The sequence below is a fragment of the Sorangium sp. So ce406 genome (genome assembly GCF_051474675.1).
Lineage (GTDB): Bacteria > Myxococcota_A > Polyangia > Polyangiales > Polyangiaceae > Sorangium > Sorangium cellulosum_G.
Genome location: NZ_CP150340.1, coordinates 5,378,331 through 5,436,001, shown reverse-complemented (window position 1 = coordinate 5,436,001; position 57,671 = coordinate 5,378,331). Strand labels below are relative to the sequence as shown.

The following is a 57,671-nucleotide window of genomic DNA, read 5'->3' as shown; positions in this document are numbered from 1 at the left end:
GCAAGGGCCTCGCGAAGATCGGCGAGTATGGCAGCCAGTTCCACTTCGTCTCGGAGACGAAGGCGTACTTCTTCGACGGTCCCACCGCGCAGGTGGTGGTCTGGAATCCCGAGGAGATGGCGGTGACGGGCGACATCCCGCTCGAGTCGCTCGTGATCCCGGACGCCACCCTTACGTACTCCTCCGCGCCGCCGCTGCGCCTCGGCGGCGACGTGATCACCTTCGGCGGCTGGCGGGTAGGCCCGGAGGTCCCGAGCCTGGCCGCGGTCGTCGTCGTGGACAGCGCGACCGACGAGGCGACCGTCGTCACCGACGAGCGCTGCGGTTACGTGCGCGACGGCGTCGAGGGCCCTGACGGCATGATCTACGTGGCCACCGAGGCGTACGGCGCGGCCGTGCACCGGCTCAACCCCGACAACGCTGCCGCCCCGTGCATGCTGCGCTTCGACCCCGAGACGCGGCAGTTCGACCCCGATTTCCACGTCGAGCTCGGCGCGCTGTTCGACGGCGACACCGCCGGCTCGCTCTTCGGCGGCCCCGACGGGAAGGCGTTCCTGCGCGTGCTCGACGAGAGCGCCTTCGAGATCGCGGCGGACACCCACCCGCGGGTGCTGGCGAGCGCGGCGGCGTGGAGGTGGGCCAGCGTGACGCTCGGAGATACCCTGGAGGCGACGGTGCTCGACGCCGAGCCGAGCGGCGGCAGCATCCTGAGCGTCGCGCTCGGCGACCGCGCCTTCCTGCTCGCGTTCGACGGCCAGGAGTCCACGACGCTCCATGAGCTCGGGGAGGACGGTCCTCGGGCCGCGGCCCTGACCGCCCCTGGGCTGGCGTTCTCCGCCGTGAAGCTGCGATGACGCGCGCGCCCGAACGTGAAGACGCGATGAGGGACGACGCCGCGCCCGGGCCCCGCGCGCCGCGGGGACCCCGGCCGCGGCCGCGGTACGGCGCCCTCATGAAGATCGTGCGGCGCGTGCACATGTACCTCGGCCTGCTGCTGTTCCCCTGGATACTGATGTTCGGGATCAGCGGCATGCTGTTCAACCACCCGGAGATCGGGCGCGACATCGACCGTCGATACCTCTCCGGGGAGCAGGTGTCGGCGCTCACCGGGTTCCAGCCGTGGGACCCGGACGCGCTGGCGCGCCGGGTCGTCGCGCAGCTCAACGCGGGGTCGCCCGCGCCCTACACGCTCGACGAGGACACCTCGGGATCGTTCTCCGGCTGGCCGCTGCTCGCGGCGCCGCGCGGCGACGGGGGGCGTCAGGTGGTGATCCTGCGCCTCGACGACGGCAGCGCGACGGTCTCCAGCCACGCTCCTGAGCCGGAGGCCCCGGCGCCCCCGTTCGCCGGCGCCGCGATCGACCTGCCCGATCACCGGATGGCGGCGGTGCAGGAGCAGATGAAAGAGCTCCTGCCCAGGATGGGCGTCGAGGCCCAGGGGCCCTTGCGCGCCCACCCGAAGGTCGCCCCCGAGCTGCGCTTCCGCATGCGCGACGCCGAGGACCGCGCCTGGAACGTCACGTACAACCTCGGCACGGGGCGGCTCGACGGGCGGCTCGACGGCGGTCCGGGGCGCCCCCGTCTCGTGGAAGTGCTCGAAACGCTTCACAAAACGCACCACTTCCCCGTGCACGGCGGAATGACCTGGGTCTGGGCGCTGTTCGCGGACATCACCGGCCTCACCCTGGCGGTGTGGGCGCTCAGCGGCCTCGTGATGTGGTGGCAGATGAAGCCGACGCGCGTCATCGGCGCGGCCGCTGTCGCGGCGGCGCTCGCGCTCTCCGCCGTGGTGATGAGCGGCACGGCGTCGGATGTCCTGTTCGGGAATGTCGACAAGGACGGGCCCTGAGCGCGGCGCGAGGCTGGGGACCTGAGCGCGGCGCGCCCGCGCCCGCGGGAGGCGATCGCGGGCGCGGGCGGCCGGATCAGGCCCCCAGCGTCGCGCCGCCGTCGACGCAGAGATCGTGCATCGTGATGTGCCGCGCCAGATCCGAGAGCAGGAACAGCACCGCCGCGGCGACGTCGTCCGTCGAGGCGATCCGGTTCAGCGGGATCCCCAGCTTGAACGCCGCGGGGGAGCCGGCGATGACCGCCTGCGCGCCGCGGTCTTCCGACCAGAGCGCGCGCTGCATCGGCGTGTCCGTCGAGCCCGGGGACACCACGTTGCACCGGATGTCGTGCTGCGCGAGCTCCAGACCGAGGCACTTCGTCCACTGGGCCGCGGCCGCCTTCGAGGCCGCGTACGCCGACATGTGCATTCGCGGCGTCCGCGCCGCGTTGGACCCGACCGTCACGATCGACCCGGATCGGCGCGGCACCATGCGGCGCGCCACCGCACGCCCCACGTTGAACACCCCCCGCGTGTTGACCGCGAAGGTGCGCTCCCACGCCTCGTCGGTCAGCGAGAGGGCGGGGCTCACGTGCAGGACGCCGGCCACGTTGACCAGCAGCTCGATCGGGCCGAGCTCTCGCTCGACCCTGTCGACGACGCGCTCCACGGCCTCGGCGTCGGCGACGTCCACCGCGTAGGCCGCGGCGCGGCGGTCGCTCGCCTTCAGATCGGCGACCACGGCGCCGAGGCGCTCCTCGTTCGCGTCCAGCGCCGCCACGGCCGCGCCGCGCGCCGCGAGCGCGCGCGCGACGGCCTCTCCGATCCCCTGGGCGGCGCCCGTCACGAGCGCGGTCCTGTGCTTGAACTCCATCGGTTCGCTCCTCGTCATGCCCTGTCGAGCCCGTCCATGACCCGGTGCCGCTCTGCGTGGTACGCCTCCTCGGACAGGCTCGCCTTCCAGTAGGGAATCGCGTACATCGCCTCGCGCGCGAGGCCGCGCTCGTCGAGCAGGTGATCGCGGATCGCGAGGACGGACGACGACTCGCCAGCGACCCAGGCGAAGACGCGCCCTTCAGGCCATGTCAGGGAGCGGACGGCCTGCTCCAGCCGGGGGCTCGGGGCGTGCGATCCATCCAGGATGACCCATGTCAGCGCGACGTGCGGCGGGCGCGCGAGGTGCTGTATCTCCGCCGCGTCGGGGACGGCCACGAGGGCGTGACCGCGCGCCGTCGCCGGCAGGGTCTCGAGCAGCGCGGCGATGGCCGGCAGCGCGGAGAGATCGCCCGCGAGGAGGTGCCAGTCGGCGGGGCCGAGCATCGGATCGGGGCCGCCAGGCCCGGCGATGCCGAGCCGGTCGCCGGGCCTGGCGTGGCGGGCCCACCGCGACGCGGGGCCGTCGTCTCCGTGCAGCACGAAGTCCACGTCCAGCTCTCCGGCCTGCGCGTCGTACCTGCGCACCGAGTAGGTCCGCGTGATCGGCCGGCGGGGCATCGGCGGCCACACGGGCCCCTCGGGGCCCAGCGTGGGCAGCTCCGGCGCTGCCTGGTCGCCGCGCGGGAAGAACACCTTGATGTGCGCGCCGTCGCTCCGCGCGGGGAACCCCGCGATCGCCTCGCCGCCCAGCGTGATCCGCCGCATGCGCGGGGAGATCGCGGCCGCGCGCAGCACCTCGAGGAGGCGCGGCGGCGTGCGCGCCACCGTCTTCGCAGGGGATGTTTCGGTTCGACTCATGGTGACCTGAGATGTGCCTCGTTGATGACGTGGGCTGTCAGCCCGCGGCCTCCTGGCTGGCCGCCTCCGCGCGCGGCCGCTGCGCGCGGCCGGCGTCGCGCGAGAGCCGGGTCGACAGGAGCTCCCACCACTCGGCCAGCGTCGGGCGCTCGGCGAGCTCGACGAAGGCGACCTCGATCCCTGCCTCGCGCCACCGCTCGACGAGGGTCATGATGCGGATCGAGTCGAGCCCGAGATCGAGGAAGCTCTCGTGTTCGGAGACCATGGAGACGGGCTGCTCCAGGATCTCGGCGACGTCGGCGCGCAGGCGATCGAGGCCAGGCGCCCTGTCGAGCGCCCACCCGGGCGGCGCCGCCACGTCGCGGGCCGGGACACCCGCTCTGTCGCGGGGCGCGAGCGCGGCCACCACCTCGCTGGTCGGGAGCGCGACGCCGCACCGCTGGGCCACGTAGGCGATGGCCATCTCGTGCTGCTCCCGGGAGAAATCCGCGGTCGCGTCGGTGACGAAGAACGGCTGGATGTCGTTCATGAACGCCTCGCACGCGGTCAAGAGGCACCCGATGTGCGCGTAGACCCCGCACACGATGAGCTGATCGCGGCCCCACCGGCGCATGAGCTCCAGCAGCTCGGTGCGCTGGAAGGCGCTGTAACGCCACTTGGTGAGGACTGTATCGCCGCCTCGCGGCGAGAGCTCGCTCACGATTCCTTGCTTGTCCGGCTGCCGCGTGAGCCCGGGCCCCCAGAGGTCCAGCAGCAGGCCGCGCTGCGCGTCCGTCTGCTCGCCGGGCTGCTGCGTGTACACGACCGGGATCCCGCTCGCCGCGCAGCGCTCCCGGACGAGGCGCGTGTTGGAGAGCAGCTCGACGACCGGCGACGCCCTGGTGTCGTAATAGCCGAGGAAATACTGCTGCATGTCGTGGATCAGGAGGACTGCGCGCCTCGGATCCGGGCGCCACGACACCCGGCTCTGCGGGATCTCGTCGGCGCGTGGCATGGGATAGGTCTGGATTCTGGGGATGCCCATGGTGGTTCCTCTCTCACGTTGTCACAACATCTCGTGTCGGCTGGCCGGCCGGCAGCGCGCCGCCGCCTCCGCCCGCGCCGCGGTTCAGGTGCGCGCGCCCTGATCGAGCCGCGCGGCGATCCACCGCCGGAGCGCCTTCTTGTCGACCTTGCCGACGCTCGTCGTGGGCAGGGCGTCGAGCCACTCGATGCGATCGGGCACCTTGTACTGCGCGACGCCGCGCTCGCGCAGGAAGGCGCTGATCTCCCGCGCGGCCGGCGGCTGCCCGCGGGGCACGAGGAACGCGCACGATCGCTCGCCGAGCAGCGCGTCCGGCATGGAGACGAGCGCCGCGTCGCGCACCGCCGGGTGGGCGAGGACGTGGTTCTCCACCTCCTCGGCCGCGATCTTCTCGCCCCCGCGGTTGATCTGGTCCTTGGCGCGGCCCTCCACGATCAGGTAGCCGGCTGGCGTCCGGCGCACGACATCGCCGGTGCGGTAGAAGCCGTCGCGCGTGAACGCCCTCGCGTTGTGCGCGTCGGCCCGGTAATACCCGCGGATCGTGTACGGGCCTCGCGTGAGCAGGTGGCCGACCTGCCCGAGCTCGACGTCGCGATCCTCGTCGTCCACGACCCGGATCTCGTCGTGGGGTGAGATGGGCCGGCCCTGCGTCTCGAGGGTGATGTCGTCCGGATCGTCGAGGCGGGTGTAGTTGACCAGCCCCTCGGCCATCCCGAACACCTGCTGAAGGGCGCAGCCCAGCGCGGGCCGCACGCGACGCGCGACCTCGGCGGAGAGCCTGGCGCCGCCCACCTGGAGCACCTTCAGGCTCGACATGTCGTGTCGCGCCGTCCGGGCCGACTCCAGCCACAGCGACGCGAGGGGCGGCACGAGGGCGGTGATCGTGACCTTCTCCCGCTCGATCCAGGCGAACGCCTCGTCCGGGCTGGGGCGGCGGCTGAGCACCACGCGGCCGCCGGCGTACAGGGCGCCGAGGCTCCCGGGCGAGCTGAGGGTGAAGTTGTGCGCGACCGGGAGGACGGCCAGGTACACGCTCCCGGCGTCGAGCGCGCAGATCTCCGCGCTGGCCCGCACGCTGTAGAGGTAGTCGTCGTGCGTCCGCGGGATCAGCTTGGGCACGCCGGTGCTCCCGCCGGAGAGCTGAAAGAAGGCGACGTCGCCCGCGGCGGGGCGCGGGAGCTCGACCGGGTCGATATACAGGCTGGAGAGCGCCGTGAACTCGCCCGGATCGCCGGCGACGATCACGTGCTTCAGGGTCGTGGCCTCGCGCTGGACCTGCCTGGCGAGCTCGCGGTGGTCGAACCCGCCGTCCCGGTCCGCGATGATGTAGGCGACAGCCCCGGTGTGCTCGCAGAAATAGCCGATCTCGGAGCGCCGGTGGGCGGGCAGCGCCAGCACGGGGAGCGCGCCGAGCCGGAACAGCGCGAAGCACACCTCGAAGAACTCCGCGATGTTCGGGAGCTGGACGACGACGCGGTCCCCGGGCTGGATCCCCAGGCGGAAGAGGCCCGCGGCGAGGCGATCGGCGCGCCGGTCGAGCTCACCGTAGCTCAGCCGGCGACCGTCGCCGACGAGCGCGATCCGGTCGGGGTGCCGCGCGGCGCGGTCGCGGAGCAGCTCCCCGAACGTCTCCCCGCGCCAGTAGCCGGCGCGACGGTAGAGAGCGGCCATCTCGGGCGGCCATGGAGTGAAGCCGTCCAGCGCCCGCCGGCGCTCCTGCGCGCGCTCCACGTCCAGCGCATCCTCGACGGGCCTCATGCGATCTCCGGCGCCCGATCGAGGCCGAGCGCGGTCAGCATGGTGCCGAGCTTGGCGGAGGTCTCGGCGAGCTCGCGATCGCCGTCGGAGCCGATGACGATCCCGGCGCCGGCGTACAGGCGGAGCGAGCGACCGGTGATATCGGCGCAGCGGATGGCGACCGCCCACTCGCCGTCGCCGGTGGCGTCGCACCAGCCCACGAGCCCGGTGAAGAAGCCCCGATCGAAAGGCTCGATCGCCTCGATCGCCGCGCGGGCGCGCTCGGTGGGGTATCCGCACACAGCGGGCGTCGGGTGGAGCGCGGTGGCCAGCTTCATCGAGGAGATCGAGAGATCGCGGAGCTCCCCGGTGATCCGGCTCGACAGGTGCCACAGGTTCGCTGTCTGCGTGAGCGACGGCTCCTCGGGGACGCTCAGGCGCCGGCAGAACGGCCGGAGCGCGGCGGCTACCGCGTCGACGACGATCGCGTGCTCGTGCCGGTCCTTCTCGGACGCGAGCAGGGCGATCGCCCGCCGGCGGTCCTCGTCCGGGTCCGGGCTGCGGATCGCGGAGCCGGCCAGCGGATTGGCGATGACCCTGAATCCGGAGCGCGACAGGAGCAGCTCCGGACTGGCGCCGATCAGCGTCCGCTGCCGCGCGCCGGCGGCGCCGCGATCGAGGCCGGACGCCCCGGCGGCAGGATCGGAGAGGCTCGCGGCGAAGGTGTAGCCGCTCCGGTTCTGCTGCGAGAGGCGCTGGAGGACGTGGCGGAGATCGACCGGCTCTCGCAGCATCATCTCCAGCATCCTGGAGAGCACCACCTTGCTCAGCGCCTCGGACCGCATCAGGCCCACCGCCGTCTCGACGGCGCGCACGTACTCGCGCGGCTCCGGGATCCTGCGCAGCTCGTGGATCGCGGCGGGCGGCTCTCGCCGGAGGGCGTCCATGGCGGGGTTCAGCGGGCCGGCGACCTGCACCGACCTCGGCACGATCAGGTGCGCTGGCGACGTGCTGTTGAACGGCACCGCGCCGACCACCACGGGGAGCCCCTGGCCCGCTCTCCCGTGCGTCGAGAGCATCCGCGCGACGCGGTCGGGCAGGCGGTCGCCGTCGTTGGGCTCGAGGATCATGTCGTGCGCGCCCTGCGCGAGGAGGGTGCGTGTCGGCGACGAGAAGAAGAACGCCGATTCAGCGGTGTATTGCTTCAAGAGCTGCCCGGCGCTCTGCGCGGGCAGGGCGGCGGTGTCCTGCATCGAAATCGAAATGGAAGAAGTCATCGAAACACTCCTTGCGAGGTGTGGAATCGGTGGTGGCGGCGCGGCGCTCGGGCCAGCGCCCCGGGCCGTCGCCGCGCGGCAGCGGCGGTGTCTCCGGAGCTAGCGCGGGGGCGCGCCAGGCCGCCCGCGGCCCGCGCGCTCGGCGCGTCGGCCGCCGCGCGCTCGACGTGACGGTCTGCCGTCGCGCCTTCCGATCGCGGCGGGCGCGACAAGGGCGCGTCTCCAGCGCATGAATCGACGCTCGGCCGCGCTCCCGGCGCCGTCGCGCCGCAGCGCCCGCGGCGGGAACGGCCGCGTGGGCGCCGCCGCGGCGTCGAGACGACGCGCGGCCGCCGGCGCCCGCGCGCGCCCTGCCGAGGGCGCCGAGGCGCTGTGTCGACTCGACCGTCGAAATGGGCTCGTCGTCACATCCAGCTCCGATGGGCTTCGAGAGCCACGTGGGCTCGGGTCATCGGGCGCTGGACGTCGAGTCGCGGGCCGCTGCTAACTGATAAAGAAAATCAGTTTCAAGTAACCTATGGCACGTTCAGAGAGGTCCGTCAAGGGTTTCAAGGCGCAGGTCTGTCGGGGGCATCTCGCCTGGCTGGCGACGGCGTGCGGGGCGCGCCACAACGGGGCGTATGCCGCTCAGCGAAGCGCTCGCCGCCGCCGGACCGCTCGACGACCTCATCGCGCTCCTGCGCGGCAAGCGGCTGGTGGCGCTGACGGGCGCCGGGTGCAGCACCGAGTCGGGCATCCCGGATTACCGCGGGCCCGAGACGCGGCGCCGCGCGCGCAACCCGATCCAGGGGCGGGAGTTCTCGCGCTCGGCCGAGATCCGGCAGCGCTACTGGGCGCGCGCGGTGCTCGGCTGGGAGCGGTTCTCCCGGGCCGAGCCCAACCCGGCGCACCGCGCCCTGGCGCGGCTCGAGCACGACGGGCTGCTCCACGGCCTGATCACGCAGAACGTCGACGGCCTGCACCAGGCCGCGGGGAGCCGGCGCGTGATCGAGCTGCACGGGACGCTCTCCGAGGTCGCCTGCCTCGCGTGCGGCGCCCTGGAGGCGCGCGCCGCGCTGCAGGAGCGGCTCCTCGCGCGGAACCCCGGCTGGCTGCGCCTCGCGGCCGACCTCGCGCCCGACGGCGACGCCGATCTGCCGGCCGAGCGCGTCGCCGGCTTCCAGGCGCCGCCGTGCCTCCGCTGCGACGGGCCGCTCAAGCCGCGCGTCGTCTTCTTCGGCGAGAACGTGGCGCGGCCGATCGTGGACGAGGCGTTCGCGCTCGTCGACGCGGCGGACGCGCTCCTCGTCGTGGGCTCCTCGCTGGCGGTCTTCTCGGGCTACCGCTTCGTGCTGCGCGCCGCGCAGCGGGGGATCCCGATCGCCATGGTCAACCTCGGGTCGGCGCGCGGCGAGGAGCTCGGCGCGCTGAAGATCGAGGCGCGCGCCGGCGACGTGCTGCCGCGCCTCGCCGAGGCGCTGGCGGGCGCGCCCTGGCCGCGGTGAGGGATCAGCCGCGCCGGTACATGACGTCGGTGCGGAGCACGTACTTGCGCCCGCGCGTCACGGCGGCGCCCCGGTGGAGCCGCCGGTGCTCGAACACGAGGGCCATCCCGCGCTGCGGGGTGATGCCGCGGGCGCCCCAGAAGTCGGTGGTGCCGCCCTCGAAGTCGTCGTTCAGGTAGATCATCGCGGTGAACAGGCTCCGCTCGATCTCCGATCGCACGAACGACCCGTCGCCGTGCCAGTTGAAGTACTCGCCCTCCGTGTACCGGTAGTAGCGGAAGCGCTCGTTCAGCCCGACGGCGTGGTGGACGCCCCAGAGGGGCGGCGTCCACGGCGCGAGCCGCTCCCAGAGGCCGACGGCGAGCGCCGGGTCGTCGAGGAGGACGCGGCCGTTGTTGCGCACCTCGAGGTTGACGACGTTCGTGCCGCCGATCGGCGCCTGCTCGAAGCCGCGCGACTCGGCGAGGCGGATGAAGCCGGCGCATTCCTCGGGCGACAGGAGGTCCGTCACCGTGAAGACGCGGAGGTCATCGGCGTGAGCGGTTCGCTGGGCGGCGGGTCGTGCGGCGTGCATCGTGCTCATGCGTGGACCATGCGTCCGCGCGGGCCGGATCCGGAAGGGCGGGACCGGGCACGACCGGGCAGCGCGCAGGATCCGGGTGAGGCGCGGGAGCCGGGCAGGGGGCAGGGCAGCGCGGTGGACAGGAGGGCGCGGCGTCGCCGATCATCGATCGGTCGCAGCGATGGCACAGGTCCCCAGGGCGGGGCGCGGCGCGGAGCCCGCGGTCCGTTTCAACCACACGCTCCTCCAGAGGGCGCGGCTCGAGCTCGACCTCACGCAGGAGCAGGTCGCCGCGTCGATCGGCGTCGATGTGCGGACCTACCGCCGCTACGAGTCGGGCGCGGTCAACGATCCGCGGCTCGGCTTCTCGGTCCGGAGCCCGTCGCGGCGGCGCATCCTCGAGCGGCTCAGCGCCGAGCTGGGCATCGCCGAGGCGGAGCTGCTCGTCGGCGACGCCGGAGGCGCGCCGGCGGAGGCGCCTGCGGCCGCGGCGGAGGCGCCTGCGGCCGCGGCGGAGGAGAGGCCGCCGGCCGCCGCCCCAGCGGGTCCGCAGGGAGGCGTCCCGGCGTGGCGCCCGCTGCACGCGCACACGCTCCAGCGCGCGCGGCACTTCGTCGGGCGCGCGGAGATCCTCGATCGGCTCGCCGCGTGGGCCGACGCCTCGCCGCCCGAGCCGCGGGTCGTCGCGCTCCTCGGCGTCGGCGGGGCGGGCAAGACCGCGATCGCCGAGCGCTTCCTCCAGGGCCTCGGCGACGCCCCGCGGCCTGGCGGGGTGCTCGTCTGGAGCTTCTACGACGATCCCAGGACCGAGGCGTTCCTGGACCAGGCGGCGGCCTACTTCGCGCCGGGCGCGGGCGGCTCCGGCACTTCCGCGCCGCCGGCGCCGGCGTCGCCCGGCGAGCAGCTCGCGCGGCTCAGGGCGGCGCTGGGGCAGGGGCCGCCCCACCTGCTCGTGCTCGACGGGCTCGAGACCGTGCAGGCCGACGGGAGCGCCGGGCGCGCGCACGGCGAGCTCCGCGACGCGCTCCTCCGGCGGCTGCTCTGCGCGATCGCGGCCGGGCTCGGCGGCGCGCGCGCGCTCGTCACGTCGCGGTTCGAGCTCGCGGATCTCGCCGCGTGGGCCGACGGCGGGCTCGCCGCGATCCGGCCGGCGTCGCTGTCCCCGGACGACGCCGCGTCGCTGCTGCGGCGCTGGGGGATCCGCGGCGACGACGGCGCGCTGCGCGCGCTGCTCGACCGGACGGGTGGCCACGCCCTCTCGGTCGCGGTGGTCGGCTCGTACGTGGGCGCGTTCCTCGGCGGCGACGCGGGGCGGCTCGCCGCGGCGCAGCTCGACGAGGCCGAGCGCGACGACGCGCTCGCCCGCCGCCTGAGCTCGGTGCTGTCGGCCTACGCGCGCGCGCTCCCGCCGGGCGAGCGGGACCTGCTCGCGCGCCTGTCGGTGTTCCCGGGCGGCGCGGGCGAGGCGGCGCTGCTCCAGCTCGCCCGGGCCGGCGGCGAGATCGCGGGCGCCATGGCCGGGTGGGGCGCCGCGGAGCTCGCGCGCGGGCTCGCCCGGCTCGAGCGGCTGGGGCTCGTGTTCGCGGCGCGGCAGGGCGAGGTCTGCTACTCGACGCACCCGTTCGTGCGGCAGCACTTCAAGGCGCTGCTCGGCGTGACGCCGGAGCGCGTCCACGCCGCGGGGGGCGCCGCGCCGGCGCCGCGCCTCGACGAGGCGCCGCGCCGGCCGCCGCGGGAGCGCCCCGCGCTCGACGCGCACGAGGCGGTGATCGTGGAGCTGCTCGGGGCCGGGCGCGCGGGCGAGGCGTACGACATCTACTCCATCGGCCTCGGGGGCTTCGCGTACCTCGGGCTCAAGCTCGGCGACATGGCGCGCGGCGCCCGCATCCTGCGCGCGTTCGCCGGCGGCGACGATCCCGGGGGCATGCCGGCGTCGCTGCCCGCGCGCGTGCGGGCGGCGCTCGCGTACGACGCGGGGCTCTACGCGGGCGCGCTCGGCGATCTCGCGTTCGCCTGCGCCTGCTACGAGGCGCACAACGAGGCCGCCGAGGCGCTCGCCGACCCGGCGCCGCTCGCGACCGGCCTGCGCACGCTGGCGTACACGCGGCGGCTGCGCGGCGATCTCGCCGGGGCGCGCCGGCTTGTCGAGCGCTCGGCGGAGGTCGCGGATCGCGGCGCGGATCGCGCCCACGCCGTGCGCGCGCTGGCGCTGCTCGGCGCGGTGCTGCACGACCTCGGCGAGGTCGACGCGGCGGCCGAGCGCTTCGCGCGGCTCCGGTCGATGGGCGACGCGCCGTTCGCGCGCCGCGGGCTCTGGGAGTCGGAGCACGACCTCGCGCTCGGGCGCCGGGAGAAGGCGCGCGAGGCCACGGCGCAGAACATCGCCGCGTGCCGGCGGCGCGGCTGGGAAGGGCACGTGGCGCACGGCCATACGCTGCTCGGGCTGGCGCTGCTCGACGGCGAAGGCGGCGAAGGCGGCGAAAGCGGCGACGGTGGTGGCAGCGTCGCGGCCGCCGAGTCGCACCTCGGCGAGGCGCGGCGCTGGGCCTCGGCGACGGGCGAGGTGGAGGTCGCGCTGCGATGCCACGAGCTCGCGGCCCGGATCGCGCTCGCGCGCGGGCGGCACGACGAGGGCGCGCGGCAGGCGCTGGAGGGGCTGCACGTCGCGGAGACGTGCGGGTTCGGGCCGTTCCGCGCGCGGCTCGCGACGCTCGCCGCGCGGTGCGCGCTCGGGCGCGGCGCGGACGGCGGGCGGGGTGGGGACGGGCAGCGTCGCGGCGACGCGCGGGATGCGGGCGGCGGGCGGGATGGGGCGGCCGCGGCGGTGCTCGCCGGGGCGGCCGTCGCCTGGGCCGGCGAGGACGCGTGGGCGCGGGCGGACGCGCTGCACTGGGCGGGCGTCGCCGCGGCGAGGTGCGGCGACGCGCCGCGCGGGCGCGAGCTGCTCGCCGAGGCGGCGGCGCTGAGGGAGCGCCTGCGGCATCCGCGGGCGGACGCGTCCCGCGAGGCGCTGGCCCGGCTCGGGTGAGGGGAGCGAGCGCGTTGCGTGCCGTGCGCGAGCGCGGCGGCCGGAGCGCGCGGCGCTGCCTCCTCCCACTTTCGTGCTCTCGTCGTCGGAGGTGAGGGCGCCTGTGTACCCTCTCGCTGTCGCCGTCAGGTGACGTCGATCAGCGCCCGCGCAGCTTCCGCGAACGGCTGCCTCGGTCGCACTCCCTTACTTCGAACGGAGCCTCCATGTTCTGCCGATCTTCCTCCCGCACCACCTCGTCCGCCATCGCCCTCTCGCTCGCGCTGGGCGCATCAGGCTCAGCGCTGGCCGCGCCTGTCGCCATCACCGGGGATCCGGTGGCGCCCCTGCCCGCGACCGAGGGCAACGGCTTGTGCGGCGCGTACCGCCTCTCGTCCGACCCATTGGAGGACTTTGGCCTCCTGGACAGCGAGGACTTCATCGACGGGGTCAACGCCTTCATCGACGATGGGCAGCCCGACCTCGCGAGCTTCGTGGTGCGGACGCCGCTCGATCTCTCGAACAACAACGAGACCGGGCTCCAGATGAGCTTCGGCGACTTTCGCGACGCTGTCGCCGGCTGCCCGGCAGGGGGGTGCGACTTCGTCGAGAACGACCCCAGCACCGCGTTCGGCATGCGCCTGCGCGGCTATCTGGCCGTGCCGCCCGAGCACGTCGATCAGCCGCTCCACTTCGGCTTTTACGCCGACGACGCCGTGGCCGTCGTGATCCACGACGCCGAGCAGGCCGCGTATCCGGTGGTGGTGCGGCCGACGGAGCTCGGCTTGCCGAGCTGGCGCCTGACGAACTCCGTCACGTTCGCCCGAGAGGGCCTGTACCCGATCGAGATCGTTTATGTCGCGATCGTCGAGCACTCCGCTCTCGAGATGTCTGTCCTGGTCGGCGAGTTCGAGGATTTCGAGCTAGGCGCCAACGCACCCGGCAGCGTGAGCCTCGCGGAGTCCGGCTTCACGCTCGTCGGGCCGGCGTCGTTCCATCAGGCCTTGTCGGGCGGCGACTCGCTGCCGGACGAGGACTCCTGTGCGCAGTGCGGTCGTGAGTTCGTCGGCCTGGCAGGAAACAACGGCTGCGGTCCGGGCGCCTACTGCAACAGCGCCGCGCTGTGCGAGCCGTGCGTGACCGCCGCCTTCTGCGGGCCTTCCTGCCAGCCTTGCTCCGCCCAGGCGCCGCGCTGTGCCCTGGTGGACGGCACGCCGGCGTGCGTTGCGTGCGCGAGCGACGCGGACTGCAAGGCCGGAAAGGTCTGCGACCTCGACGCGCACGCGTGTGTCGCGCCGCCGTCCGAGCCCGGCGAGGGCGGGGCAGGCGGCGGGGGCGGGGCAGGCGGCGCCGGCGGCGCAGGCGGGGACGCGACGCCCGGGCCGGGCCCGGCGTACCCCGAGGGGGGAGGCTGCACGTGCCGGGCCGGCATCCCGGACCAGAGCGACGGCGGGATCGCCCTCGCGCTCGCGGGTCTCGGGATCGCGTTCGCGCGCTGGCGGCAGCGAGCATCCGCGCGATCGGGCGTGTCCGGGGAGCGAGCATCGCGCTGAGCTGCGGCGGAGCTGAGCGAGGGGGCGCCCGCCGATCACCGATCACCGATCAGGCGGTGACCGGAGGGCGCCGCGGGAGGCGCTGCAGGATGTCCGTCGTCTCGGCGCTCTGCTTGAGCCCGGCGAGGCGCTTCTCGATATCGCGCTTCAGCACGGCTGCCATCACCGGCTCCAGCACCGGGGCGAGGACCCGCGGTCGCGCCGTGAAGTTGTAGCGGAAGGTGACGCGCGTCCGCCGCGTCGACAGCGCCTTGAAGAGCCACGCGCCCGAGAACTGGCGGAAGATCGGCGGCCCCTCGGTCATGGTGATGGCCACCTGCTCCGGCGGGTTCATCGTGATGTACCGGGCCTCCATCGACAGCCCGTTCTTCGCCCGCACCCACACCCGCACGCCGACCGCGGGCTCGGTCGCGCCGTCGCGATAGCGCATCTCGCGGAGGAACGGGTCCCACTCGAGCCGGAGATCGTAATCCTGGCCCAGCGCGAAGAGCTCGTCGGAGGCGGCGTCGATCTCGGCGGTGCTCTGGATGGTGGGCATGGCGGCCAGGATAGGACGGCGAGGAGCGCGGTGGCGAGCGCCCTCCGCGCAGCGGGCTCGCTTCAGGCCGGCGAGGCCGCGCGTCCAGCGTGGCTCGGGCTGCTCCGGAGACGGGCGGGGGCGCTCACGCGCTGCACGCGCTGAGCGCTCGCGCGCCTCCCGCCGGCGCGGTGCATGTCGGTTCGTTGACGTCTATCGAGGACCCATGTAGCTCGCCGGTCATGGATCGATCGGCTCTGGGTTTCGCTTTCATGGCCGTGAGCGCCCTCGCGCTGGGCGGCTGCAACCGGGGATATCAGACGGCAGCGGAGCTCGAGCACGCCGAGCGCGGGCCGACCCACTGTGCCAGCTCCTGTTATGAGCTCGGGATGCGGATGTCCGCGTTCGTGCTCGTCGACCGCGGCGTGGCGGGTTGCGTGTGCGAGCCTGTCCAGGCGCCGGCCGCCGCTTATCCCGTGCCGCCGCCGGCCGCGGCGCCCCCGCCCGCAGCGGCGCCGGCCGCGCAGCCCCAGAGCCGCGCGTCGGCCGGGGCCGCGGCGGGCTATGCCGTGCTCGAGGCGCAGCGGCGGCAGGAGGAGGCGGCGCAGCGCGCCTCGATGGAGGCCACGCGGCCGAAGTGAGCTGAGGCGGGCCGTACCGGGCGTCCCGAAGGATGGCCACCGTTGGCTCTGCGAGGAGCGGGCGTGGCATGCTCCGCCGGACCGATGAAGGAGCCGGCGCGCAAGATCCTCACTACCCATGCCGAGTACCTCGAGCAGGAGCGGGCGAGCCCGACGAAGCACGAGTTCCTGAACGGCGAGACCATCGCGATCGCCGGGGGAACGCCCGAGCACGCGCGTCTGTCCGCGAGCGTCGGCGCCGAGCTCCGGGCGCAACTCCGCGGGCGTCCCTGCGCGGTCTACTCCTCCGATCTACGCGTCCGGGTGAACGCGACTGGGCTGTCCACGTATCCCGACGTCAGCGTTGTGTGCGGGAGGCTGGAGCGCGATCTCGAGGACAAGGACGCAGCGCTCAACCCGGTCGTCCTGGTCGAGATCCTCTCCGACAGCACAGAGGCCTACGATCGCGGGCAGAAGTTCGCGCACTACCGGCTCATCCCCTCGCTCTGCGAGTACGTGCTCGTCTGGCAGCACGAGCCGCGCATCGAGGTCTTCCATCGCAACGAGGATGGCTCGTGGACGCTCCGGGAGGCCCGTGCCGGAGAGGGGGCGCTCCTGGAGGCGATCGGGTGCACCCTGCTCGTGGACGAGGTTTACCGAGACCCGCTCGCGCAAGCGCCGCCTGGAGCGCAGGCGTAACCGAACGGAGCGTCACGGGCTCCTCAACGTCGGCCGGGCCTCGAGTGCGCTGAAGCTTGTCCGGCGGTGGTATCGGGGCCGTGGCGGCAAGGATGGGAGGTGCGGCAGCGGGCCGGGAGCCCTCTCGAAGCTAGATTCGCGTCCGGTGAGGGAAGCGGTTGTGCTCGATCCGGAAAGTGCGCGTGGTTGTAACGCCCGGGCCTCCTCGCGGGATGAGCGGGTGGACCCGACGAAAGGACCTCATGACCGCGCCCTCCACCCTGCATCGCTCGTCACGTACGATGCCTCACATGCCCATGTCGCTGGCGCATCTCAGACGCCGGACGGCGCGCCAGCGGAGGATACGCGGACGATTTCACCGCGTCAGTTTCGTGCCAGGCGGCGCTGCGCGTGTCCGATCGTCTGCCGCAGGGCCTGCCGCGTGACGCTACGTGTGTCCCGCCGTTTACAGATAGGGCTGCGAAATGACACTACGTGTGTCCCGCCGTTTACAGATCGGCCTGCAAAATGACACTACGTGACCCCATCCATATCCGCCCCGGGCTCCCCCGCCAGCGGGCGCGCGTCCCAGCGCAGCCCCACCGCCCTCTCGTCGAGATCCTGCGCTTCTCCGAGCACACATCCGGCGCTGGTGTAGCCCACCGTCGCGTTCGCCTGGATCTACGTTCCCGGAATGGCCAAAGCCAGAACCAAACAACAACACACCGGGAAGTCACCCACGGCGGCTCCCACGGCAACAACCACCTACCACGCCTGCTACAAGCGCTTTGCCCCGCTGGCCGCGGAGCTCCCGGAGCGCGAGGTCGAGGTCTGTCGCGCGGACGTGCGGATCGCCTTCGCCAACGTGAAGCGCGGCGTCCAGGCCGCCTGCGCCGATCCGGCGCGCATCCGGCGAGCGCTGCCCGAACTGCCGCTCGACGATGTCCTCGCGCTGCCGGACCTCGGCCGCGCCCTGGTCTTCGCCGCCACGCGCGTCACGGCGAAGCCCGCGAGCTCCGGTGAGATCGAGGCGAAGCTGAAGGTCGTGACCGAGCTGCGCGAGCCGATGCTCACGCTCGCCGAGACCCTGGCGAAGCGCGGGCTCCTGCCGAAGGACGTCGTGGCCGAGATCCGGGCCGGCAGCGGCAAGTACGACCTGGCCAGCGACGGGATGGCGCTGGCCCACCTGTACGAGGAGCACGCGGACGCGCTCCGCGGAAAGCACCCCTTCACCCGGGAGGAGTTCGATCAGCTCCGGGAAGCCAGCGAATGGCTGCTCGACACCCTCACCCCCGAGGGCGCCCGCCGCCCTGCGACAAGACAGCGTGGCGAGGCCGAGAAGATGCGCGACCGGCTCTGGACCCTCCTGGTCCGGCGTTACGCGGATCTCCGGAAGATCGCCTATTACTTCCACGGCGACGCGTTCGAGGACGTGACCCCGAAGCTCATGTCGCGCCTGTCGAGCGCCGCCGCCAAGGACGCGGGCGAGGAGGGGGAGGCAGAGGAGGCCGTCGACGAAGACGCGGACGAGGACACCAGCGGCGGCGCGGGCGAGCAAGCCCCCATCCCGCTCTCTCCGTAGGCGGTCCGTCGCCGACCGCGCCGACCGCGCCGTGCGCGTCCGCCGACGCACGCGCGGCGCGGAACACAAACGGGTCCGGAGCGCCCCCCGTAACTAAGGGGATATGAGCGCACCTGTCTCGTCCCCCGCCGGCACTTCCCGCGACCGCACCTGGAACGCCCTTCATACAGCCGCAGTGGAAATCCTCCCCGGCACCTTCAGGCTTCTGGGGGTGGCCGAGGCCGACATCGACGACCTCCTCCAGGAGGTCCTCCTTGCTGCGTACCAGAGCCTGGATCGGTTCGACCCCACCTGGTCCCCGCCCCGGAGCGAGGCCGGCGAGGCCGGCGATCCCACGCGCTGGGGCGCCCGGCGCCAGCACCGCAGCGTCGAAGAGCGATGGGTGTTCGGGATCGCGTGGCGGAAGGTCAGCCATTACCTGGAGCGCGCTTATCGCCGCCGCGAGGTGCTGCACGGCCTGCTGCCGGCGTCGTGCTCCGAGGCCGTCGACCCTGCGCCGCTCAGCGAGCAGCGCGCCGTGGAGCGAGAGCGGCTGAAGCTCATTATCGATGTGCTCTGGACGCTGACCCCGGAGCGGCGGCTCCTCCTGGTCCTGCACGAGGCGTACGAGGTGCCGCTGGTCGAGATCGCGCGGGAGCTCGGCATCAACTACAACACCGCCACCAACCGGCTGCGCCTCGCCCGCGAGGACTACCGCACCGCCGTCAAGCGGCTGCGCCCGGAGCAGCGAGACGCGCTGCGCGGGTGCTGGCTCGGATTGCCGCTGGCATCGGAGCTCCTGGTGCGCGAGGGGGCCGGAACGATCGACCCCGCGTCGCGTGAGACGAGGACTCCTGCGGCACCGGCTGAGCGGGCGCTGCCTGCGTCGTCGCCGCCTGCGTCGTCGCCGCCTGCATCGTCGCCGCCTGCGTCGTCGCCGCCTGCGTCGTCGCCGCCTGCGTCGTCGCCGCCCGCGCCTGCGCCCAGGGGGACCGAGCGTGTGCGCCCCTGGCTGGGCGAGGTGGGGCGCGCCCTCGGCTGGAGCGCGGTGGGCGCTGGAGGCACCCTGGCCTTGCTGCTTGCGCTCGCGCCGCCGCGGCCGCCGTGGGCCGATCGCTTCGGCCCACGTGCGACGGCGCTGGCCGCGGTGACGGCGCTTTCCGCGGTACGGAGCGCGTCAATCGAGGCGACGCCGCAGGAGATGCCGGCGGCGCAGCCCGTCTCGCCGGCTCCCGACGCGACGCCCCGGCGCGACGTCGCGGCGCGTCCAGCGCCGCCGGCAGGCGCGCGGGTGGACTCGTTCGCAGAGGAATACCGGCTGCTCGACGCGGCGCAGGCGGCGCTCTCCGCGGGCGACACCGCCGCAGCGCTCCGGCAGATCGCGCTTCATGAGCAGCGGTTCCCGAGCGGCCGGCTCCGATCTGTGCGCGAGCGGCTCCGGGAGCTCGCGCAGGTGCGACTCGCGGGCTCCGTGAAGGGCGCGGCGAGAGAAGAGCCGTCGCGATGAAAGGAGCGCACCAAGGGCGGGCTCGGCACGCGCGGCCTGCGCGCTGCGTCCTCGGCCCGCTCCGCGCCGCCCGGCGCGGGACGTTCGCCGCCGCCGCCGTCCTCGGCGCCGCGTGTCTCCTCCGCGCAGCGGAGGCTCACGCGGAGGCGGAGCTCCGTCCGAGCGCGGCACGGCTCGACTACGTGCGCGGGAGAGGTGCCGAACGCTGTCCTGACGCTTCGCTTCTGCGCGCGGAGGTGGCGCGGGTGGCCGGCGCCGACCCCTTCCGGGACGACGCTCCGCTCGTGGTCTCGGTCAGGATCGAGCGCCAGGGGGCCGAGCTCGTGGCGTCGCTGGCGCTGCGCGACGGGCAAGGGCACACCCGGTGGGCCGACGGGCTGACCACCACCAGCGCCTGCGAGGTGCTCGTCGCCGGCGTGGGTCTCGCCATCGCGACGCAGCTCCTGCGCGCGCCGGAGCGGGCGCCGGCCGAGCCTTCGCCGGCCGAGCCTTCATCGCGCGGGCCCGCGCAGGCTCCGCGGGAGCCGCCCCAGGCTCCGCCGCCCGCGCAGGCGACGCGCGATGCGCCCGAGCAAGTGGGCCGAGCTGTTCCGGAGCCACCTCGCCCGGCCGCGCCGGAGCCATCCACCTCTTCGGGTGAGCCGTCGAAGGCAGATCCATCCGGGCCGTGGCGCTTCGTGGTGGGGCTCGGGGCGATCGTGGGACTGGGGATCACGCCGGGGGTGGCGACCGGGACGACCCTCGCCGTCGGCGTGCACTGGTCCGACTGGTCGGTGGCTCTGGAGGCTCGGGGGCTCGTCTCGCTGGCGAAAGAGGTCGAGGGGTTGCCCCTGGGGATGACGGCCTTCACGGCAACCACCGTGGGCTGCCTCCGCGGCCGTCACCTGTTTGGCTGCGGACTTGCGACGCTCGGCGCTGTCCGGTTCGTCCCCGAAGACCCGTGGAACATGCGTCTACGCAGCAAGGCCCTGGTCGGGGTAGGGATCCGGCTTGGCTGCGCGTGGCGGCTCTCGGACAGGTGGTCAGTGAATGGCCACGCCGAGGCGATCTGGATCGCTGAAGACGCGGTGCTCAGGCGCCATGTCGACCCTGCCGTAACGCCACCACCACTCTACTGGACGTCGCCGCCGCTCGGAGCAGCTCTCGGGCTGGGTGTCACGGCCAGCTACTGAGCGGACCTGCGAAACAGGACCCAACGTTGTGAGGATTGGTGAGAAAATTATGTGTGAACCTGGAATGGGGAGCTTGCTGGCGGCTGCGGCCGTGATGGAGAACGATCGTTGTCTGCGTGGAGCCGCATGCGGTAGCTTGCCCTGCATGCGGATTTACCCCTTGTCGATGGCAGGGCTGCTCCTGTTGGCGGGCTGCGCCGGAGATCCAACCGTCTACGGGCCTTGTCAGCCCAGTGAATACGGCTCGCCGGCGTGCCCGTACCCCGAGGCAGGCACCGGGCATGAGGGCGGAGGCGGGGACGGGGGCACAGGTGGTGCCGGTGGTGCCGGCGGTGCCGGTGGTGCCGGCGGCGGTGACGAGACCGCCTGCGCCGGCGACTGCGTTCCGCCGGCGCCCCTCGGCTGGTTCGGGCCGGCGCTGCTCTGGTACGGCCCGCCGGAGCAGGCGCCGGACTGCCCCGCCGAGGCGCCGAACCTCGGCTACGTGGGGTTCGGCGACCTCGCGCCCGCGCCGCTCGCCTGCGCGGCCTGCCTGTGCGACCCGCCCGACGCGGCCGCCGCCTCGTGCCAGCTCCCGCTGGGGTGGTCGGCGCACGCGGCGACGTGCGCCGTCGCTGCCCCCGACACCGTCGAAACCGCCTTCGCGGCGCCCGACGGCTGGGACGGCGCCTGCACCGCCGCGAACGCGATCCCCGCGGGGCAGGACTGCGGCGGGCAGCCGTGCGTGCAGTGGCTTTCCGTCGAGGCGCCGACCGTGCTGGTGACCGCCGCCTGCACGCCAAGGGTCGACGAGCCCCCGCCGCCGGCACGCCTCGATCCGTGGCAGACCCGGGCGCTCGCCTGCCTGCGCGGCGCCTACACCGAGTGCCCTGGCGACAGGAGCACCTGCATGCCGTCGCCGGAGCAGACCGGAGTCCCGCCGTCCGGCGGCTTCCTGACGTGCGTCTTCCACGAGGGCGACGTGACGTGCGCGGAACCTTACCTGGACAGGCACGTCTTCTACGGGGGCGCCGACGACACGCGCGGCTGCTCCGAGTGCGCCTGCGGGGAGCTGGAAGGCGCGTCGTGCACGATCATGGCCTCGGTCTACAGCGACGGCGCGTGCGCGGAGCCGGTCGCATCGAACCTCGTCAGCTCCATGGCGCCGTTCTGCGGCGTCACGCCGCCCGGCGTCGCCCTCGGCAGCAAGTCGGCGGAGGTCGTCGCGGTGGATCCCGGCGGCTGCGCGCCGAGCGGGGGTGAGCCGGTCGGCGAGCTGCTGGCGGAAGCGCCATCGACGTTCTGCTGTCTGGCGTAGCGCTCGCAGGGAGCGAAGAGAAGCAAGGATCAAGGGAGCCGGAGCTCTCGGCTCGACCCGAGCCCGCTCCCTTGCACCCCGTCGCGGCACGCGGCTTGCGATGACTCCCGCCCGGGGGACGCGGCCGTCTCGTGTCGAGATCGCCCGGCCCTCGGGAGCAAGGCGATGGACGGCGCAGCCAGGGACATCTTCGTCATCAGCGATCTGCACCTCGGTGACGGCGGCGTGCGCGACAACTTCGAGACAGGCAAGAAGACGCCCGAGCTGCGCGCATTTATCGACCACGTGGGCAGCGAGGGGGGCGAGCTCTTCATCCTCGGCGACCTCTTCGAGCTCTGGCAGATGAACCTCAGCCTCCTGCTCGTGAAGCGACGGTCGCTCCTCGACCAGCTCGCCGCGCTGAGGCTCGTCTACGTGCCCGGCAACCACGACATCGACCTCCTGCACTTCACCGGCACGGACTTCTTCCAACATCCCTTCTTCGCCTGCATGCGCGCGCCGTTCGTCCGGGAGCTCGGGGGCAAACGATTCCGCTTCTGCCACGGGCACGAGAGCGACCCGTTCAACGCGGGGAACGACCCCGGCTTCGGCCGCATGCTCTCCATCTTCGCCGGCATCTTCGAGGACCAGAACGGCTCTCCCCTCCTCACGAGCGGCGAGAGCGTGGAGGAGGTCCTCGAGCAGTTCGGCGACTCGATGTTGACGATCTGGAAACATGCCCTGGCGAACGTGAAGCAGCGCGGAGGGAGGGGCGATGTGCACCCCGGCTCGGCGTTGACGCCGGCGCAGAGCCCGGGCCGGCTCGGCGAGCACGTCGTCGGGGTCCGGGCAGAGCTCGAGCTGGGCGACCACGACGTGGCGGTGCTCGGGCACACCCACAAGGCAGGTCGTATCGGTGACTGGTACTTCAACAGCGGCTCATGGGCCGGTCCCCTCAACTCGTTTCTTCGCATCTCGCCGGACGGCCATGTCCGCTATCTCGAGTGGAAGGACGGGCGCCCCCTCGAGCGCGAGATGCCCGTCGTGCTCCCGGGCGCGGGGGCCGGCCGCGCCCGTGCGGCGGCGAAGAACCCGGTCGCAGCGGCCCGCTCCGCCGCGAGGACGCTCTTTCCGAAGCCGACGCGGCCGGAGCGCTCCCGGTGGATCCTCATCGCTCAAGGCGCCCTCGCGATCGCGGTGGGCGCCGGCGCCCTGACGATCTCCGTCGGCCACGGCGCGTCCGCGGGGTGGCGGCTGCTCGTCTCCGCCTTCGCCGCGTACGCGCTGCTCGACGGCGCCCTGTCGATGCTGGGCGCGTCGCGCGAGCCGCCCATCAGGCGCCTCCTCTCGCTCGCGCGCGGCGTGGCGAGCCTCCTGCTCGGCCTCCTCGTGCTCGGTCGCGGCCACGTGGTCGAGGTCTTCGTGATCCTCGTCGGCGTCTGGGCGTTCGTCGCCGGCGCGCTGCGCGTCGCGGCGTCGTTCTTGCTCAAGGGCATGGTGGAGTCGAGGTGGCTCTTCGCCGTGGGCGCCGGGTCGATGCTCGCCAGCCTCGTCCTGCTCTCGTTGCCCGCGTCGGCGGTGCTGCTCAAGTTCGGGCTGGCCGCTTATCTCTGCTACTACGGCGCGGGGGAGCTCCTGGCCGGCATCTTCGGGCAACGATTGCCCAGGGCGGCCGGCGCGCGCGCCCTCGCGTGAGGTGCGCGCGACCGCGGCGCACGGCCGCCACCCGGGCGCACAAACACGCCCGTGCCGCGCGCCGTTGATCTACGCTCCCGCCCGCCCCGGCAGCGCAGCGGCACATCCCGCGGGGGGCCGCGCTCGCGGCGCGCCTCCGCGCGCGCGCCGGCCTCCCGGCCTCCCCGCGCCCCGCAGGTCGAGGGCCCCACCCGGAGCTCCAGCCATGAAGACTTCTCTCCCGATCGCCTCCTCCCGCGCCCCGCTCGCCGCCCTCGCCGGGCTCGCCACCGTCGCCGCGGGCGTCGCGGGCGCCGCCTGCTCCGCCCCGCACCCCCCGCCGCCGGCCGAGCCGCCCCCGGCAGCGCCGGCCCCCGCCGCCCCCCAGGCCGCGCCGCAGGGGCCGCGCTTCGACCAGATCCCGCGGCTCGACTTCAACCGCATCGCCGTGGAGCTCGATCTGCCGCTCTTCTGGACCGCCGACCGGAACAGCTCGGGCGCCGTCGAGCCCGACGAGGTGGTCGCGCTCTGGCACCACACCGCGGCGCCCGCCTGGGTCGCGTCCGGGGCGTTCACCCCCGAGTTCACCGCGGCCTACGCCGCGATCGTCAAGATCAAGGCCGAAGGGCACCCGCGCGCCGGCCTCGACGACGCCGAGAAGCGCCGCCGCGACGCCGTCCTCGCGGAGCTCGCGGCCGGCCGACCGTCGCTCCTCCGGTCCGACTTCCGCGGCGCGCCCGCCGAGGACCAGGCCATCGTCGGCCACCTGCTCAAGGTCGCCGAGCTGATCGAGCAGATCCACGCGAAGCAGCTCGGCTCCGCCGGCATGGCCGACAAGATCCCCGCCGACGACCCGGCCAGCCGGGCGCTCTTCTGGCGCAACCAGGGGCCCTGGTGCGAGCAGCCCAAGACCCGGGACGATCCGAGCTGCAGCGCGGTGCCGGGCAACCCGCCCCGCATCACCGGCGCGTATCCGGCGCGTCTCCAGCAGGACAAGAAATTTTGCGCCACGCTCGAGGCGCGCCGGGACCAGCAGGCGCTCCTGTCGCCCTTCACGGCGGTGGTCGAGCAGGGCGGCGCCCTCAGGGCCGTGCCCTACAGCGAGGCGTACAGGCCCGAGATGGAGGCGGTGAGCCGCGAGCTCAAGGCGGCGGCGGAGGCGATCCAGAGCCCGGGCGAGGCCGCCTTCAAGGCGTACCTGCTCGCGGCGGCGCAGGCGTTCCTCGACAACCGCTGGGAGGTCGCGGACGAGCCCTGGGCGAAGATGAACGCCGAGAACTCGCGGTGGTACCTGCGCGTCGGGCCGGACGAGACGTACTGGGAGCCGTGCAGCCGCAAGGCGGGCTTCCACATGAGCTTCGCGCGCATCAACCAGGAGTCGCTCACCTGGCAGAAGAAGCTCGACCCCGTGAAGTCGGACATGGAGGCGGCGTTCGCGAAGCTCGCCGGCGCGCCGTACACGGCGCGCCAGGTCGCGTTCCACCTGCCCGACTTCATCGACGTCATCGTGAACGCCGGCGACTCGCGCGCCGCGACCGGCGGGACCGCGGGGCAGAGCCTGCCGAACTGGGGCCGGGTCGCGACCGAGGGGCGCGGCCGCACCGTGGCGATGGTGAACCTCCTCCAGGACGACGACGCCCGCGCCGCCCTCCGGGAGGCCACGGCGTCGCTCCTCTGCAAGGCCACGATGGAGAGCGTCTCGCTCGAGCGCCCCGTCGCGACGCTGAGCACGGTGCTGCACGAGGCCGCTCACAACCTGGGCCCGACACAGAACCACAAGGTGAAGGGCAAGACGGAGAGCGAGATCTACGGCGGCCCGCTCGCGTCGATGCTCGAGGAGCTCAAGGCCCAGACGGGCGCGCTCTTCTTCAGCGGCTGGCTCGCCCAGCAGGGCGTCCTCGATCCGGCGCTCGCCCGCATGTCGGAGGCGAGGGACGTGATCTGGGCGTTCGGGCAGATCGGGCAGGGGATGTACACCGCGGGCGGCGAGCCGCGGCCCTATGGCCACCTCGCCGCGATCCAGCTCGGCAGCCTGCTCGACGCGGGCGCGCTCGGCTTCCACCGCGGCGAGGTGGCGGCGAACGGCACCGACAAGGGGTGCTTCTCGATCCAGGCCGACAAGATGCCCGCCGCCGCGGAGGCGCTCGCGAGGGCGGTGCTCGGCATCAAGGCGCGCGGCGACAAGGCGGGCGCGCTGCGCCTGCGCGAGACCTACGTCGAGAAGGACGGGGCCTGGAAGGGGCTGCGCGGGGTGATCGAGGAGCGCATGCAGCGCATGCCGCTCGGCAGCGTGATCTACGCGATCGAGCGCTAGAGCGCCGATCGCGTGGGTCGTCCCCCTGGGCTCCGCGCTGGCGTCCCAGCCGGGCGGAGCGCGCCCTGCACGGCCCAGCCCTTCCTGCTCAGCGCGTCGCCGGAGGAGACCAGACCCTCTGCTGGCCGCGCGCGCTCAGCGGACCGCAGACTTGACCAGGCACAGCAGATCGTCGAGGTCGACGGGCTTGCGCACGATCCAGAACGCTCCCTCCTTCGAGCAGCGCGCGGCGGCTTCGTCGGAAGCGTAGGCCGTCACCACGATGACCGGCAGGTTCGGGTGGAGCCGCTTCAGGGCGGTCAGGGTCTCATCGCCGCCCATGCCTGGCATCCGCAGGTCGGTGATCACCAGATCGAACTGCTCGCCCTTGGCGTGCTCGACCGCCGCTTCGCCGCTCTCCGCGGTGGCGACCTCGTACCCCTCGAAGGAGAGGAACGTATCCAGCGTATCTCGGATGGCTGGCTCATCGTCGATCACCAGGACCCGCCGCCTGCTGCCCGGAGGCTCGTTCAGCGGGTTGTTCACGTCGCGTCCTCGCTGCGACCCTGCGCGTACGATGCGGGCAGCCACATGCGGACCGTGGTCCCCGCGCCGAGCTCGCTCTCGACGCGGATGTTGCCGCCGTTTCCCTGGATGAACCGCTGCGTCAGCGCCAGCCCGAGGCCGGTCCCACGCCCTGGCGGCTTGGTGGTGAAGAACGGCTCGAAGAGGCGCTCCAGGTCCTCGGCGCGGATGCCACAGCCGGTGTCGTGCACCTCGAACTGCACGCCCTCGATGTCCCTGCACGGGACGGGGTGAGCCTCTACCTCGACGGCGCCGCCGCGCGGGGTGGCATCGATCGCATTGCCGATCACGTTGAGCAAGGCGGAGTCCAGCTGCGCCGGGTTCACGAGCACGGTGGGCAGCGGCGCCGCGGTGGCGCTGTTCACCTCGAGGTGGACGCCGCGCTCATACGCCCGTGGCGCGGAGAGCTCGTGCGCGCGGCGGAGCGCGGCGGCCACGTCGCACAGCTCCCGGCCGATCGTCTTGCCGCGCGAATAATCGAGCAGCGCTCGTGTGAGGTCTGAACAGCGGTGGGCCTGCTGCTCGATGGTACGCAGGACCTTGCTCAGCAGTCTCTCATCGGGCAACCCCTGGCCGTCGCGCTGCCGCTTGAGCACGAGCTGGGCGTTCATCAGGATGATGGCGACCGGGTTGTTCAGCTCGTGCGATAGCCCCGCGACCAGGGTTCCGATCGCCGCCATCTTGCCGGCCTGGATCAGCTCCTCCTGCGTCTCCGAGAGCCTCTTCAGGGTCGTGGCGAGCTCGCCGTTCTTCGCCTCGAGCTCCTGGTAGGCGCGGTGCAGGCGCTCGGCCGCGCGGACCCGCGCCTTGAGCTCCAGCGGATCGAACGGCTTGCTCAGGTAGTCATCGGCGCCGACGTCGAGCCCCCCCACCGCCTCGGCGCGGCTCGCCCTGGCCGTCAGGAGGATGATCGGGATCGACCGGAGCTCGGGCTCGCGCTTGAGCTGGCGGACCAGCTCGAAGCCGTCCATCTCCGGCATCATCACGTCCGATACGATGACGTCGGGCCGGCTTGCCCTGATCGCCTCGAGCGCCTCGCGGCCGTTGGTCGCGAGCGCGACCTCGTACTCGGCCAGCAATATCTCCTCGATGTAGGACCGCATGTCCGGGTTGTCTTCCACCACGAGCAGGCGCGGCGCGGGCTCGGTCCGCCGGCTCACGACGCCGCTCGCGCCCGCGGCGCGCAGCTCGGGCTGGGCGAAGGCGCCCGCGCTGGCGCGCGATCCCCGCGCGCTCGTCCGCTCCGGCGCGTGAAGGGGCGGCGGCGCGATCCGACGGTCCGCAGCGCGCGGCAGCCGCACGAAGAAGCGCGATCCGACGCCGGGCTCGCTCTCCACGCCGAGGGTGCCGCCCATCAGCTCCGTGAGCTCCTTGACCAGCGACAGCCCGATCCCGGTCCCTTCGTGCTTGCGCGTCGTCGACGCGTCGATCTGTTGAAACCTCTGGAACAAGAGGTGCCTCTTGTCCGCCGGGATGCCCGGACCGGTGTCCTCGACGCAGAGCTCGAACACGCCGTCGAGCGCCCGCAGACCGACCGCGACCCGACCCCCGGGCGGGGTGAACTTGAGCGCGTTGCCCAGCAGGTTGAGCGCGATCTTCTCGAATTTGCGCCGATCGAGGGGGACCATGTCGAGCGCGGGGTCGACCTGGAGCGCGAGCTCCAGGCGGCCCCGCTCCGCCGCTGGCCGAGCCTCTTCCACCATGTCGGCGAGGAGCGCCGTCACGTCGACCGCCTCCCAATCGAGCAGCATCTTGCCGGCCTCGACCTTCTGGTAGTCGAGCACGTCATCGACGAGCCGGTGCAGCCGCCGCCCGCTGCGCTGAATGCGCTCCAGGTGCGTCCGCACCTTCGGCGACAGCGGCTCGTCCGGGCTCGACAGCAGCGACGCGAGCGGCGCGAGGATCAGCGCCAGCGGCGTCCGCAGCTCGTGGCTCATCGTCGTGAGGAACTCTCCCTTGGCGCGGGCAGCGGCGTCCGCGGCCTCCTTGGCCTTGTGCAGCTCGAGCTCCATCTGCTTGCGCTCGGTGATGTCGGCGTAGATGCCGAGCAGCCCCGTCACCTGGCCGCTCTCGTCGCGGATGGGCACCTTGCTGGTGAGCAGGACCCGCCGCTGGCCGTCCGGGCGGAGCAAGGACTCCTCGATGTCGAGGATCGGAACGCCGCGGTCCATGACCTCGCGGTCGATCTTCACGAAAGCGGCCGCGTCGTCCCCCATGCCCCAGACGTCGAAATCGGTCTTGCCCACCAGGTTCTCCAGGACCCTGGTGTGGGTGTCGTTGAGGAAGTTCTGGTTTCCTCCGAGAAACCGGCCCTGGCGATCTTTCCAGAAGATGGCGTGAGGGACGTTGGCGATGACGTACTTGAGCACCGCTTGCTGCTGGTCGAGCGCCTCCAGCGCCCGCTGCTGTGCGGTGATATCGATGCACGTAGCGAGGGCGCCGGTGACGTTGCCGGCGGAGTCCCGCAGCGGGATGTAGCGCGCCTCTAGCCAGCCTTCCGGCATCTGCCCGACGGTCGTCACGGCTTGCCCCTCGAGGGCACGGCGCGCGTTCTCGGTGACGCACGGGTAGGCGGCGAACACGTGGAACACGGAGCAGCCCACGTGCTCGCCGGGCTTCAGCCCCAGGGCCTCGAGCCCGCGCCCCTCGAACAGGGTGATGATCCCGCGCTCGTCGAGGGAGAAGATCGCGAGAGGTGCATAGGTGAGCACGGCGCGCAGCTGCGCATGGCCATCCACCGGCGCCCGGGCTCGGGAACTCGATGCCCGGCTGGCGCGCGCTCGGGGGGAGGGGTCGAGACGGCTGACCTCGGCGGGTGGGCGGGAACGGCAGGGCATGGTCCTGGGGCCCGATGAACCTACGGCCGACGCGCCGGACGTCTACGCTCCGCCGCTACAAATCGGCCACGGGGCCGGAGCCGTTCGCCGCGTCTCCACCATGATTTCCATCGCGTCAGGATCTCGCGCCGTCACGCCGTCTCGTGCTACAGGCCCGAGCCGGTGATCGCCGTCTCCGCGCTGCTCATGCCGGCGGCACGCGCCGATCGGCTCACCCGGAGGGCCCCGTGACCTCGGCGCAGAGCCGTGAGGCGTCCTCGTCGGCGGGCGACTCGACGAACGCGCGCGGCTGGCGCCGCGCGCTCGGTCTACTCGCGCTCCTCGGCCTCCCCGCGCTCGGCCTCGGCGAGCTCGGAGCGCACCTCTATTTCAGCGAAAGAGCTCCGGATTTCGACGCGTGGCGCGAGGTGGAGGCGCCGCTCGCGGCGATGAAGCAGCCGGGGGACCTCGTGGTCGTCGCGCCGGCGTGGGCCGATCCGGCGGCGCGCCGCGCGCTCGGGGACGAGCTCCTGCCCCTGCGCGACGCGGCCAGGCCGGACGAGAGCCGCTACGCCGCCGCCGTCGAGATCAGCGTCCTCGGGCAGCGCGCCGAGGAGCTCGCGGGCTTCCGCGAGGAGCGCCGGCAGGAGCACGGCCGGTTCGTGCTCCGGCGCCTCGTGAACCCGTCGCCCGCGCGCGTCGTCTACGACTTCGTCGACCACGTCGCGCCGTCGTCGGCGGACGTGCGCGTCACCGACCCGCCGGCCGCGTGCCGCTGGAACCCGCGCGCGCGGATCGCCGCCGGGGGCCTCGGCGGCCACCCGACGTTCCCGGCCGAGCGCTTCGAGTGCCCGGGCGGGCCCTTCTTCAACGTCGGCGTCACCGTGATCGCGGACGAGGAGTTCCGCCCGCGTCGGTGCATCTGGTCGCACCCGCCGCGCGACGGCGAGATCGTCACGCGCTTCCGCGACGTCCCGCTCGGCGCGGTGATCCGGGGCCACGCGGGCATGTACTGGATCATCGAGCGGGAGCAGCGGGGCGCGCCGGTCACGCTGTCCGTGCGCGTGAACGGCGAGGCCGTGGGGGAGGCGACGCACGTCGACGGCGACGGGTGGGCGGCGTTCGAGTTCCCGCTCGGCGCGCACGCGGGCGCCGCGAGGGCCGAGGTGGAGTTCGCCGTGACGTCACCGGACTACACGCACCGCCACTACTGCTTCGAGGCAGACACACGATGAGGCGACCGGCACCGTCCGCCCTCCTCACGCCGACGGACGGCGCGATCGCGCTCGCGTTCGCGGCGGCGTACGTCGCCCTCCTGCTCGCGACCGCGGGCGACCTCGGGTACGCGCGCGACGAGGGGTTCTACTTCCACGCGGCGAACCGCTACGGCGCGTGGTTCCAGGCGCTGCTCGACGCGCCGCGCGCCGCGCTCGATCGGGCGGCCGTCGACGCCGCGTGGTCGGTGAACCACGAGCACCCCGGCCTCATCAAGTCGCTCTTCGCGCTCTCCAACCTCTTCCTGCAGAAGCGGCTCGGGCTCTTCGCCATGGAAGGCACGAGCTATCGCTTCCCGGCGATGGTCCTGTCGGGCGCGGGGGTCGCGCTCGTGTACCTCTGGGGCACGCAGGCGCGCGACCGGATCGCCGGCGCGTCCGCCGCCGTGCTCTTCGCGATGCTGCCGCGGTACTTCTACCACGCGCACCTCGCGTGCTTCGACGCGCCGATCGTGACCGTCTGGGCGCTGTGCGCGTACGCCTACTGGCGCGCGCTGCGGGACGGCGGCGCGCTGTGGCCGGTGCTCACCGGCATCACCTTCGGCCTGGCGCTCGACACGAAGCACAACTCCTGGTTTTTGCCGATCGTCTGCGTCGCACACGCGGTCGCCCTGGAGCTCAGGGAGCGGATCGTCGCGCCCGCCGCCGCGACGGAGGGGGCGCCGACGGGCACCCGCGCCGCGCCGCCGCCGCCGCAGCAGCAGCAGCAACGAGCGGCCCGCCGGTCGATCGTGGCGCTCGCGGCGATGGCGACGATCGGCCCGCTCGTGTTCTACGCGCTCTGGCCTTGGATCTGGCGCGACACGCTCTCGCGCCTGCGCGAGTACGCGTCGTTCCACCTGAACCACGAGTACTACAATATGGAGTTCCTCGGCCGGAACTACTGGACCCCGCCGATGCCGAGGGCCTACGCGCCGGTGATGACGGCGGCGACGGTGCCCGTCGTGACGCTCTGCCTGTTCGCCGCGGGGCTCTGCGCGAGCGCGCGCGAGCGCCTCCTCTATCCGCTCGCGCGCGCGGCGGCGCGGCTCGCGCGGCCGGGCGGCGGGGGCGCGCTGGCCCCGGCGCGCGCCTTCGCCGCGCGGCTCCGTCCGCCCGCAGTCGACCCCGGCGGCACGGCGCTCCTCTGGTTCCTCGCCATCGCCGCCGTGTACGGCGCCTGGCTGTCGCCGAGCACGCCGATCTTCGGCGGCACGAAGCACTGGATGACGGCCTACCCGTTCATCGCCCTGTTCGCCGGGGCCGCCTTCTCCGCCGCGGTGAGGCGCGCGCGCGTCGCCCTCCGCGCGCTCCACCGCGCTCGGCACAACGCCGGCGCGCGGCCCGGCGCCGCCTCCTTCGGGCGCAGCGCGCCGGGGGCCGCGCTCGATCGCGCCGCGCGCGGGCCGCTGCTGCCGGCGCTGCTCGGCGCGGCGGTGTTCGCGGCGCCGATCGCCGAGACGCTGCACGCGCATCCGTGGGCGCTCTCGAGCTACACGCCGCTCGTCGGCGGCGCGCCCGGCGCGGCGAGCCTGGGCCTGAACCGCACCTTCTGGGGGTACACCACGGGGTCGGTCGTCGCGTACCTCAACGAGCACGTCCCGCCCCGCGGGACGGTGTACGTCCACGACACCGCCGGCCCGGCCTGGGACATGCTGCTGCGCGACGGGCGTCTGCGGAAGGACATCCGCGGCGTGGGGGCGGTCGCGGGCGCGGACTTCGCCCTCTACCACCACGAGAAGCACATGCTCGGGCAGGCGTACCAGGCGTGGGTCGCGTTCGGGACCACGAGCCCGGATCACATCGCCGGGCTCGACGGCGTGCCGGTGATCCTGGTCTACCGCAACCCGGCCCGCTGAGCGCCGTCAGCGCTTCTTCGCCGCCGCCTTCTTGGCGGGCGCCTTCGCCGCCGTCTTCTTCGCCGGAGCCGGCGGGGCTGACTTCTTGGCGGGCGCCTTCGCTGCCGTCTTCTTCGCCGGGGCCGCCGCGCTCTTCCCGGTCGAGGCCTTCTCCGCAGGGGCGGGGGCCTTCTCCGCGGAGGCGGGGGCCTTCTTCGGCGCGGCGGCCGCCTTCCTGGCCGGCTCCTTCTTTGCACCCCGGACCGCTACCGCCCTGGTCTTGCTCGCCGCGGGCCGCTCTGCCGCCGGCTCGGCCGGCTTGCGGAGCTTCGTGGCCGTGGCGGGCTTCCTCGCGGGCGCGTCGTCCTCGTCCTCGAGCTCTTCCTCGTCGAGGTCGTCCTCGAGGTCCTCGTCCTCGTCCTCGTCCTCGAGCTCCTCCTCGTCGAGATCGTCGTCCTCGTCCTCGAGGTCGTCGTCCTCGTCCTCGAGGTCGTCGTCCTCGTCCTCGTCCACGCCCGCCGGCTCCGGCGCGGGCTCGCGGCGTCGCGACGACGGCGCGCCGCTGCGCGGCGGCGCGGCGGCCGGCCGGCTCACCGCGCCCAGCTCCTCCAGCGGCTCGCCGAGGAGCGCGGCGATGTCGCGCGTGAACTCCGTCATGTGGCTGTCGACCTCGAGCGCGTCCTGCTCGGACAGCGGGGTGAGCCTCAGCCTCAGCACCCGGTCGCCCGCGAGCTCCCACGACGCGGCGCAGCCGCCCTCGCGCAGCATCCTCGAGGCGATCGCGTCGATCCGCTGGCGCAGGCCGCCGCGCGCCCCGGGCTCGATCCGGCGCTTCAGCTCGAAGCGGCGCTCCATCATCGGGAGCGTCACCACCTTCGCCTCGACCAGCTCCGAGAGCTCGTCGGCCACGGCCTCCTCGAGCTCGAGCCGCGCGTCGGGATCGCTGCTCTCGACCGAGAACGTCGCCTCGCGGAGCTCGGCGTCGTAGGTCGTCAGCTTGCCCCCGGCGGTGTCCGCGGCGCGCGCGAGCGCCTCGCGCAGGACCTGCGCCGGCGCGCGCTTGCCGACCGTCGAGGCGACGTAGCCGAGCGTGTCCAGCCGCACCTGCACGGGGCCGTCGTCCTCGAGGGCGAGCTCCGGCCGCGGCCCGAGCAGCGCGTCGCGCATCACCCGGAAGACGTCGCGCTGGATGACGTTGTCCTCCGTGAAGATGTCCTCCACGTGCTCGGACTCCATCAGCGTGCTCGTGAGGCTCGCGACGAGCTCCTCGACCTGGTCGTCGAGCTCGTCGCTGCCGAACGTGCTCGTGACCTCTCCGTCGACGATCGCATACGGCTCGAGCCGGGGCGCGATGGCCGCGATGACCCCGGACATCTTCTCCTCGAGCTCGCGCGCGAGCGCGGTCGCGCCGCCCCTGGCCACGAGGATGTGCCCGTGCGCCTTCAACGCGTCAACGATGCTCGTGGAAAGTCGGCGGGAGAGATTGCGCTCGTTCACGAGGCGCGCAGCTTACACGGTTTGCGCGGTCTGGCGATACGAGACCGCGGGTCAGACGTGCTCAGGGGTCGTTCTCGATCACCTTGATCAGCACGCCGCCGATGCGCTCCGGGATCGCCGCGCGCGCCGCGTCGGCCCCTCCGGACCGGACGCTGACGCGCACGATGAAGCCGACCCCGTCCTCCCGCTCGACCCCGATGCCGACACACCACGGCTCGCCGCCGACCTTGGCCTTGAGCTCGTCCTTGGCCCGCCGGGCCGATCCCACGTCGCTCATCTCGCTCACCTCTCCTGGGTTCTCGCGCGCGGCCGGAGCCTCGCGCGCTCACTCGCTGTATCCGACCGCCAACACCTGCCACGTCGCCGGCGCGTCGGCGACATCGACGACGCTCGCCGTGAACGTCCCGCTCGCCGAGGGCGCGAGATCCCCGTCTCCCACGGGGATCTGGCTCACGCTGACGACCTTGCCGTCGGCGCCGTAGAGCGAGACGATCGCGAGGACCGACCTCGCCGTGAAGCTCGACTCGTTCGTGATCCTGCCCGACACCTGGTACGGGCTCTGCCCGCGCGTGGGCGTGAACTTCGTGTCCGCGATGCCGAGCTTGGCGAGCTTGCCGCGGAAGGACGGGGCCGCGGGGGCGACCTCGGCCTTGAACGTGGCCAGCGCGGCGGGCCTCGGCGTCGTCAGCGCGCACGGGACCTTCTCGCCCGGCGGCAAGAAGCGCACCTGGGTCGCGCAGTCTCCGCTCCCGAGGGCAGCGCCGCGGGCGTCGTAGAGCGTCACCTTCGCGCTCGGGGCGCCGATGGGGGCCGTCCCCGTGTTGTGGATCTCGCCGACGAAATGGTGGAGCTTCCCCGCGCGGGAGGGAAAGCTCCGGAGGTCGCGGATCTCGGCGCGGAGCACGCCCTGGTCGGCGGGCGCGTCGACGAGGCCGTCGAGCGTCGGCGGCCCCGGGAGCGGCGCTGGCCGCGCGGCGGTCTCGCGGGCCGCGACGTTCGCGTAGAAGTAGATCGCCGCCGCGCCTGCAAGGATGCAGAACAGGAACACGGAGCCGCAGCCGACACCGAGGTAGATCGCGAGGTTGGAGCGCCTCGGCGGCGGCCTGAGCGGCGCGACGCCGAGGTGCCCCGGCGCGGCGCCGAACGGCTGCGGTGGATGGCCGCCCCCGCCTGGAGGGCCGTAGCCTCCGCCTGGAGGGCCGTGGCCGCCGGGGGGCGCGCCGTAGCCCCCTGGAGGCGCGCCGTGACCCCCCGGCGGGGGGCCGCCCGGCGGATGGCCGCCGGGGGGGTAGTTCGCGGCGCCGCGCGGCGCGCCCTGCTGGTCCATGGCCCGCGCAGTATGCCGGAGAAGAGGCCCCCCGGATCAAGCCCGCGGCGCGCCGGACCTCACAGGTGCCGGCGCGCGATCTCGGCCCACGTGCCGGTCGGCTCGAGCTCGAGGTACCTGCGCCAGCACGGGCGCGCCTGCGTCGGGTCGCCGACCTGCTCGTACGCCATCGCCAGGTTGTAGTAGGCGTCCGCGAAGCGCGGATCGCTCGCGATCGCGCCGCGGAAATAGCGGATGGCCTCGGCCGCGCGGCCGCGCTCGAGCATCACGTAGCCGAGGTTGTACTGCGCCTCCGGCTGCGCAGCGTCGAGATCGAGCGCCTTCATGTAGAGCGCCTCGGCCTGCTCCTCGGCGTTGCGCCGGAAGCAGATGTTGCCGAGGTTCGTGTAGGCGATCGCCAGCCAGGGGTCGATCTCGAGCGCGCGCCGGTAGAGCGACTCGGCCTCGTCCATGGTCGACGGGTCCTCGTCGAGCTGGCTGGCCTGCATGTAGAGCTCGTAGGCCGTGCGCGCGCGCTCCCGGCCCACCTTCGGGCGGAGCACGCGCACGACGTCGTCGCGCAGGTCCTTCACCTCGAAGTCGAGCACCATCTGCCCGGTGATCGGCTCGAACGCGCCCGACGCGCTCCGGACGACGACCGCCTTGCCGTCGAACGCGACGCGGAGCTCGGCGAGGGGGCGCGTCACCCGGGGGAGCGCCGCGCGGATGTTGTCGATCGCCCGCGCGACGTCGCGCAGGCGCACCTTGCGGGCGAGGAGGTCGCGCGCGGCGCGCAGGGCGATCAGATCCGAGAACGTGTACGCGCGCCGGCCGCGCCGGCGGCCGCTCGGCGGCGCGATGCCGGCGCGATCGAGCGAGCGCAGCCGGCCGGGCGAGATGCCGAGCAGCCGCGCGACCTCGGTGCCGGTGAACATGTCGGTGACCGGCTCGCGCGCGCCCGGCGCGGGCATCGGCGCCTCCGGCACGCCGGCCAGCGGGGCGGGCGGGGGCTCGGATACCCGCCCCCCACCAGGGCCGAACACGACGTGGATCACCTTGTCGGAATCGCCGGAGGCGGAACGGTCCTTCTTGCTCATCGCAGCGTCGCCGGCTCCGCGCCGAGGATCGGCGGAGGCAGAGCGCGTCGTGTGGAGCCTACCTCGCCTCGAGCCGGATGGCTCCCGTTCTCCACGCGGGCACGCGCGTCAAGCGGGCGCGGCGCGCGGTCCTGACGGCGTCCGCGTCCGTCTTCCCGTGCGCTCTCCCCTGGGTTTTGCAGTAGGCCTCTCCGTGCGGTGAGCGCGGACGCACGGGAGCGCGCGGGTTGCGCGGCGGTGAGCGGTCTTTGGTGGATCTTTCGCATGGCGATCAGGCGCCCGAGGGGCGCGCCGTCTTCGGCGTGGTGATCAGCACGCGCGCCGTGACGTCCACGGTCAGCGCGATCGACGTCGTGGCCGCGCGCCGCGCGAGCCCGCAGCGGATCTCGGCCTGCATCGGGCCGAGCGGGCCGCCGGCGCGCGCGGTCGCCTCGCGCTGCGCGACGCGGAGCGCCCGCAGCCGGAGGTGGGGGTCGAGCGCGAGCGCCCGGTCGAGCGTCGGGTCGAGCGGCGCGTCCGCGGGCAGCGCGACGAGCAGGCTGGTCGACCCGTAGTACACGAGCGCGCCCTCCTCGTTGCGGGTGCTCCCTTCGCTCAGCACGTCGGCGCCATCGAACAGCGCGTGGAGGCGCCCCGTCGAGCAGGTCACGAGCTCGACGCTCCGCCGGTGAAACAGCGGCGGGCTCTGGACCTTCGCCAGACCGGGACCGGGGAGACGCTCGCAGCGCGGCATTGCGATCGCGATCGTGGCACCGCCGCGCGCCGCTTTCCCAGAAGCGCGCGGAGATCCGCACAAAGTTGCGGCGGCACCCGCTTCTGTGCGGGACGCAGGGCCGCGCGCGGGCGCCACGAATTTGGCCGCGCGGGGCGCGCCTTGCCACGATGCCCGCCGCGCTGAAGGGCGCGACGCGCGATGCAACGATGCGCGCCGCGCCGAGGCGCGAAGGAGCGACGAGCGACCATGAGCTACACGGGTAACGAGCGCCGCAGGCACCGGGTCTTCATCACCCGCAACACCGAGTATCACGTCCGCGACGAGATCTGCGTCGCCGTCCGCGACAGGGCCGCGCGCAAGTTCAGGCCCGCCCACCTCGCGCTGCACCTGAAGCTCCAGGGCGCGGTCCGGATCAACCCGAACGGCGTCGTGATCCCGGAGCCGCAGCACGCGCGCGTCGGCGCCCCGATCTACTTCACCCAGGCCGACGCGGACGGGCTGGAGCGGCAGATCGTGACGAGCCGCGTGGAGCGGATCGAGCGGCCCGAGAAGAGCACGGTGCTCCAGTACCCCTCGTGACGCGCGCAGCGCGCGCCGCCCCGCGCGGGCGGGAGGGCGCGCGCGGCGGCCGTCAGCCGAGGGTGCAGAAGCCTTCGTAGTCGATGTAGCTGGTGATCGTCGGCGACTCGCCGCAGGCGGGGCAGTTCTTGTCGCGGCGCAGCTTGAGCTCGCCGAACTTCATGCGGAGCGAGTCGTAGGTGAGGAGCCGGCCGATGAGGGGCGCCCCCTTGCCGAGGATCAGCTTCACCGCCTCGGTCGCCTGGATCATGCCGACGAGCCCGGGGAGGATCCCGAGCACGCCCGCCTCCTGGCAGCTCGGCGCGAGGTGCGGGGGCGGCGGCTCCGGGTAGAGGCACCGGTAGCAGGGGCCGACGCCCGGCAGGAACGTCGTCACCTGGCCCTCGAAGCGGAAGATCGAGCCGTGGACGACGGGCTTCTTCTTGAAGACCGAGGCGTCGTTCACGAGGTAGCGCGTGGGGAAGTTGTCGCACCCGTCGACGATGATGTCGAACTGGTCGAAGATGCGGTCGACGTTGGAGCTGTCGACGCGCTCCTGGAACTTCACGACCTTCACGTCGGGGTTCAGGTCGCGGATCGCCGCCTCGGCGCTGTCGACCTTCGGCATGCCCACGCGCGAGGTCGCGTGGAGGATCTGCCGCTGGAGGTTCGAGTTGTCGACCACGTCGGCGTCGACGAGGCCGAGCGTCCCCACGCCGGCGGCGGCGAGGTACAGGGCCGCCGGGCTGCCGAGGCCGCCGGCGCCGAGGAGGAGGACCTTGGCGGAGAGCAGCTTGGTCTGTCCGACCTCGCCGACCTCGGGCAGGAGCAGGTGGCGGGAGTACCGGTCCCGCTGCGCCTCCGTGAGGCTCGGGGGCAGCTCGACCGGGTAGTTCAGGTCCTTCCAGCGGACGAAGCCCGGGTTGGCGCTCTCGACGTTGGTGTAGCCGAGCTCCTGGAGCGTCTTCGCGGCGAGCGCCGAGCGCGTGCCGCCGGCGCAATAGGCCACGATGTGCGCCGACTTGTCCGGCAGCTTCTGCTCCACTTGCATCTCCAGGAAGCCCCTGGGGATCGAGATCGCGCCCGGGATGTACCCGGCGCGGTACTCCTCTTTCTCGCGCACATCCAGGAGCACCACCGGGACCTTGTCGTCGAGGCGGCGCTTGAGCTCGCTCAGCGAGAGCTCGCGGATGGACTTGCGGACGTCGGAGATGAGGTCGCTATAGGTCGTAGGCATCGTGGCTCCTCAAGAGACTGGGAGACTTAGGTGCGCGGCGCTACGAGTCAACGACGGACGGAGGATCGCCCATTTCTGGCCGGCTGCGCTAGCGGCCGGGGGGCAGGAGGTCGGGCCTTGACCGGAGCGAGGCGAGCGGCTCCTCCTTCTGCGCCCCCCCTTCGCACTGGATGCGCGCCACCCGGCCGGTGGGCGGCACGGCGTCGACGATCGTCGCCGGGTCGTTCTCGGATTTGCAGAGGGCGAGCACCCGGGTGCCCGGGGCGAGGCGCCCGCTGCGGAGCTGCTTGCGCGAGAGCGTGATCTCCGCGTCGTCCGCGAGCCGACGGACGACGATGTCGGCGCCCCGGACCGCGCTCACGACGCCGAGCTCGAGCGTCGGCTGCTTCTCCCGGAGCGGGCCCCACACGCGCTCGCCCTCGAGCTGGTCGTCCGGCGGCAGCCAGTCGATGGTCGGCTCCGCGGCGAGGCGCGGGAGCGGCGCCCACCCGATCGCGGACTCGAGCGCCGTCGAGAGCGCGGCCGTGCCGGGATCGACGGCGGCCACCAGGGCGTGCTGCTTCGCCTGCCCGAGGATCCACACGGGCGTCGAGGGCGCGAGGCGCTGCTTCGCCTCGGCGTCGACGTTCGAGGCGGGCGCGATCGCGACCGCGCCGTGGGTCCAGCGCATCGACGGCTTCTTCATGGGCTTCATCTGGATCCGCCTCGCCTCGACCCACGCGGAGAGGGCGGCGCGCTTGCGGTCGAGCGCCTCGGGCAGCGCGCTGCTCCCCGGAAGCTCGGCTGCTCCGGGCGCGGGCGCCTCCCAGCGAAGGAGCGCGATGGTGGCGTCGAGCTGCTTCAGCGTGGCCGCCGCGTCCTGCGCGCCGACCGCCTTCCTGGCGAGGTCCGAGAGCCGCGGCGCCGCGGCTGCGCGGACCCGCCCGAGCACCGCGCGCCCCTGCTCCTCCGAGGCGTCCCCCCGCTTGACGGCGGCGTCGAGCTTCTCGACCGCGTCCGCCCAGCGCCCGGCCGAGACGTCGGGCTCGACCTGCCCATGGAGCGCCTCGGTGACCGTGGCGTCGAGCTCCGCGGCGAGCCGCTCCGAGGCCGCGTCGCCGAGGGCGTTCCTCGTCGGCGCCGCCGCGAGGAACGCGCGCGCCTCCGCGAATTTGCCGGCGGTGGTCGCCGCGTCGATCTTGCCGTTCGCGCACGCGACGGCCTGCGTCGCCACGAGCTTCCGGACCTCCTGGGTGAACGCCTCGCTGTTCAGCTCGTCGATCCGCGCCGACAGCCTGGTGAACGCGCCCTCGCAGTCCTGCTGGTCGAGCAGCTCGCCGGCCTCCGTGGCCCACAGCTTGGCCTCGCGCCGGTCGAGCTTCTCGCGCAGCTCGCCGATCTCGTACCGGTGCGAGTCGACGCCGAGGCCGCTCGCGCCGTCGAGCAGCGCGCGGGCGTCGGCGTACCGCTTGTCGGACAGCGCGCGGCTCGCGTCGTCGATGCGCCGCCGGCTCTGCTCGATGCGCGCCATCTCCGCGGTGACGGCGGGCCGCGGCGCGGGCCGCGCGGCGGGCTCGGCGGCGCAGCCGGCCGCGGCCGGGAGCGCGGCGAGGACGAGGGCGATGGAGAGGGGACGACGGAGCAGCGGCGCCGGTGAACGCGAGGGCATAGGGACAGGACTGTTCCATTCGATCCGGAGGATCGCCAACGCCGCGCCTCCGCGGGGCTGCTTGACCCGGATGTCCTCACGCTTTACGTGGCATTCCCGTGAGCAACGACGGTACGCGCGGGACGGGTGCCCTCCGGGCAGAGGCCGAGGACGAGCGCGTGTTCAGCGCGCCGAAGATCACGATCAGCCGCGTCTACACGCGGCAGGGGGACGGCGGGCTGACCCGGCTCGTCGGCGGGCAGCTCGTCCCGAAGGACGACGCGCGGATCGAGACGTACGGCACGGTCGACGAGCTCAACGCGCTGGTCGGGGCCGCGCGGCAGACGCTGATCGAGCTCCTGCCCGGGGCGCCCGCCGGGAGCGCCGAGCGGCTGGGGGAGCTCGGGCGCACGCTGCTGCGCGTGCAGCACGAGCTGTTCAACCTCGGCTCGATCCTCGCGACGCTCCCGGAGGACGTGCACCCGAAGCAGCCCCGCGTGACGCAGGCGGAGATCCAGCTCCTCGAGGCCGAGATGGACCGCTGCCAGGCCGATCTCGCGCCGCTTCGCTCGTTCGTCCTCCCCGGCGGCTCGCGGCTCAACACGGATCTCCACGTGGCGCGGACGGTGTGCCGCCGGGCCGAGCGCTGCTGCGTGCGCCTCGCGCAGGCGGGCCAGGCCGATCCGCTGGCGGTCGGCTACCTGAACCGCCTGAGCGACGCGCTCTTCGTCTGGAGCCGCTGGGCGGCCGCGCTCCTCGGGACGCCGGAGATCCTCTGGGAGCCCGACGCCTCGGCGAGCGGCGGCAAGGCGCCGCCCGCCTGATCCGGGCCGCCCTGGTCGGGCAAGGCCCGCAGCACGAGCGTCCACGCGAGCGCGACGTAGGCGTAGCCGAGCATGGCGTCGATCAGCCAGTGGTGGTCGAGGTAGATCGCGGCGAACAGCATGAGCGCGGCGTAGGCGATCTGGAGGGCCACGGACGGCGCGCTCGCCGTGCGGCGCGTCGCGAGCAGGCCGTACAGCGGGTACGTCACGTGGAGCGACGGCAGCGCGCCGTAGACGGTCGCGCCGCGGCTGTACAGGTCGCGGAAGTAGGTGATCCCGAGCATCGCGTCGACGCGCAGCAGCGCGGCCGGGGAGCTCTGGGCGGCCGGATCGATCGCGCACCCGTGGGCCTGCACGTACCAGGGCGGCGCGGCGGGCAGCAGGCGGTAGGTGATGAGGCCGAAGAGGTGCGTCGTGAACGCGAGCCAGGCGAACCGGCGCGCGACCATCGCGTCGGTCCGGTAGAGGTGGAGCCAGTGCGCCAGCATCACGGGCACGTAGGCGCCGTAGGGCAGGGCGCAGAGGAGGTCGAGCGCGGGGCGCCGCAGCCGGGCGAGCAGCTCGCCCGGGGTGAGCCGCCGGTCGCCGAGCTCGACGCCGAAGAGCGCGAGCTCCGCCGCGCGCAGCTCGCAGCCGAGGACGTCCCCCGGCGCGACGAGCCCGACGCCGAGCTGCTTCATGGCGTCGTACGCGAGGAACAGGAGCAGGAACGGCAGCGCGTTCAGGAAGAGCCGCCGCGAGCGCTGGCTCGCGTAGACGCTCGTCGCGACGAGGGCGGCCACCGCGAGGTGGTCCCAGCGCGCGGCGCCGCGCCTGGCGAGGAGCGCGGCGTAGGCGAGCCACGGCAGCGCCGGCAGCCACCACAGGGGGCCCCAGAGGGCGCGCGCGTGCCGGAGCAGGATCACAGCGGCGCGCTCGTGGCCTTGCCGCTGCCGAGCAGGCGCCCGCGCGCCGCGCCGGCGTCGCGCGCCGGCGTTCTCGCCCCGGGAAGCTCCGCCGCGTCGGCCGCCGCGAGGGTGGCGCGCGTCCGCTGCACGAGCCGCAGGCCGGCGACGAGCCCGACGCCCGCGACGAGGGCGAGGCACGCGAGCGTGATCGGGTAGGGGAGCGCGCCGGTGAGCCGCGCGGTGGGGACGGCCGGGCCGAAGACGAGCGCCGCGACGACGTAGGCGATGCGCTCGTGCCGGCGCATCAGCCCGCTCGGCAGCGCGATCTGGTAGGCGTCGGCCTTGGCGCGCGCGTAGCTCACGAGCGACGAGGCGACCATGGCGACCAGCGGGATCGCGAGCGCCGCGGCGTGCGCGCGGTAGAACACGGCGAGGCCGATGAGCGGGGCCGCGTCGGACAGGCGGTCGAGGCACGAGTCGAGCACCGCGCCCGCGCGTGACGCCCTGCCGCCCTCGCGCGCCACCATGCCGTCCAGCGCGTCGAGGATCGCGCTCGACACGAGCAGCGCGGCGCCGGTCCGGAAGCGGCCCACCGCGAGCAGCGGCGCGCAGGCCAGCGACAGCGCGAGCGACAGGTAGGTGAGGGCGTCCGGCGAGACGCGGAGCCGCACGAGCGCGCGGGCGGGGGCGTGGAACGACCAGTAGAAGGCCTCGACGACAGGGCCTGGGAGCAGCGCGGTCCCCGGAGAGGCGCCGAGCCGCGGCATCGTCGGTCGGCCGTGGCGCGCGACGCGCACGGCGTAGGCGCCGAGCACGGCTGTGCAGATTAGGATCGCAAGGGCGCAGGGGAGGACGACCACGGCAAGGGCGATTGCAGGGTTCGAGCCGCGGTCGCCGCGGGACAGGCCGTGCCGCCGCGGGCGGTCGGGCTGCGCCGACGGGGCGGTGGGGGCGCGCGAGGCGCGAGAGCGCGAGCGCGCAGGAGCGCGTGGGCACGTCCCGCGGGAGCGCGCTGGGCCGCATGGTGCAGGTGCGCGCGGTGCGCGCGGTGCGCGCGGGGCGCGCGGGGCGCGCGGCGCACGGCTACCGGCACGTGGCGCGCGAGAGGCGGACGCCTCGATCCTTCTCTGCGTAAGCGATGCCCAGCTCCTGCCCTGTCCAGGCCAGCGCCGGGTACCTCGCGGGCGCGTCGCCGCTCACCGTGAGCTCGACGCCGGTGGGCGTGAGATCGGGGCTCAGGAGCGTCACGAAGACGGCCGGGTACCGCTCGCGGAACTGGTAGTACGCGACGGCGAGGCTGCGCCCGGTCCACGCGAGCGCCGGCCAGTTCGCGCTACCTTCGCCCCGCGAGACGACGACCTCGCGGGACACCTCGTTCTGCGCGGAGATCCGGAGCGCGCGGATCTGCTCCGCGCCGCCGCGGGTGTCCTCCCACGCGAGGAACGCGTCGTCTCCGCCGAGCGCGACGCGCGTCAGCTTCGCGGCGACCCCCTGGTGCGCGATCGGCTCGAGCGGCGCGCTCCCCTGGCCCGGCCTCGCGAAGAGGAGCGAGTCGCCCTGCGTCCAGGCCAGCGCGGTCCGCTCGCCGTCGGTTGCGACGGCCGGAAACTGCGCCTGATCCAGCGACGTCGAGCTGGCCAGCGCGCCGCTGTCGAGCGCGCCGAGCAGCGCTCCGCCCGCATCCATCCACGCCAGGAGCACCCCGTCCCGGCTCGCGGCGGCGATGGGCCAGGACTCGGCCGCGCCGCTCTTCACCAGGTCGAAGGCGGCGCCCTCGGCGACGCCCGCCAGCGTGGCCCGTCGGCCGCGCACGACGCTCCCCGTGCCGTCCCGGTCCTGCCAGAGGATGAGCAGGCCTTGCCCGTCGCGGTTTACGCTCGGGTGGCTGGAGATCCCCGGTCCTCCCTCGATCACCTCCTCCCGAAGCCTGTTGCCTTCCGCGTCGAGTACGGCCAGGTGGATGTCGCCCTCGTCTGCGCCGCGCTGCTGCCAGGCGACGGCGAAGCCCGCCCCGGCCCAGGCGATTGACGGCGCGATCCCGTCGCCGCTGCTCACCTCCAGGCCCTGGGCCACGAGCGTGCAGGCGGCGGCCTGGCTCCCGGTCCCTCCGCCGCCGGTCGGTGCGCCGCCGCCGGTCGGTGCGCCGCCGCCGCCGGTCGCTGCTCCGCCGGCTCCCTCGCCGGAGCCGCAGCCCCACGTGGCGGCGATGAGCGCCGCGCCGATCGCGCCAAGAATCCAGTGCCTCATGGTTCCCCCGTTGCGTGGTGATGAGAGGCCCTCGGCGCGGCGTGCGCCGGGCAGAGGCCGCGCCGAAGGCCTCGGGTTGTTCAGGTCCGGCGCGGCGACTCGCGCCGTCACCGGGACGGCGGGAAACGGGTCGCCGTGCGGGACGACCGCTGCTCCTCCGTTCGATGTCCGCGGGGTCGGCCGGTCGCGGCAGCGCTGCGCGCCTCCCGGAGATCGCGCGGCGCACCCGCGCGCCGAGCCGCCTTCGCGCGGCGCAGCGCGGCGCTGGCGTACCGCGCGCGCCTGGCGCGGGCTCCCGGGCGCATGCGGATCTGCGCTGCCCTGACTGGAACGCGCGCGGCGCGCGCCCGATCCGACGGGGTTACTCGTCGTCCTGCTGCGGCTGCAGCGCCTCGGCGACGGCCGCGAGCACATCCTGCGCGGCCTCGAGCTTGCGCCGGGGCATCGTCTTCAGCGCCTGCCGCACGGCGGCCTCCACCGTCCCGGTGCGGAGGCTGTCGAGCTCGCGCCCGCGCGCGGTGAGGCCCAGGAGCGCGCGGCGGCCGTCGTTCGGATCGACCCGTCGCTCGATGATGCCGCGCTCCTGCAGCCGCTTGAGCACGCCCGTGAGGGTGCTCGGGTGGAGCTGCATGATCTCGGCGAGCTGCCCGGCGGAGATCCCCGGGTAGCGCCCGACGATGCGGATGACGAGCCGCTGCGGGCCCGTCACGCCCATCTTCGCCTCCATGCGCTTCGACGTCGACTGCAGGCCGTGATCGACGGCCCATAGCAGCTTCATGAAGTCGAGCACCTCGCCCAGCCGGGAGCTCTTCTCGGGAGGGGGTGCGGCTTGAGACGAGCGCATCGCCGACGCTTGCTAGCTCGCCCGGACGCAGGCGGCTAGTGCTTGGCCGCGCGAGGCGCGACCAGCGCCGGCGGGGCCGCGAGGCGGGCGCGGGGGCGGATCTCCCGGGAAAACGGGGCAGGGCGGGAGCGGGATCACGCCGCGAGGAGGCGCCAGGGCGACGGCCACGCGCGGGTCGCGGCGACGGGCCGGGGAGGGCGATCGGCGGGCGGGGCAGCAGGCGGGAAGGGGGAAGGCAGGGGCAGGGAAGCGCGCCGGGTCGAGCAGCGCACATGACGGCCGCTGTCTCCGCGCTTTGCCGTAGCGCTGGCGGACGGTTTCGGCGCAAGATCAGCGCTGATGAGCTGGGCACGGCGAGCCGCTCTGTGGACCGGGCTCGGCGCGCTGATCTGCGCCTCCGGCGCGGCCGTCGGCCAGGCGCCCTCGGTGCGCGCCTCGTTCTCGGCGGCCTACCGCGCCTTCCGCGATCCCAGCCTGCTCGATCGCGCGCCGGCCGACGCCCCCGCGGTCGCCGCGTGCCCTCTGCCCGTCGGCGACGCGCCGCCCGCGCTGACGGCGCTCCTCGTGCGCGAGTTCCAGCCCGCGACGGACGAGGATCTCGAGGACCCCGAGGGGACGGCGCTCGCCACGCTGGCGATGCCGGATCTCGACGTCCCGCTCACGCGGCGCACGATGCGGTTCGTCCGCTTCTTCGCCCAGTCCGACGAGGGCCGCGCCGTCTTCCAGCGCCGCTTCCGGCGCGCCGGCGCGTACCGCGAGATCATCGAGCGATCGCTCCGCGAGGCGGGCCTGCCAGAGGATCTCCTCTGGGTCGCGGCGGTGGAGAGCGGCTTCGATCCGCGGGCGGTCTCGCCGGCCGGCGCGGCGGGGCTCTGGCAGTTCATGCCGACGACGGGCGAGGCCTACGGCCTGGAGCAGTCCGAGTGGATCGACGCGCGCATGAGCCTCACGCGCGCCACGGACGCCGCGACCGCGCACCTGCGCGACCTGTACGAGCGCTTCGGCCGCTGGGATCTCGCGCTCGCGGCGTACAACCTCGGCCACGAGGGCGTCCTCCGGGCGCTGTCGCGGGCCGCGGCGGCGCGCGACCCCGAGGCGCGCGGGCCGATCGGGCTCGCCGAGCTCGCGCAGGCCGGCGCCATCCCGAAGGAGACCGCGGACTACGTGCCGCAGATCGTGGCGTTCGCGATCGTCGCGGCGAACCGCGCGCGCTTCGGGCTGGACCTGCCCGACGTCGCGCCGCTCGCGCCGCTCGAGCTCGGCGAGGTCGCGGTGCCCCCGGGGACGCGGCTCCGCACCATCGCGCGCGCCGCGGGCGTCTCGACGGCCGTGCTGCGCGAGCACAACCCCGAGCTCCTGCGCGATCGCGTCCCGCCGGGCCTCGCCGACCACCTGATCGCGCTCCCCGCCGACCGCGTCGCGCGCGCGATGGCTCTCTTCCCTGCCTACCTCGACCACGAAGAGCTCGACGAGGAGGCCGACCCACCGGGGAGCGCGCCCGCCGCGCTGGGCGCCGCGCCGTCGGCGTACGGCGCGGGCGGCGCGCTCGCGCTCGACGACGCGTCGCTGCCGCCCCGCCCCCTGTCGCTCGGCCGGAACCGGCTCCCGCTCTTCACCCCGCCCGGCCAGGCGCCGGCGCCGATGCCGCTCCTCGGCAACCCGGAGGCGCTGGAGGCGAAGCTCCCGATCGTGATGATCGGCGGCGGCGTGGGCTGGCGCCCTGCCGCCGAGGACGATCCGCTCGGCATCCGGAGCGGCCGCCTCGTCGCGGCGTCGCCCTTCGACGGCGCCGACGGGCCGGGCGCGCGCGGCGCCCTCAAGGGTCGAGAGGCCGAGATCGAGAAGCAGATCGCCCTCCTCGCGGGCGCCGGCCGCGAGCAGGTGCAGCGCTTCCGCCTCCCGAGCGGCATCGCGGTAGACCTCCGCGAAGATCCGGCGGCGCCGCTCGTCTCGATCAGCGCGGCGGTCGCGGTCCCGGCGCGGTCCGCGAGCGACGCCGTCGCCGCGGGGCCCGCGCTCGCCAGCGAGGCGCGCGTCGCGATCACGGTGCCCCCGCGCGACCTCGAGGTCGGGATCGATCTGGTCGCGGCGCGGCTCCGGATGCTGCTCGGCGAGGCGAGCGCGGCGCGCGTGGCCGAGCTCAGGAAGCAGGCCAGCGAGCCCTCGCGGCGCGCGCTCGAGCGGGCGCCGTACGGCCGGTCGTGGATCGCGCTCGGCGAGGCGCTGTTCCCCGCCGGCCACCCGCTCGAGGGCACCCTGGTCGGCGCGCGCGCCGACGCGGGCTCGGCGAGCGAGCTCCTGCTCACGGAGTCGCTCCGGCGCGAGCGCGACGCAACCCAGGCGACGATCTCGCTCTCGGGCGACGTCTCCCGCGCGGCGGTCGAGCAGGCGCTCGCGCGCGCCCTCCAGCGCGTCGCCTCGGAGCCGGAGCGCCCGGTCGGGCCGCACCCGCGCGAGGAGCGGCTCGCGCTCGAGGACGCGGTGCCGGCGCCGCGGCTGCTCTACGGCTGGATCGCGCCCGCGGAGGGGAGCGCGGACGAGGCGTCGCTCCGGGTGGCGATGGAGATCCTCACCGGCCCGCGCGTCGCGCGGCTCGCGAAGGCCCTGGTCACGGAGGGGCAGCTCGCGTCCGAGGTGACCGGCCGGCTCTCGCTCGGCGCGCAGGCGAGCGTGGCGGCGGTGGAGCTCACGCCCGCGCCGTCGCGCAGCGCCGCGGAGCTGGAGCAGCGGCTCGACGCCGAGCTCGCGTCGCTCGCGACGTCCGGACCGACCTGGAAAGAGCTGTCCCTCGCGAAGGTCCTGCTCAAGATCGACCTCGAGAAGGAGCTCGCGCGGCGGGCAGCCGCTTCCCCGCCGCCCGCGTCCTCTCGGCCGATCACGGATCTGCGGCTGCGTGCCGCGCTCGATCCGGGCAGCTTGCCGCGGCTGCTGCGCGCGCTCGAGGAGGTCGAGCCGGCCGACGTGCGCGCCGTGGTCGCGCGCACGTTCGGCCGCGACCATCGGGTGAGCGTCATGACCTTGCCGCGCGGCGGCCCCGGTGGAACCGGCGGGAGCGCCCTCGAGGCCTCTGCTCCGTCATCGTCCGCGCAGCCGGCGGTGCCCGCGCCGGTCGCGTCGCCCACGCCGTAACCCCCGCGTTGCAATGGGCCACGGGGCGAGCGCTGCGCCCCTACCGAAGCCGAGGGATTTGTGCGCTTGGCACACCATATGCGGGCCGCGGTCCTTAGGATGGACTTATGGACAGGTATGGACACCTGGCATCACTTGGAGATAGCAAGGGAGAATGACGACCCCTGCAAAGCCGCTGATGTCTGCGGCGCCAGCGAGCGAACACGCCGCACCGTTCGAGGAAACCGCCTATCGGACCTCCCGCGCCTTGCCGGCGGAGAGCGCGAGGCCGGCGACCCTCGTGACGCGCAGCGGCGTCGTGGACCGGGCGACGCGGGCCGCGAGGGTGGCTGCCGTCGAGGCGCCCGCCGGGACCTCCGAGGTGCCTTCGCTGCTCGATCAGGTGCACGCGGTGATCGCGCTGAAGGATCAGCCGGTGCTGCGCAACCTGCTCATCACGCAGTGCTACTACGAGCTCTCCGCGGAGCTCGTGAAGCTGCTCGGCGGGCGCAACGCCCACTGGTGCACCTTCGCCACGTGGGCCTCGAAGACCGCAGGGCGGTTCATCCGCCACGAGGAGGTGCCGGCGGTGCTCCGGCGGCTGATCGTCTCGGGCGAGGACGAGCGGGAGTCGTTCCTGCCGCGCTTCAGCTTCACCAGGCTGCGCGGCCAAGGCGAGTCCGAGCGGGAGAGCTCGCCGCGCATCAGCGCCCTCGACCCGCTGACCCCGTGGTGGGGCCACGGGCTCGGGCTGATGGACGTGCCGGAGCGGATCCTGTCCGAGCTGAGCTCCGACATCGCGCTCGGCAACCTCAAGGTGTTCGAGGAGCTCGGGCCGCTGTTCGCCCGCATGATCCAGCTCTACCGGGCGTGCCCGCGGCCCGGCGAGGCGCAGCTGGAGGCCCTGATCGAGGGGCTGCAGCCGGGTCCGTCGCCTGACGGCGGGCAGGGGCTGCTCCGCAGCGCCATGGCGCACTACCACGCGGCGATGCTGACGGAGGACAGGGACAAGCAGGCCGAGCTGATCCTCCTCGCCAACGCGCGCGTCGGGCTGCACGAGCAGGTGCGGCTCCAGCCGTACATCGCGCGGGCGCTCAACGGGCCGATCCGCCGCATGATCGAGACGGTCGGCGCGCCCGGGCGGCGCCTGCCCGAGGCGCTGCGGTCCATGGTCCAGGACAAGCTCGACAAGGTGCAGGCGCTCTGGCGCCTCGCGGCCACGAAGGAGATGATGACCATGCGCCTCCCGGACGAGCTCCTCGAGCTCGGCCACGATCTGCCCGCGCCGCCGGGGTCTCCGCTCCACTGCCCGGAGCTCGCGACCATCGAGGATCGCGAGCTCTACGAGCTCCTGCGCGAGTACGACGCGCACGACCAGACGACGACCGGCTGCGGCGCGGAGGACTGGGCGTCGCTGAGCGAGCGCATGAGCTACATCCTCGAGCTGTTCCGCTCGCGGCAGTGCTGCCCGAAGCTCCTCGATCGGCCGTTCAACCGCGACCAGCACGTCGAGATCCTCGCCTGGCGCGTGCCGACGCCCATCCACGGCGATCTCTAGCGCCGCGCGCCCAGCGCAGCGCCGCGCGCCGCCTCGCGCCCTCGCCTCGACCTACGCTGACGCCTCGACCTACGCGCGCCGTTGGTCCTCTTCCAGCGCGTCGCCCAGCGGGTCGCCCGCCGCGCTCGCGCGCGCCCCGCGGCGCTCGGACATGTACGCCGCGAGGCCCAGCGCGCCCTGCTGCTCGGCGATCTCGCGCCCCTTGCGGAAGGCAGCCTCGGCCTGCGCTCGCGCCTCCGCGGCGGTCGGCGCGCCGCGCGCGAGGGCGATCTCGCCCTCGAGCCGGTAGAGCTCGGGCTCGAAGTAGCGCTCGTCGCTCTTCTCGACGAAGGCCAGCGTGTCGGCGAGCAGCGCGCTGGCCTCGTCGACGTTGCCCGCGCCGAGCTCCGCCTCGATGAGCGCCGACCGCCAGTAGGTCAGCGACACGCGGCTGCCGATGCTCATCAGCATCGTCAGGCCCCCGCGGATGCGCGCGGCGCCCTCCGCGTGGCGCGCGCGCGCCGCGTCGCCGGCGAGCCCCTGCGCGGCGCGCGCAGCCGTCGCCCAGCCGAGGTCGATCTGGCTGAGCGCCGTCCAGTGGGGCATGCCCACCTCCTCGGAGAGCTTGCTGAGCACGAGCGCGTGCGCGTCCGCGCCGGCGAAGTCGCCGAGCAGGCAGCACAGCACGGCGGCGAAGTGCTCGACGAAGCCGCGGCTGACGGGCTGGTTCAGCTCCTCGCACAGGGCGATCGCCTCGTCGACCGACGCCTTGGCGCGCTCCGGCTCGCCGAGGTGGAACGCGATCCAGGCGAGGTGCGACAGCGAGAACGCCGCCGCGTCGTGGCCGAAGAGGAAGGCGAGCGGCAGGTGATGCGCGGGATCGTAGATCGAGAGCACCTTGTTGAAGTGCTCGCGGGCCTCGCGCAGGTGCCCCCGCAGGAAGCGCGTCGCGCCGAGCGCCTGGTGTGCGCCCAGGGAGATGCCGGCGTCGCCCGTGCTCTCGGCGAGCGCGAGGAGCTGCTCGCCGTGCTGCTCCGCCAGCGCGTAGTCGCCTCGGACGTGGAAGAAGATCCAGAGCCCCCACAGCGCCGGGAAGAGCTGCGGTGAGTAGCCCGCCTCCTGGCAGAGCGCGTGCGCGCGCGCGTACGTCGCCTCGACCTCCGGGGCCGCGTAGCCGCGGGTGATCATCAGCGGGACGCCGAGCGTGGTCTGCAGCGTGATCTCGTCGCGCGCCCGCTCCTTCGTGTCCGGGAGCTGCCTCAGGAGCTCGAGCCCGCGGCGGAGCTGGCTGATCGCCTCGGCGTGCGCGGAGGAGACGAGCGAGGCCTCTCCCGCGCGCTGCCATGCGGCGACGGCGGGGCCGATCATCGCGGCCTCGCTGTAGTGGCGCGCGAGCAGCTCGGGCGGCGTCTCGGGGAAGCGCTCGGCGAGCACGGCGGCGATGCGCGCGTGGTACACCTGCCGCGTGCTGCGGAGCAGCGACTGGTAGGCCGCGTCCTGCACCAGCGCGTGCTTGAACGTGTACGTCGCGCGCGGCGGGCGCCCTCGCTGGAACAGCAGCTCGGCGTCGACGAGCTGCGCGAGCGCCTCGCGCAGCTCCGCGGGGCTCGACGCCATGAGCAGCGGCTCGGCGCCCGCGCCGCCCGCGCACAGCTCGAGCGCCTCGTAGCCGAAGGAGCGGCCGAACACCGCGCCGAGCTGGGCGACCTCCTTGGCCGGGCCGAGGCGATCGAGGCGCGACGTCAAGGAGTGCTGGAGCGTGGTCGGGATCTCGAGCGCGTCCATCCACCCCTGCGGGGCGCTCGCCGAGCCGGCCCGCTCCGCTGCGCCCGCGCTGGCGGCCGCCGACTCGAGGACCATGCGCGTGAGCTCCTCGGCGAACAGCGGGACGCCGTCGCTGCGCTCGGCGAGCGTCCGGATCACCTCCTTCGGCAGCGCCGCCTGCTTCGCCGGCGCGCCGTTCGTCGCGTAGGCGCCCGCGAGCTGCTGGACGAGCGCCTCCATCCGCTCGGCGCTGAGCGGGGCGAGGTAGATCTGCGTGAAGTGGGATCGCACGGGCCACGGCGGCGTGAACGTGGGGCGCGCGGTCAGGAGCAGCAGCAGCGGCGACGGCCTCCCCTCGTCGATGAGCCGGCCGAGCAGCTCCAGGGTCGACGGGTCGGCCCAGTGCAGGTCCTCGGCCGTGAGCACGAGCGGCTGCCGATCCGCGAGCCCGAGGAAGAGCTGCAGGAGCGAGGCGATCGTCTCCTGCCGCTGGCGCTGCGGCGTCAGCGCCGGGGCGGCGTGGCGCCCCTCGGTCGGGATCGACAGCAGCGCTGCGAGCAGCGGCACGGCGAGCGGCCCCGCCTCCGCCTCGGCGAGGAGCTGCTCCAGCTGGGCGAGCCTGTCCTCGCCCTTCTCCAGCGCCGCGCCGCGCTCGCCCGGCGCCACCCTTCCGCTCAGCGTGCTCGCGCGATCGCGGTCGCCCGCGAGCAGCGCGTTGAGCAGCTCGATCACCGGGTAGAACGCGCTGTTCTGGAGCTGCGGCGAGCAGCGCGCCTCGAGCCACAGGTGCGGCGTCCCGGCCAGCCGATGGCGGAACGCGCGCACGCTCCGCGACTTGCCGATGCCGGCCTCACCCGTCATCAGCACGACCTGCCCGGCGCCGCCCGCGGCCCGCGCCCACCGGGCCGCGATCTGGTCGAGCTCGTCGTCTCGCCCGACGAGCGGGGTGAGCCCGTGCTGCATCCTCGCGTCCAGCCGATCGCGCGCGGTCGTGCGTCCTTGCACCGCGAAGACCTCGATCGGCTGGCGCGCGCCCTTCGGGCTGATCTCGCCGAGCGGGTCCACGTAGTAGTAGCCGTCGATGAGCTTCTGCGTGGCGCGGCTGACGAGCACCGTGCCCGGCTCGGCGTGCGCCTTGAGCTGCGTCGCGGCGTTCAGCGTCGGGCCGGCGAGCGACGGGACGGCGTCGCTGTCGGCGACGACGACGATCCCGGTGTGCACGCCGACCTGCACGGACAGGGGCAGCGGCACGAGATCGCGCGCGTTCAGGCGCGACATGTGCTCGACCAGATCGAGCGCCGCCTGCACGGCGCGGAGGGCGTCGTCCTCCCGCGCCACGGGGTGGCCGAAGTAGGCGATCGTCTCCTCGCCGGGGGAGCGGAGGAACACCCCCTCCTGCGCCCCGATCACCTGGGCGCACGCGGCCTGGTACATCTGGACGAGCTCGTGGAACACCTCGCCGTCGACCGTGTCCGCGATGCGCTCGGCGCTGGCGAGCCCGCAGACGAGCACGGTGAGCTGGCGGCGCTCGCCGCGGCCGGTGGCCGGCACCTGGCGCGTGCTGGGCAGGACGCTCGGGCGCGGCGGCGACGTGATCCTCGGGGCCACCGGCGTCAGCGACCCATCGGGGTCGCCGGGGTGGAGGGACGGGCTGCGGATCGGCCTCGGCGGCTCGGGGGAGCCGAGGCTGCGGCCCGCCATCGCGAGGGTCGGCGCGGCGCCGAGCCGGGCGTCCTGCTGCTGTTGCTCGACGGATCTGGGGGCCGGGACCGCCGGCGGACCGAAGTCCTCGGAGGCCACGAGCTGGGTCTCCTGGCTCGCCTCGACCTGGTGCGCCGGTCGCGTCACGATCGCCCGCTGCTCCAGCGCGCCGCCGCGCTCTCCCGCGGAGCTGGCGTGGCCTGCGTCGCGGGGCAGGGGCCACGGGATCGTGGTCACGTCGCACGCCTCCAGCAACTCGTAAGCCTCGCGGGCAGAGCGGACGCGGTGCGCCGGCGACTTGGCGGTCGCCTGCTCGAGCAGCGCGCCGAGAGGGTGGCCGCGGAGGGCGCGCGGTATCGGCACCGGTTCGGGGCTGAGCTGGCGGAAGATGACCTCGGCGAGGGTCGCCTCGTGCATGACGGGCGCGCCGATCAGGCACTCGAGGAAGGTGAGCCCCCAGGCGTAGATGTCCGCCGCTGTCGTCGGGGTGGACTGCACGAGCTGCTCCGGGGCCATGTAGGCCGGCGTCCCGTTGAACTCCCCGGTGGGCGTGAGGGCGCGGTAGTCGGCGGAGCGCGCCTCGCCGATGAGCGCCGCGATGCCGAAGTCGAGCACCTTGGCGTGCGTCCGCTTGCCGGACCCGGCGACCATGATGTTGTGGGGCTTGAGATCGCGGTGCACGACGCCGCGCTCGTGGGCGAAGCCGATGGCGTCGAGCACGTGCAGCATCAGCCGCTTCGCCTCGCTCGGCTCGATCCCCCTCGTGCGCTGACAGCGCGCGGTCAGCGTCTCGCCGTCGACGTACTCCAGGGCCAGGTAGAGCTCGCCTTCGGGCAGGCGCCCGGCGTCGAGCAGCCGCACGATGTTCGGGTGGCTGAGCTGGGCGATGACCTTCATCTCCCGCTCGAAGCGCGCCTCCAGGGAGCCGGACTCACGCGAGCGGCGCAGCGCCTCGGGCCGCAGCAGCTTGAGCGCGACGCGCTGGGTGGTCACGATCTGGCGCGCCTCGTAGACGACGCTATGACCGCCGCTGCCCAGGTGGCCGAGCACCTGATACCGGCCGTCCACGAGCGCGCCGACCTCGAGCAATCCATCGCGAGCGGACATCTCTTGATCTCTTACCGCCGAACGCCGCCGGAGTGGACGGCGAACGCCGCGATCGCCCCAGGTTGGTCGCTCGCGGCGGTCGAGGCTGTCCGGAGCAACAGCATCTGCGACAGCGGAGCCCGATCGGGTCGCCGCGGCGCCCGCCGCTGCCGTGCCGCGGCGTGACGTGCTTCGCCCCACTGCGCTGGCCGTGATGCAGGCAACCAGGATTACTTCGGCTTGAGCGCGTGGTGCGGGACAACGAGGTCTGATACCCTCGCGCTCGATGGGCAATGCCCCGCATTCCGGCAGCATGCCGCCACCTTCGAGTGGTCGGGGCCAAGGGACGCTCCTCTACGCCGTCGACGACGAGGAGAGCAACCTGGACCTCATGGAGCGGGCGCTCCGCTCCGGCTACCAGGTCCGCACCTTCGGCGATCCGCGCCGCGCGCTCGCAGCGGCGGTGAAGGAGCCGCCCTCCGTGGTCGTGGCGGACTACCGGATGCCTCACTTCAGCGGGCTCGCGCTGCTGCGCGAGCTGCGCCGGCAGGGGCTGAGCTACGTGCCGGTGCTCGTCTGCGCGCCCACGGACGTGGAGCAGATCCAGAAGATCTCCCGGGAGAGCGCGACGTTCCGGATCATCACGAAGCCCTGGATCGCCTCGGATCTGCGCCGCCAGGTCGACCTGGCGGTGAGCCTCCATCAGCTCCAGGCGGCCCGGAGCCATCGCTAGCGGAGGGCGCCCGGTGCCCTCGCGCCACGCTGTCCAGCGCGACGTGGGCGCATCGCCGCCGCGCGGAGCGGGCGCGTGGTGGCGGGGCGGATGCGTCAGGCGGCCCCGGTGATCGCCCGCTGCCTCGACGTGGTCGCGCTCGAGCTGCCGCAGCGCTTCGGCGACCCGCGGGCCTCGCTCGCCGAGATCGACCGTCTCCTCGGCTCGCCCGCGGCGAGGGGGGCCGAGCTCGCGCTGCTGCCCGAGCTCATCGTCACCGGCTATGTCTCGCCGCGGGGCCACAGCGACCTGCGCCGCTTCGCCGAGCCGCTCGACGGTGAGTCCGCGCGACGGCTCGCCGAGCTGGCGCGCGCGCACCGGATCGCCCTGGCGGGCCCCCTCGTCGAGGAGAGCCGGGGCCACGTCTACAACAGCCTGCTCGTGTTCGATCGCGACGGGCGCCGGATCGGCCATTACCGCAAGCGCCACCCGTGGTTCCCGGAGCGCTGGGCGACTCCGGGCGATCTCGGTACCCCGGTCCTCGATCTTCACGGCGCCAAGGTGACCGCCGCGATCTGCTTCGACATCCACTTCGTCTCCGACGACGCGGGCGGCGCGCTCGACGAGGCCGATCTGCTGCTCTTCCCGACCGCCTGGGTCGATCCGCCCGGGGAGGGCGACGCGCGCGCCGATCTCCTGCCCGCGCTGGCGCGGCGCCACCGCATCGCGGTCGTGAACGCGAACTGGGGGCCTTCCAGCCCGGCGCTCCACGGCCAGGGCGGCTCGCGCATCCTCGACGCGCGCGGCCGCACGGTCGCGGCGGCGCCGCGCGACCCGGGGCCGAGCGTGGTGCGCGCCTCCCTGCGCCTCGCGCACGATCCGCCCAGGGTCTGAGGGAGCTCGGCGCGCGCCGTCGCGCCGCGCGGGGCGGCTGGCGCGGTCGTCCGAGCTCGCTCAGGTGAACGGGAGGGCGCTCAGCTCGACGTTGCCGCCGCTCAGGATGACGCCGATCCGCGCCCCCTGGACCTTGCGCAGGAGGACCGCCGCCGCGGGCACCGCCGCGCTCGGCTCGATGAGGAGCTTCATCCGCTCCCACACGACGCGCATCGCCTTGACGATCTCCGCCTCGCTCACCGTGACGATCTCGACCCCCTGCGCGCGCAGGACCGCGAAGGTGAGCTCGCCGAGCGAGCTCCGGAGCCCGTCCGCGATCGTCGTCGGATCGTTCGAGGGGAGGATCTTCCCTTCGCGCAGCGATCGCGCGGCGTCGTCCGCCGCCTCGGGCTCGGCCCCGATCGTGCGCGCGCGCGACAGCGCGCTCGTCGCGATCGCGGTGCCGGAGAGCAGCCCGCCGCCGCCCACGGGCGCGACCACGGCGTCGAGGTCCTCCACCTGGCTCGCGAGCTCGAGCGCGGCCGTGCCCTGGCCAGCGATGACGTGCGCGTCGTTGTAGGGGTGGACGAGCACCGCGCCCGTCTCGGCGAGCACGCGGGCGAGCGTCTCCTCGCGCGACCGCAGCGTGGGGGCGCAGGTCACGACGCGGGCGCCGTAGCCCTCCACGGCGGCGCGCTTCACGGCGGGCGCGCTCTCGGGCATGACGATATGCGCAGCGACGCCGCGGATGCGGGCGGCGAGCGCGAGCGCGGCGGCGTGGTTGCCCGAGGAATGGGTCGCGACGCCGCGGCGCGCCTCGTCGTCCGAGAGGGCCATGACCGCGTTGCACGCCCCGCGGAACTTGAACGCCCCGGCCCGCTGCAGGTTCTCGCATTTGAAGAAGACGCGCGCCCCCGCGATGCCGTCGATCGTCCTGCTGGTCATGATGGGGGTCACGTGGGCGTGCGGCGCGATGCGCGCGGCGGCGCGGCGGATGTCCTCGATCGTGGGCAGCGGGCTCATGGGACGGGCATCGGAGCGCGGCCAGCGTCCGACGTCCACTGCGAGCGCGTCACGCGTCACCCGTCACGTGCCAGGCGCCCGCGACCGCGGCGCTGCGTCAGAACAGATCGGCCGCGATGCCGTCGGCGAAGACCCAGGCGGCCCGCGGGACGCTGAGCCGCCCGCCGGTCACTGCGAGGCGGCCGGCGCGCTCGAGCCGCTCCGCGGCCCTGCGCCGCGCCGGGCTCCACGCCGGCACCCCGAGCGCCGCCGCGGCGGCCTCGAGATCGAACCCATCGCGTAGCCTGAGCCCGAGCATGATGCGCTCGGACAGCCGCGTCTCCGGGTCGAGCCGCTCCTCGCTCTCGACGGGGATCGCCTCGCCGCCCTCGGCCATGGCGGCCATGTACCGCTCGGGGCTCACGACGTTCCGGTAGCGGACCGCGAACGCATCGCCGCGATCCTCCGCGCCGGCCGACCGCAGGCCCCAGCGCGGGTCCGGGCGCGACACCGTCCCGTACGCGGCGCACCCGAGCCCGACGTAATCAATGCCTTGCCAGTAGCCGAGGTTATGGCGCGCCTCGTGGCCCGGCTTCGCGTAGTTCGAGACCTCGTAGTGGGCGAGCCCCTCTGCCTCGAGCGCCTCGTCGATCGCGAAGAACGTGTCCGCGACCCCGTCGTCTCCGGCGAGCGGCAGGCGTCCGCGCCGCGCGAGCTCTCCGAACGAGGTGCCGGGCTCGACGGTGAGGCTGTATGCCGAGATATGGCTCACGCCGGTCGCTGCCACCGCCCGCGCCTCGGCGGCGGCGTTCTCGGGGCGCTGTTCTCGCGCCTGCTCGGCTGTCCCCACGGCCACACCATAGATGAGATCGCCGCTCACGCGCGGCATCCCGGACCGCAGGGCCGCCGCGAGCGCGCCGAGCCCGCCGTCTGGGTCGTGCAGGCGCCCGAGGAACCGGAGGCGCTCCGCGTCGAGCCCCTGGACGCCGACGCTCAGCCGGTTGACCCCGATCGCTCGGAACGCGCGGGCCCGCTGCTCGTCGAGCGAGGTGG

At 73.9% G+C, this 57,671-nt stretch carries 43 protein-coding genes and 1 pseudogene (2 of these 44 cut by a window edge); 21 read left to right on the top strand and 23 right to left on the bottom strand.

Annotation, left to right across the window (positions count from 1 at the left end):
- Together WME96_RS19995 and WME96_RS19990 are read left to right on the top strand one after the other, a co-directional pair.
- Positions 1-854, top strand: partial view of a hypothetical protein gene (locus WME96_RS19995; RefSeq protein WP_437291688.1) — the 3' portion only. 448 nt of this gene lie to the left of the window's left edge; 854 of the gene's 1,302 nt are visible here — the last part of the coding sequence; its start codon lies beyond the left edge, outside the window; the stop codon is at positions 852-854.
- Positions 855-952: 98 nt separating this feature from the next.
- Positions 953-1,849, top strand: a complete 897-nt coding sequence (locus WME96_RS19990) for a PepSY domain-containing protein (RefSeq protein WP_437291687.1) — start codon at positions 953-955, stop codon at positions 1,847-1,849.
- 76 nt (positions 1,850-1,925) lie between these two features.
- Here WME96_RS19990 and WME96_RS19985 read toward each other — a convergent pair whose 3' ends face one another.
- From WME96_RS19985 to dhbC, 5 genes are all read right to left on the bottom strand, one after another.
- Positions 1,926-2,702: a 2,3-dihydro-2,3-dihydroxybenzoate dehydrogenase gene (locus tag WME96_RS19985; protein ID WP_437291686.1), complete on the bottom strand. Its 777-nt coding sequence runs from the start codon at positions 2,700-2,702 to the stop codon at positions 1,926-1,928.
- Between the two features lie 14 nt (positions 2,703-2,716).
- The gene (locus WME96_RS19980) at positions 2,717-3,562 is read right to left on the bottom strand and encodes a siderophore-interacting protein (protein ID WP_437291685.1); all 846 of its coding nucleotides are present in this window, start codon (positions 3,560-3,562) and stop codon (positions 2,717-2,719) included.
- Between the two features lie 37 nt (positions 3,563-3,599).
- Positions 3,600-4,586, bottom strand: a complete 987-nt coding sequence (locus tag WME96_RS19975) for an isochorismatase family protein (RefSeq protein ID WP_437291684.1) — start codon at positions 4,584-4,586, stop codon at positions 3,600-3,602.
- Between the two features lie 84 nt (positions 4,587-4,670).
- Positions 4,671-6,344: a (2,3-dihydroxybenzoyl)adenylate synthase gene (locus WME96_RS19970; protein ID WP_437291683.1), complete on the bottom strand. Its 1,674-nt coding sequence runs from the start codon at positions 6,342-6,344 to the stop codon at positions 4,671-4,673.
- Complete coding sequence (dhbC, locus tag WME96_RS19965) at positions 6,341-7,600, bottom strand: isochorismate synthase DhbC (RefSeq protein WP_437291682.1); 1,260 nt, start codon at positions 7,598-7,600, stop codon at positions 6,341-6,343. The genes WME96_RS19970 and dhbC overlap by 4 nt, the downstream gene beginning before the upstream one ends.
- 620 nt (positions 7,601-8,220) lie before the next feature.
- Between dhbC and WME96_RS19960 the strand changes: the two genes are divergently transcribed.
- A complete protein-coding gene (locus tag WME96_RS19960; RefSeq protein ID WP_437291681.1) occupies positions 8,221-9,084 on the top strand; it encodes an NAD-dependent protein deacetylase in 864 nt (287 codons plus the stop codon).
- A gap of 4 nt (positions 9,085-9,088) precedes the next feature.
- Here WME96_RS19960 and WME96_RS19955 read toward each other — a convergent pair whose 3' ends face one another.
- Complete coding sequence (locus tag WME96_RS19955) at positions 9,089-9,667, bottom strand: prolyl hydroxylase family protein (protein WP_437291680.1); 579 nt, start codon at positions 9,665-9,667, stop codon at positions 9,089-9,091.
- A gap of 160 nt (positions 9,668-9,827) precedes the next feature.
- On the opposite strand from WME96_RS19955, the gene WME96_RS19950 reads away from it, so the two are divergent.
- Both WME96_RS19950 and traA read left to right on the top strand, forming a co-directional pair.
- Complete coding sequence (locus tag WME96_RS19950; protein WP_437291679.1) at positions 9,828-12,674, top strand: helix-turn-helix domain-containing protein; 2,847 nt, start codon at positions 9,828-9,830, stop codon at positions 12,672-12,674.
- A 206-nt stretch (positions 12,675-12,880) separates the two neighbouring features.
- Positions 12,881-14,206 (top strand): outer membrane exchange protein TraA family protein, encoded by a 1,326-nt coding sequence (gene traA, locus WME96_RS19945; protein WP_437291678.1) that lies wholly within the window; start codon positions 12,881-12,883, stop codon positions 14,204-14,206.
- A gap of 49 nt (positions 14,207-14,255) precedes the next feature.
- On the opposite strand, the gene WME96_RS19940 is transcribed toward traA, so the two are convergent.
- On the bottom strand, positions 14,256-14,744 hold the full coding sequence (locus WME96_RS19940) for a type II toxin-antitoxin system RatA family toxin (RefSeq protein WP_437291677.1): 489 nt from the start codon (positions 14,742-14,744) through the stop codon (positions 14,256-14,258).
- A 221-nt stretch (positions 14,745-14,965) separates the two neighbouring features.
- Between WME96_RS19940 and WME96_RS19935 the strand changes: the two genes are divergently transcribed.
- The 8 genes from WME96_RS19935 (at position 14,966) to WME96_RS19900 (ending at position 25,525) form a co-directional block, all read left to right on the top strand.
- The gene (locus WME96_RS19935; protein WP_437291676.1) at positions 14,966-15,364 is read left to right on the top strand and encodes a hypothetical protein; all 399 of its coding nucleotides are present in this window, start codon (positions 14,966-14,968) and stop codon (positions 15,362-15,364) included.
- Positions 15,365-15,448: 84 nt separating this feature from the next.
- Entirely contained in the window at positions 15,449-16,042 is a 594-nt protein-coding gene (locus WME96_RS19930; protein ID WP_437292333.1) for a Uma2 family endonuclease, read from the top strand.
- 673 nt (positions 16,043-16,715) lie between these two features.
- Positions 16,716-17,603 carry a hypothetical protein gene (locus WME96_RS19925; RefSeq protein ID WP_437291675.1) on the top strand — a complete coding sequence of 296 codons (888 nt, stop codon included), beginning with the start codon at positions 16,716-16,718 and terminating at the stop codon, positions 17,601-17,603.
- A gap of 175 nt (positions 17,604-17,778) precedes the next feature.
- Positions 17,779-19,089, top strand: a complete 1,311-nt coding sequence (locus WME96_RS19920; protein WP_437291674.1) for an RNA polymerase sigma factor — start codon at positions 17,779-17,781, stop codon at positions 19,087-19,089.
- A 245-nt stretch (positions 19,090-19,334) separates the two neighbouring features.
- Entirely contained in the window at positions 19,335-20,261 is a 927-nt protein-coding gene (locus WME96_RS19915; protein WP_437291673.1) for a hypothetical protein, read from the top strand.
- 166 nt (positions 20,262-20,427) lie between these two features.
- Positions 20,428-21,558, top strand: a complete 1,131-nt coding sequence (locus tag WME96_RS19910) for a hypothetical protein (protein WP_437291672.1) — start codon at positions 20,428-20,430, stop codon at positions 21,556-21,558.
- Positions 21,559-21,723: 165 nt separating this feature from the next.
- A complete protein-coding gene (locus WME96_RS19905; protein WP_437291671.1) occupies positions 21,724-23,232 on the top strand; it encodes a metallophosphoesterase in 1,509 nt (502 codons plus the stop codon).
- 205 nt (positions 23,233-23,437) lie between these two features.
- Positions 23,438-25,525 (top strand): hypothetical protein, encoded by a 2,088-nt coding sequence (locus tag WME96_RS19900; RefSeq protein WP_437291670.1) that lies wholly within the window; start codon positions 23,438-23,440, stop codon positions 25,523-25,525.
- A gap of 135 nt (positions 25,526-25,660) precedes the next feature.
- Here WME96_RS19900 and WME96_RS19895 read toward each other — a convergent pair whose 3' ends face one another.
- Both WME96_RS19895 and WME96_RS19890 read right to left on the bottom strand, forming a co-directional pair.
- Positions 25,661-26,002, bottom strand: a complete 342-nt coding sequence (locus WME96_RS19895; protein WP_437291669.1) for a response regulator — start codon at positions 26,000-26,002, stop codon at positions 25,661-25,663.
- Positions 26,003-26,046: 44 nt separating this feature from the next.
- Positions 26,047-28,800, bottom strand: a complete 2,754-nt coding sequence (locus WME96_RS19890; RefSeq protein WP_437291668.1) for an ATP-binding protein — start codon at positions 28,798-28,800, stop codon at positions 26,047-26,049.
- A 353-nt stretch (positions 28,801-29,153) separates the two neighbouring features.
- On the opposite strand from WME96_RS19890, the gene WME96_RS19885 reads away from it, so the two are divergent.
- Positions 29,154-30,140, top strand: a complete 987-nt coding sequence (locus WME96_RS19885; RefSeq protein ID WP_437291667.1) for a hypothetical protein — start codon at positions 29,154-29,156, stop codon at positions 30,138-30,140.
- On the top strand, positions 30,137-32,017 hold the full coding sequence (locus WME96_RS19880; RefSeq protein WP_437291666.1) for an ArnT family glycosyltransferase: 1,881 nt from the start codon (positions 30,137-30,139) through the stop codon (positions 32,015-32,017). Before WME96_RS19885 ends, WME96_RS19880 begins: the two co-directional genes overlap by 4 nt.
- Before the next feature lie 6 nt (positions 32,018-32,023).
- On the opposite strand, the gene WME96_RS19875 is transcribed toward WME96_RS19880, so the two are convergent.
- From WME96_RS19875 to WME96_RS19855, 5 genes are all read right to left on the bottom strand, one after another.
- A complete protein-coding gene (locus WME96_RS19875) occupies positions 32,024-33,493 on the bottom strand; it encodes a hypothetical protein (protein WP_437291665.1) in 1,470 nt (489 codons plus the stop codon).
- Positions 33,494-33,554: 61 nt separating this feature from the next.
- Positions 33,555-33,770: a hypothetical protein gene (locus WME96_RS19870; protein WP_433937072.1), complete on the bottom strand. Its 216-nt coding sequence runs from the start codon at positions 33,768-33,770 to the stop codon at positions 33,555-33,557.
- 48 nt (positions 33,771-33,818) lie between these two features.
- Positions 33,819-34,820: a DUF3426 domain-containing protein gene (locus WME96_RS19865; RefSeq protein ID WP_437291664.1), complete on the bottom strand. Its 1,002-nt coding sequence runs from the start codon at positions 34,818-34,820 to the stop codon at positions 33,819-33,821.
- Positions 34,821-34,879: 59 nt separating this feature from the next.
- The gene (locus WME96_RS19860; RefSeq protein ID WP_437291663.1) at positions 34,880-35,896 is read right to left on the bottom strand and encodes a tetratricopeptide repeat protein; all 1,017 of its coding nucleotides are present in this window, start codon (positions 35,894-35,896) and stop codon (positions 34,880-34,882) included.
- Positions 35,897-36,167: 271 nt separating this feature from the next.
- Positions 36,168-36,629: a hypothetical protein gene (locus WME96_RS19855; protein WP_437291662.1), complete on the bottom strand. Its 462-nt coding sequence runs from the start codon at positions 36,627-36,629 to the stop codon at positions 36,168-36,170.
- A 228-nt stretch (positions 36,630-36,857) separates the two neighbouring features.
- Here WME96_RS19855 and WME96_RS19850 point away from each other — a divergent pair, with 228 nt between their 5' ends.
- Positions 36,858-37,190 (top strand): hypothetical protein, encoded by a 333-nt coding sequence (locus tag WME96_RS19850; RefSeq protein ID WP_061616854.1) that lies wholly within the window; start codon positions 36,858-36,860, stop codon positions 37,188-37,190.
- Between the two features lie 52 nt (positions 37,191-37,242).
- Here WME96_RS19850 and moeB read toward each other — a convergent pair whose 3' ends face one another.
- Together moeB and WME96_RS19840 are read right to left on the bottom strand one after the other, a co-directional pair.
- Positions 37,243-38,406: a molybdopterin-synthase adenylyltransferase MoeB gene (gene moeB, locus WME96_RS19845; RefSeq protein WP_437291661.1), complete on the bottom strand. Its 1,164-nt coding sequence runs from the start codon at positions 38,404-38,406 to the stop codon at positions 37,243-37,245.
- An 88-nt stretch (positions 38,407-38,494) separates the two neighbouring features.
- Complete coding sequence (locus WME96_RS19840) at positions 38,495-40,054, bottom strand: hypothetical protein (RefSeq protein ID WP_437291660.1); 1,560 nt, start codon at positions 40,052-40,054, stop codon at positions 38,495-38,497.
- Positions 40,055-40,152: 98 nt separating this feature from the next.
- Between WME96_RS19840 and WME96_RS19835 the strand changes: the two genes are divergently transcribed.
- Positions 40,153-40,857, top strand: a complete 705-nt coding sequence (locus WME96_RS19835; protein WP_437291659.1) for a cob(I)yrinic acid a,c-diamide adenosyltransferase — start codon at positions 40,153-40,155, stop codon at positions 40,855-40,857.
- Between the two features lie 50 nt (positions 40,858-40,907).
- On the opposite strand, the pseudogene WME96_RS19830 reads toward WME96_RS19835, so the two are convergent.
- The 4 genes and pseudogenes from WME96_RS19830 to WME96_RS19815 all read right to left on the bottom strand — a co-directional run.
- A pseudogene (locus tag WME96_RS19830) lies at positions 40,908-41,537 on the bottom strand (phosphatase PAP2 family protein); the annotation flags it as partial.
- 221 nt (positions 41,538-41,758) lie between these two features.
- Entirely contained in the window at positions 41,759-42,559 is an 801-nt protein-coding gene (locus WME96_RS19825) for a CDP-alcohol phosphatidyltransferase family protein (RefSeq protein WP_437291658.1), read from the bottom strand.
- Between the two features lie 268 nt (positions 42,560-42,827).
- Positions 42,828-43,991, bottom strand: coding sequence for a hypothetical protein (locus WME96_RS19820; protein ID WP_437291657.1), 1,164 nt, complete (start codon positions 43,989-43,991; stop codon positions 42,828-42,830).
- 361 nt (positions 43,992-44,352) lie between these two features.
- Positions 44,353-44,835 carry a MarR family winged helix-turn-helix transcriptional regulator gene (locus WME96_RS19815; RefSeq protein WP_437291656.1) on the bottom strand — a complete coding sequence of 161 codons (483 nt, stop codon included), beginning with the start codon at positions 44,833-44,835 and terminating at the stop codon, positions 44,353-44,355.
- A 339-nt stretch (positions 44,836-45,174) separates the two neighbouring features.
- Here WME96_RS19815 and WME96_RS19810 point away from each other — a divergent pair, with 339 nt between their 5' ends.
- Together WME96_RS19810 and WME96_RS19805 are read left to right on the top strand one after the other, a co-directional pair.
- Positions 45,175-47,964: a transglycosylase SLT domain-containing protein gene (locus tag WME96_RS19810; protein WP_437291655.1), complete on the top strand. Its 2,790-nt coding sequence runs from the start codon at positions 45,175-45,177 to the stop codon at positions 47,962-47,964.
- 247 nt (positions 47,965-48,211) lie between these two features.
- The gene (locus tag WME96_RS19805) at positions 48,212-49,501 is read left to right on the top strand and encodes a hypothetical protein (protein ID WP_437291654.1); all 1,290 of its coding nucleotides are present in this window, start codon (positions 48,212-48,214) and stop codon (positions 49,499-49,501) included.
- 69 nt (positions 49,502-49,570) lie between these two features.
- On the opposite strand, the gene WME96_RS19800 is transcribed toward WME96_RS19805, so the two are convergent.
- Positions 49,571-54,052 carry a protein kinase domain-containing protein gene (locus WME96_RS19800; RefSeq protein ID WP_437291653.1) on the bottom strand — a complete coding sequence of 1,494 codons (4,482 nt, stop codon included), beginning with the start codon at positions 54,050-54,052 and terminating at the stop codon, positions 49,571-49,573.
- Positions 54,053-54,317: 265 nt separating this feature from the next.
- On the opposite strand from WME96_RS19800, the gene WME96_RS19795 reads away from it, so the two are divergent.
- Together WME96_RS19795 and WME96_RS19790 are read left to right on the top strand one after the other, a co-directional pair.
- Positions 54,318-54,764: a response regulator gene (locus tag WME96_RS19795; protein WP_061619297.1), complete on the top strand. Its 447-nt coding sequence runs from the start codon at positions 54,318-54,320 to the stop codon at positions 54,762-54,764.
- Positions 54,765-54,854: 90 nt separating this feature from the next.
- Entirely contained in the window at positions 54,855-55,637 is a 783-nt protein-coding gene (locus WME96_RS19790; protein WP_437291652.1) for a carbon-nitrogen hydrolase family protein, read from the top strand.
- A gap of 60 nt (positions 55,638-55,697) precedes the next feature.
- On the opposite strand, the gene WME96_RS19785 is transcribed toward WME96_RS19790, so the two are convergent.
- Positions 55,698-56,639 (bottom strand): pyridoxal-phosphate dependent enzyme, encoded by a 942-nt coding sequence (locus WME96_RS19785; protein ID WP_437291651.1) that lies wholly within the window; start codon positions 56,637-56,639, stop codon positions 55,698-55,700.
- A gap of 97 nt (positions 56,640-56,736) precedes the next feature.
- On the bottom strand, positions 56,737-57,671 hold the 3' portion of the coding sequence (hemW, locus tag WME96_RS19780; protein WP_437291650.1) for a radical SAM family heme chaperone HemW. The gene runs 301 nt beyond the window's last position; only the last 935 of its 1,236 coding nucleotides appear in the window; its start codon lies beyond the right edge, outside the window — the gene reads right to left on this strand; the stop codon is at positions 56,737-56,739.

What these genes read in the sequence shown, in the direction of transcription:
- moeB (WP_437291661.1), bottom strand. Translation starts at nt 38,406, where the DNA reads ATGCCTACGACCTATAGCGACCTCATCTCCGACGTCCGCAAGTCCATC.
- WME96_RS19800 (WP_437291653.1), bottom strand. Translation starts at nt 54,052, where the DNA reads ATGTCCGCTCGCGATGGATTGCTCGAGGTCGGCGCGCTCGTGGACGGC.
- WME96_RS19870 (WP_433937072.1), bottom strand. Translation starts at nt 33,770, where the DNA reads ATGAGCGACGTGGGATCGGCCCGGCGGGCCAAGGACGAGCTCAAGGCC.
- WME96_RS19935 (WP_437291676.1), top strand. Translation starts at nt 14,966, where the DNA reads ATGGATCGATCGGCTCTGGGTTTCGCTTTCATGGCCGTGAGCGCCCTC.
- WME96_RS19820 (WP_437291657.1), bottom strand. Translation starts at nt 43,991, where the DNA reads ATGAGGCACTGGATTCTTGGCGCGATCGGCGCGGCGCTCATCGCCGCC.
- WME96_RS19970 (WP_437291683.1), bottom strand. Translation starts at nt 6,344, where the DNA reads ATGAGGCCCGTCGAGGATGCGCTGGACGTGGAGCGCGCGCAGGAGCGC.
- WME96_RS19905 (WP_437291671.1), top strand. Translation starts at nt 21,724, where the DNA reads ATGGACGGCGCAGCCAGGGACATCTTCGTCATCAGCGATCTGCACCTC.
- WME96_RS19840 (WP_437291660.1), bottom strand. Translation starts at nt 40,054, where the DNA reads ATGCCCTCGCGTTCACCGGCGCCGCTGCTCCGTCGTCCCCTCTCCATC.
- WME96_RS19950 (WP_437291679.1), top strand. Translation starts at nt 9,828, where the DNA reads ATGGCACAGGTCCCCAGGGCGGGGCGCGGCGCGGAGCCCGCGGTCCGT.
- WME96_RS19790 (WP_437291652.1), top strand. Translation starts at nt 54,855, where the DNA reads ATGCGTCAGGCGGCCCCGGTGATCGCCCGCTGCCTCGACGTGGTCGCG.
- WME96_RS19880 (WP_437291666.1), top strand. Translation starts at nt 30,137, where the DNA reads ATGAGGCGACCGGCACCGTCCGCCCTCCTCACGCCGACGGACGGCGCG.
- WME96_RS19955 (WP_437291680.1), bottom strand. Translation starts at nt 9,667, where the DNA reads ATGAGCACGATGCACGCCGCACGACCCGCCGCCCAGCGAACCGCTCAC.
- traA (WP_437291678.1), top strand. Translation starts at nt 12,881, where the DNA reads ATGTTCTGCCGATCTTCCTCCCGCACCACCTCGTCCGCCATCGCCCTC.
- WME96_RS19980 (WP_437291685.1), bottom strand. Translation starts at nt 3,562, where the DNA reads ATGAGTCGAACCGAAACATCCCCTGCGAAGACGGTGGCGCGCACGCCG.
- WME96_RS19985 (WP_437291686.1), bottom strand. Translation starts at nt 2,702, where the DNA reads ATGGAGTTCAAGCACAGGACCGCGCTCGTGACGGGCGCCGCCCAGGGG.
- WME96_RS19910 (WP_437291672.1), top strand. Translation starts at nt 20,428, where the DNA reads ATGGCAGGGCTGCTCCTGTTGGCGGGCTGCGCCGGAGATCCAACCGTC.
- WME96_RS19810 (WP_437291655.1), top strand. Translation starts at nt 45,175, where the DNA reads ATGAGCTGGGCACGGCGAGCCGCTCTGTGGACCGGGCTCGGCGCGCTG.
- WME96_RS19850 (WP_061616854.1), top strand. Translation starts at nt 36,858, where the DNA reads ATGAGCTACACGGGTAACGAGCGCCGCAGGCACCGGGTCTTCATCACC.
- WME96_RS19855 (WP_437291662.1), bottom strand. Translation starts at nt 36,629, where the DNA reads ATGCCGCGCTGCGAGCGTCTCCCCGGTCCCGGTCTGGCGAAGGTCCAG.
- WME96_RS19865 (WP_437291664.1), bottom strand. Translation starts at nt 34,820, where the DNA reads ATGGACCAGCAGGGCGCGCCGCGCGGCGCCGCGAACTACCCCCCCGGC.
- WME96_RS19975 (WP_437291684.1), bottom strand. Translation starts at nt 4,586, where the DNA reads ATGGGCATCCCCAGAATCCAGACCTATCCCATGCCACGCGCCGACGAG.
- WME96_RS19930 (WP_437292333.1), top strand. Translation starts at nt 15,449, where the DNA reads ATGAAGGAGCCGGCGCGCAAGATCCTCACTACCCATGCCGAGTACCTC.
- WME96_RS19785 (WP_437291651.1), bottom strand. Translation starts at nt 56,639, where the DNA reads ATGAGCCCGCTGCCCACGATCGAGGACATCCGCCGCGCCGCCGCGCGC.
- WME96_RS19960 (WP_437291681.1), top strand. Translation starts at nt 8,221, where the DNA reads ATGCCGCTCAGCGAAGCGCTCGCCGCCGCCGGACCGCTCGACGACCTC.
- WME96_RS19940 (WP_437291677.1), bottom strand. Translation starts at nt 14,744, where the DNA reads ATGCCCACCATCCAGAGCACCGCCGAGATCGACGCCGCCTCCGACGAG.
- dhbC (WP_437291682.1), bottom strand. Translation starts at nt 7,600, where the DNA reads ATGACTTCTTCCATTTCGATTTCGATGCAGGACACCGCCGCCCTGCCC.
- WME96_RS19900 (WP_437291670.1), top strand. Translation starts at nt 23,438, where the DNA reads ATGAAGACTTCTCTCCCGATCGCCTCCTCCCGCGCCCCGCTCGCCGCC.
- WME96_RS19925 (WP_437291675.1), top strand. Translation starts at nt 16,716, where the DNA reads ATGGCCAAAGCCAGAACCAAACAACAACACACCGGGAAGTCACCCACG.
- WME96_RS19860 (WP_437291663.1), bottom strand. Translation starts at nt 35,896, where the DNA reads ATGAGCAAGAAGGACCGTTCCGCCTCCGGCGATTCCGACAAGGTGATC.
- WME96_RS19815 (WP_437291656.1), bottom strand. Translation starts at nt 44,835, where the DNA reads ATGCGCTCGTCTCAAGCCGCACCCCCTCCCGAGAAGAGCTCCCGGCTG.
- WME96_RS19795 (WP_061619297.1), top strand. Translation starts at nt 54,318, where the DNA reads ATGGGCAATGCCCCGCATTCCGGCAGCATGCCGCCACCTTCGAGTGGT.
- WME96_RS19990 (WP_437291687.1), top strand. Translation starts at nt 953, where the DNA reads ATGAAGATCGTGCGGCGCGTGCACATGTACCTCGGCCTGCTGCTGTTC.